Here is a 55469-nt window from a genome sequence, read left to right on the forward strand (position 1 = left end):
CAGGGGGGACCCTGTGGGAGAGTAGGACGCCGCCGAACAATCATTGTGGGAAAGCCCCGCACCGTATGGTGCGGGGCTTTTCTGCGTTCAGGGTCGTTCAGGGTCCTTTAGGGTCGAGGTATGCGCTATGACCTGATCATCTTCGACAACGACGGTGTCCTCGTGGACAGCGAGCCGATCTCCAACCGGCACCTGGCCGCCTATCTGACCGAGTTGGGGCACCCGACGTCGTACGAGGACTCCATTCGGGACTACATGGGGTCGGCGATGCATCGGATTCATGAGCTGGTCCTGGAGCGGACCGGGCAGCGGCTGCCCGAGGACTTCGACGACGTCTTCCATGCGCGGGTGTTCGCCGCTTTCGAGCGGGAGTTGAAGCCTGTGGCCGGCGTCGATGACGTGCTGGAGAAGCTGGTCGCGGACGGGGTGCCGTACTGTGTCGCCTCCTCCGGGAGCCATGAGCGGATCCGGGTGGGGCATCGGGCGACCGGTCTCGACCGGTGGTTCGAGGAGGAGAGGATCTTCAGCTCGCAGGATGTGGGGCGTGGCAAGCCGGCGCCCGATCTCTTCCTGTACGCGGCCGAGCGGATGGGTGTCGCCCTGGAGCGGTGTGTGGTCGTAGAGGACTCTCCGCTGGGCGTGCAGGCGGCCGTGGCGGCCGGGATGGACGTGTACGGGTTCACCGCGATGACGCCGGCCGAGCGGCTCACCGGCGCGAACCAACTCTTCTCCAGCATGGGAGAGTTGGCTGACCTGCTGATATGACCCGAGCCATCGGCTCGGTGCTGACATTTGTCATGCGGACCTCCGGACGAACGTTTCTACTGGCGGACCCCTCCCGGCGGCGAAGCTGAGGGCATGACGAAGAACACGGGGATCCAGGGCCGGAGCGACGACCGGAAGCAGAGCCCGAGCGTGCTCGACAACTTCAGGCCGCTGCTCTTGGACGTGGCGGTGCCGCTCGGCTCGTACTACCTGTTCAAGGACGGCTTCGGGATGAGCACCTTCGCGGCGCTCGCCTGGAGCAGCGTGGTGCCTGCGGTGCGGACCCTCTGGGGCCTGGCGAGGGAGCGGAAGGTGAACGGCCTGGCCGGGCTCATCCTGGTCGTCAACGTCGTCTCGCTGCTGCTGAGCTTTGTCTCCGGCGACCCGCGGCTGATGCTCGCCAAGGACAGCGGGATCAGCAGCACCGTCGCCATCGGGATCCTGGTCTCCGTCCGGCTCGGGAAGCCGATGATGACGGCCGGCATGAAGCCCTTCCTGGTGAAGGGGGACGCGGCCAAGGAAGCCGCCTGGGAGCGGTTGATGTCCGGGGCGGTGGCCGGGTCCGCGGACTTCCGGCGCAAGGAGCGGGCGTTCTCCGTCGTCTGGGGCCTGGCGCTGCTGGCCGAGTGCCTCGTGCGGGTCGTGGGCGCGTACACCATCCCTGTCGACACCATGGTGTGGCTCGGGACGGTCATCATGGTCGGGGCGATCGGGATCGCCGTCGTGATCAGCGGTGGTCTGGCCGTTGGGCCGATGGAAGGGATGCTGGCCGCCGAGGTCGAGGCCGAGGTCGAGGCCGAGGTCGAGGCCGAGGACAGCACGGCCGAGGCGCCCGTGGCCGCCGTCGCCGCCTGAGACCCTGCGCTCGGGAAAGCTGAAGGAAATTCATCTTTGGCTGGATCTACCCACAGGTAGCCCGGGGCCCTACGCTCGCCGCCATGACTGATGTGCTGCGGCGCGGCAGGGCCTCGTTGGCGTTCAGCTTTTTCGCGCAGGGCGCCACCTTCGCGCTGCTGGTGACGCGCATCCCGGCGATCCAGGACCGGTACGGCATCTCCGACGCGCTGCTGCCGGTTTTCCTGGCCGCCGTACCGATCCTCGCCGGGGTCGGCAGCGTGACGACCGAGCAGATGGTGAAGCGCATACGCCCGAGCCGGCTGCTGCGTTGGTCCCAGCCGGTCGTGCTGCTGGCCCTGCTCGGGGTCGGGGCGGGCGATGTGATGGCCGAGGTGGGGCTCGCCCTGGCCGCGTTCGGGCTGGCCGTGGGGGCGCTGGACGCCTCCATGAACATGCTCGGGGTGAGCCTGCAGCGCACGTACGGGCGCAGCATCATGCTGAGCTTCCACGCCGCCTACAGCCTGGGCGGGATCGTCGGGGCCTCGCTCGCCTGGGCCGGGGCGCACTGGCATCTCGCGCTGTGGGTGTCGTATCTGCCGGTGGTGGCCGTGCTGCTGCCGGCGACGCTGGTGGGGAGCCGGTGGTACGTCGACGGGGACGCGGCGCCCGTGGCGGAGGAACGGGGCGGTGGCACGGTCGTCTTCAAGGTGCTGCTGCCGCTGTGTCTGGTGATGACCTTCGCCTACATCGGGGACTCGACGGTCTCCAACTGGAGCGCGAAGTATCTGAAGGACGTGCTGGGCAGCTCGGAGCAGCTGGCTACGGTGCCGTACAACGTGTACATGGTGACCACGCTGGTGGGGCGGGCCATCGGGGACCTCGGGGTACGGCGGTTCGGGGCGGCCGCGGTCGTACGGCTCGGGGCGCTGGTGGCGGCCGGGGGGTTCGCGGTGGTGTCCATGGCGCCGGACGCGTGGCTCGGGATGCTCGGGTTCACCCTGCTGGGGCTGGGACTGTGTGTGCTGGTGCCGCAGACGTTCGCGGCGGCAGGGCGGCACGCTTTTGAAAGTCACGGCCCGGGGGCTTCGGACGCGGCGATCGCCCGGCTCAACATCTTCAACTACGTCGGGTTCCTGATCGGCTCGCCGCTCGTGGGAGCGCTCGGGGACGCCTGGAGCTACCGGGGCGCCATGCTGGTGCCGATGGTGTTGGTGCTGGTGACGCTGGTGTACGCCAGGTCGTTCGCGGCTCAACCGGACCGATACGGTGGCGGGCATGAGCGGCCGCGCACAGCTGATGTGGGACGAGGCAGTAACGGGCTATGACTTCGGCCCGGACCATCCGATGGATCCGGTCCGGCTGGAGCTGACCCGGAAACTGGTGGGCGCCTTCGGGCTCGACCGGGAGCTGGAGGTCGTCGCGGCGAAGCCGGCCGGGGAGTCGACGCTGCGGCTGGTCCACCGGGAGGACTACATCCGTGCCGTGAAGGCCGCGTCGGCGGATCCGGGGTCGGCGCAGGGGGCGTACGGGCTGGGGACGATGGATGATCCCGCTTTCGCCGGGATGCACGAGGTGTCCGCGCTGATCGCGGGGCAGTCGGTGGGGGCCGCGGAGGCGGTGTGGCGGGGGGACGCGCTGCACGCCGTGAACTTCGCCGGTGGGCTGCATCATGCGATGCCCGGGGGTGCGTCGGGGTTCTGCATCTACAACGACGCGGCGCTCGCGATCGCGCGGTTGCTGGAGCTGGGGGCCGAGCGGGTCGCCTATGTCGATGTCGACGTGCATCACGGGGACGGGGTGCAGGCCGCGTTCTGGGAGGATCCGCGGGTTCTGACGATCTCGCTGCACGAGCATCCCCGTACGTTGTTCCCGCAGACCGGGTGGCCGGAGGAGACCGGGGCCGGGGCGGGCGAGGGTGCCGCCGTGAACGTGGCGCTGCCGGCGGGGACCGGGGATGCGGGGTGGGTGCGGGCGTTTCACGCGGTGGTGCCGGAGCTGCTCGCGGAGTTCCGGCCACAGGTGATCGTTTCGCAGCACGGGGCCGACACGCACTTCGAGGATCCGCTGGCCCATCTTGCCGTGTCGTTGGATGCGCAGCGGGCTGTTCAGGTGGCTTGCCATGAGTTGGCGCATGAGTACGCGGACGGGAAGTGGGTCGCTCTGGGGGGTGGGGGGTACGCGGTGGTGGAGGTGGTGCCGCGGTCCTGGACGCATCTGGTGGGGATTGCCGCGGGGCGGGAGGTTGCTCCTGAGGCGGTGATTCCTGAGGGGTGGCGGCAGGAAGTGTTCGCTCGGACTCGGCAGTTGGCTCCGCAGCGGATGACTGATGGGCGGTGGCCGGTGTCGTTCGCGTCCTGGTCCTCCGGGTACGACCCTGCTGATCGGGTTGATCAGGCTGTGCTGGCTGCTCGGCGGGCTGCGTTTCCGCTGCGGGGGCTGCTGCCGTGAGCGTCCAGGGGGGCTCCCGCCCCCCTGGACCCCCCGGCCTATGCCCACCCACCACCCGACTCGGGAGTTGAACAGGCGCCCAGCAAAACCCCCCGTTACGCCAACCGTGCGGTCTTTCGTCGTTCCGAGCGCGGTAGCACCCACCAATGAGTCACCATCGCACCCGTGTTGACCGCCGATGCCCTCCGTGCGCATCTGCTGGCTGTCCGGATGGCCGGGGAGGTGGGCACCTCTCGGGAGGACAGTCTTCGTAGTTATCGGCTCTTCGCTGCTCGGGATCCGCGGGTGTTGATCGGGATCGATCCCGAATGGGTCTGGGGGCCGGGGGAGTTGCTGGCTCTGATGGCCGAGAAGTGTGGGGTCTCGGCCGATCCCCGGCATACGTCCGGGCCGGATGTGATCGATCCGGAGCGGACTCTCGCCGCGTTGGACGCCTTCGCCGAGCGGGTCCGGAGTGTGGCCCGGCGGGGTGCGCCGGTGCTGCTCGGGACCGGGCATCCGCATCGGCTGCTCGGGTTCTACGGCGGCTTGGCGGACGCCCTGTCGGCGGCGGGGTGTGAGGTGCTCACTCCGGCGCAGGGTCTCTGTGTCGACATATTGACCCGGTTCGGTCTACGTACGTACCACCTGGACTACGTACGAGGTGTTGCCTTGGTGCGGGAACCGGAGAGCGAGCGCCCCGGTTGTGAGCCGGGCGTTCATTGTCATTCACCGCTGCCGGTTCGGGTCGCCCTGGCGGCCGCCGCCGACGCCGGCGGGCCGCTGCCCGAGCTGGTGATCGGTGACCATGGCTGGGTCTGCGGGGCAGGTCAGCTGGGGTTTGAGGCCATTGGCCTGGCGGATACGGATGACCCTGCGCTCTTTGTGGGGGAGGCGGAGGGAGTCGTGTCCGTCGCCGTTCCGGTTGATGACGCTGTGCGGTCTGATTACTACTCGCCGCTTACCCGCTACGTACTCAATCGAGCGTGTCTGTCACAGTAGGCCGCCGATGGGTGCACCTCTTCCCCACTCGCATCACCCGCCCCTACATTGGGGAGTGAGCACGCAACGACGAAGAGTCACCGGAAGGGGAAGCCGGTGGCCGTCGAGTGCGGAAGGTTCAGGTGTGTCATGGCTGCAGCTGGCGAGAGGCCTCTGAACGAGGTTCAGTTCCTTACCGTGGCGGAGGTCGCCTCGGTGATGCGAGTGTCGAAGATGACCGTGTACCGGCTGGTGCACAGCGGTCATCTGCCCGCGATCCGGGTGGGGCGGTCCTTCCGCGTCCCGGAGCAAGCGGTACACGAGTACCTTCGCGAGAGTTATGTGGGGGTGGAGACGGCCTGACGACGCTTCCGGTAACCCCGGAGGTCCCCTCGATTACGACCTCGGCGCTCGGGCGGGTAGGCTAGCCCCTCGTAGGTCGTGTGGGCCCATGGCGCCCAAACAACCGAGTGATGAGAAGTGAGCGAGGGTAGTCGTGGGCTCTGTTATCAAGAAGCGGCGCAAGCGGATGGCCAAGAAGAAGCACCGCAAGCTGCTCAAGCGCACGCGCGTTCAGCGCCGCAACAAGAAGTAAGCGGCGCCGCGAGAGCGTGTCCCTGTGGCCCCCTGTCCGTAAGGGCGGGGGGCCACAGTCATGTCCGGGGGTACTCGGTCGTCCGGCATGTCGGAGGTACTCGGTCCGGTCCAGGGGTACTCGGCATATTCCGATTGGGGAATTTCCGTCACCTCGTGCATCGGGCGGTCATCACAGCGCAACATCGAACCGCTAGGTTGGCCGTACACGGGGTAACGCGGGAAGGAAGGCGCTGATCTTGGGGAAGGTCGTGCTCGTCACCGGAGTGGCCCGGCAGCTGGGCGGCCGGTTCGTGCGGCGGATCCAGCGGGACCCCGAGGTGGATCGGGTGATCGCCGTGGACGCGGTGCCGCCGGCGCACCATCTGGGTGGGGCCGACTTCATCCAGGCTGACATCAGACAGCCCACCATCGCCCGGGTGCTCGCCGAGACGGGCGCCGACACGGTCGTCCACATGGACGTGACCGGTACCGCGCTGGGCAGCGGCAGCCGGGCCACGGTCAAGGAGACCAACGTCATCGGCACCATGCAGCTGCTGGGCGCCTGTCAGAAGTCGCCGACCGTGCAGCGGCTGGTGGTGAAGTCCAGTACGAACGTGTACGGGTCCGCGCCGCGGGATCCGGCCGTGTTCACCGAGACGATGCCGCCCAAGTCGCTGCCGAGCGGCGGGTTCGCGAAGGATGCGGTGGAGGTCGAGGGGTATGTGCGCGGGTTCGCGCGGCGGCGGCCGGACGTCGCCGTGTGTGTGCTGCGCTTCGCCAACATCCTCGGGCCGACCGCGGACACCCCGCTCGCCTCGTACTTCGCGCTGCCGGTCCTGCCGACCGTGTTCGGCTACGACCCCCGGCTGCAGTTCGTGCACGAGGACGACGTCATCGAGGTGCTGCGGATCGCCTCCCACGAGCCGCGCCGGGGCACGCTGAACAGCGGCACGTTCAACATCGCCGGCGACGGCGTGCTGCTGCTCTCGCAGTGCTCGCGGCGGCTCGGGCGGCCCATCGTGCCGCTGCTGCTGCCCGCGGTCACCTGGGCCGGTTCCCTGGTGCGTACGCTGGGCATGACGGACTTCTCGCCGGAGCAGATCCGGTTGCTCACCCACGGCCGGGTGGTGGCCACGGACCAGATGCGCGAGACGCTGGGCTTCAGGCCCAAGTACACGACGGCGGAGACGTTCGCGGACTTCGCGCGCAGCCGGGGACCCGGGCTGCTGCCGCCGGAGGCCCTCGCGGGGGCCGTCGACCGGATCGCCGCGCTTGCCGCGAAGGGCAGCGGGCACCTTCCGACGCAGAGCGCCAATTGAGGAGCGCAGCAACAATGGCGGACGCCAAGGTCATTCCGTTCGACGACGACCGGTCCCGTGGGAGCGCCGCCCAGCGGCCCTCGCGGCGCCGGAGCGCGGGCAGCAGGCGCGGCGCGGTCGGTGAGTCCGCGCCGGTCCGGGAGGTCCAGCCCCTGCCCACCAGGGCCGCTGAGCAGGATGATGTCTCTGTGACTGGGGAGGATCAGCCGTCTGCCGGGCCGCGGCACGACGGTGGGCTCGAACGCCGTATCGCCAGCGGCCTGGCCTTCCTGCGCCGCCGGCTCACCGGGGACTACGAGGTCGACGACTTCGGTTACGACGAGGAGCTGACCGACCAGGTCCTGATGTCGCTGCTGCGGCCGGTGTACGAGAAGTACTTCCGGGTCGAGGTGAAGGGCATCGAGAACATCCCGGCCGAGGGCGGGGCGTTGATCGTCGCCAACCACTCCGGGACGCTGCCGCTCGACGGCCTGATGATGCAGGTCGCCGTGCACGACAACCACCCGGCGGACCGCCATCTACGGCTCCTCGCGGCGGACCTGGTCTTCGTCCTCCCGGTGGTCAACGAACTCGCCCGCAAGCTGGGGCACACCCTCGCCTGCGCCGAGGACGCCGAACGGCTGCTGGGGCAGGGGGAACTGGTCGGGGTGATGCCGGAGGGTTTCAAGGGCATCGGGAAGCCGTTCGGCGAGCGGTACAAGTTGCAGCGGTTCGGCCGGGGCGGTTTCGTCTCCACGGCGCTGCGGCAGGGCGCGCCGATCATCCCGTGCTCGATCGTCGGGGCCGAGGAGATCTACCCGATGATCGGCAACTCCAAGACGCTTGCCCGGGTGCTGGGCTTCCCGTACTTCCCCCTGACCCCGACGTTCCCGTGGCTGGGACCGCTTGGGGCGATTCCGTTGCCGACCAAGTGGACGATCCAGTTCGGGGAGCCGATTGCGACGGACGGTTATCCGCCGGAGGCGGCCGAGGACCCGATGCTGATGTTCAATCTGACGGACCAGGTCAGGGAGCAGATCCAGCACACGCTTTACAAGTTGCTGGTGCAGCGGCGGTCGGTGTTCTTCTGAGTCGTTCCGGGCAGTGGAGCCGGCGGACGGAGTCCGGCGCAGCCGTGCGAAGCCCGCGGAGCGGCGCGAGGGCGGCAATGTCATTGGGTCGCTTGCCCGGGTGCTGGGCTTCCCGTACTTCCCCCTGACCCCGACGTTCCCGTGGCTGGGGCCGCTTGGGGCGATTCCGTTGCCGACCAAGTGGACGATCCAGTTCGGGGAGCCGATTGCGACGGACGGTTATCCGCCGGAGGCGGCCGAGGACCCGATGCTGATGTTCAATCTGACGGACCAGGTCAGGGAGCAGATCCAGCACACGCTTTACAAGTTGCTGGTGCAGCGGCGGTCGGTGTTCTTCTGAGAGGTGTACGGCAACGGGGGCGCCCCTGCTCGGAAAGGGGCGCCCCCGTCGCTGTGTTTCCTGTGGGGCTACTAGGTCGCGTCCTCGCCGTCGATGCCCAGGCCGGGCAGCAGGCCCGGGAGGAGCGGCGGGAGGGTGACGTCCGGCTCGGTCAGCGGCGGTTTGGTGGTGGACGGGGTGCCGCCGTCGTCGCCGATCTTCGGCGGGTCGAGCAGACCGCCCGTGTCGCCCCCGATCAGGCCGCCTCCGCTGTCGCCCGTGGCGGAGCCGCTGGGGCTGCCGGAGCCGCCCGCATGCTTGCCGGCGGAGGGGGTGCCGCCGGAGCTGGGCGCGGTCGCGCGGTGGGTGCCGGAGGTGCCGGTGGACGCCGAGCCGGAGCCCTGTCGCGTGCCCCCGCCGGTCTGGGCGGGCTGCTGCGGGAGCAGGGACTGCAGCGGGGCGACCTCTTCGTCTATGGCGTCGAACACCGACGACACCTGCTGTTTGACGTCTCCCAGCTGCACCGGCAGCTTGTCGCTGAGCAGGCTCCAGGCCTCGCGGTGCGACCGGGAGAAGGCGTCCAGGGCCTGGATGGGGCCCAGGGAGCCGGGGTCGCGCTCATAGGCCGCGTGCAGCAGGCGGTGGCCTTCGGTCACGTCCTGCTGCATGCCGGACAGGGTGCGGCGGATCTCGCCGATGGACTCGTGGTCGAGGTGACCGCCGCGGCCGCGCTCCATCAGCCGACGGGCCTCGCTCAGCCGGGTGGAGGCCTGGTCGAGGTAGGTCTGGCCGCGCTCGTCGTCTCCGTCGCTCAGGTAGTTGAGTTTGATGTCCTCGATGCCCCGCTTGAGGCCGTACAGCGAGTCGCCGGGCAGTGCGTCGGAACTCGCGGCGGCGACCCCGCCGAAGGCTCCGGCGGCCACACCGACGCTGAGCCCGCCCGCGGCGAGCCCCTTGGTCAGCTTCGAACGCGGGCGCAGCTTGCCCAGCGGGCTCGCCCGGTGCGCCCCCCGGCCACGGCCGCGCTGCTCGGGCACTGCCGCACCCGCCGCCTCGGTCCCCTCCTTGAGCATGGCCTCCATCGCGGCCACCAGCTGGGCGCGCTGGACGACCTTGACCTCGGGGTCGAGCTGCGGCCTGGGCAACGCGCCGAGGCCCGCCGCGAGGGCCAGCAACACGCCCCGCTCGGTCCCTTCCTCGGCGGTCGGCGGCGGATCCGCCACCGCTGCGGGCTGCTCGGCCGCCGTGTCCCGGTCGGACTGCTCCTCCAGGGCCTGGGCGAAGGCGTTCGCCCGCCGGTGGGCCGATACGTTCGCGATCACAGGCGGCACCTCCTCTCGTCATCACCGTCGACTCCCCAGGGGGTCCTGAGGGTTGCACGCCCACGACCACTTCCACACGATCGAGCGATCAGGGTCGGCCAGGACGTGACCACAGGGAGCCTGTATCCCGCACAACGAGCGGCTCGGCACTTGGGTTACGGACGGCGGATGATCGGGTCGGATTGGCAACGGGCGTTCACGGAACGTGAGTTGAACGGCGCCCGCCGTCGCCCTGAGTGGCGGACGGCAGTGGGCCTCAGCGGGCGTCGTCCGGCAGGAGCCGGGCGAGGGTGCGCACGGCCCGGTACTGAAGGGTCTTGATGGCGCCCTCGTTCTTGTTCATCACCCGGGCGGTCTCGGCGACCGAGAGGCCCTGGAGGAAGCGGAGCGTCACGCACTCCTGCTGCTGGGGGTTGAGCCGGCGTACGGCGTCGAGGAGCGCGGCGTTGGAGAGGGACTCCAGGACGGAGTCCTCCGGGGAGCGCTCGACCTCGTTGGCGTCGAGCATCTCGCCGGTGGTGACCTCCAGGCGGAACCGGCTGGACTTGAAGTGGTCCGCCACGAGGTTCCGGGCGATCGTCACCAGCCAGGCGCCGAAGTCGCGGCCCTGCCAGGTGAAGGTGCCGATCCTCCGCAGCGCCCGCAGAAAGGTCTCACTGGTGAGGTCCTCTGCGGTCGCCTTGCCGCCCACCCGGTAGTAGATGTACCGGTACACCGTGTCGCTGTACTGGTCGTAGAGCCGTCCGAAGGCCTCGGCCTCGCCGGACTGGGCGCGCTCCACGAGGTCCATCATCCGGGCGCTGTCACTGTCGGCGGCCGGCCGGCGGGCGGTCGTGGCACCGGACGTGCGGCCGCGTCTGCCGACCGCCGCGCTGCCCTCGGCCAGCGCGTAGCACGGGCCGACGGGTGCTGCGGCGGTGGCGAAGGCGGGGACGGCGTACGCGGTGGGGACGACGCCGCGCAGCGTCTCTTTGACCGCCGCGACTGTTGCGCGCAGCGTAGCCAGGCCCGAGGCGTCAACCCCGACGTGTGGGTACACGGGACTCCCAGAGGCAGAGCTTCCATCACGTGCAGTACGGGACCTTTCACCCGTCGTAGCGACGGAGGGGTACCGGTTTGCGTCTGAGGAGAATAACGCTTCGTGCAGGCACTGCTACACCGAGTTGCTCAAATCATCGATTGCGTCGCTTCTGTAACCGATTGACGCCCCTTCAAGTGCCGTAGATTGATCGGTTGTTGATCGGAAAAGGGTGGGTTTCGGCGAAGTGGGGGGCGTGTTGGGGAAACGCGGGCATAATCCGGCGGCAGACATCACGATTCGGCACCCATGGGCACATGACAAGTGGCCCGGCGTTGCGCCCGGGCGTGGCTGGGAGCGCCCCGAAGGGGCGCGGGGGCTGATCGACAGCTCTACGGCGAGTACCCGCTGATCACGCGCGGGACTAGCGACGGCGCCGGCTCAGTGCGATCGCTGCTGCGGTGCCACCGGCGACCGCGCCGACGCCCGCTGCCGCCGGGATGCCCACCTTCGCCGCCTTGCGGCCCGTGCGGTAGTCGCGCAGGCGCCAGTCCTTTTCGCGGGCGTGTCTGCGCAGTTTGGTGTCGGGGTTGATCGCGTAGGGGTGGCCGACCAGGGACAGCATGGGGATGTCGTTGTGGCTGTCGCTGTAGGCGGCGCAGCGGGAGAGGTCCAGGCCCTCCGCGGCGGCCAGGGCGCGTACCGCCTCCGCCTTGGCCGGGCCGTGCAGCGGTTCGCCCACCAGCTTGCCCGTGTAGACGCCGTCGACCGACTCCGCCACCGTGCCGAGCGCGCCCGTCAGGCCGAGGCGGCGGGAGATGACCTGGGCGATCTCGACGGGGGCGGCCGTGACCAGCCACACCTTCTGGCCCGCGTCCAGGTGGGCCTGGGCGAGGGCCCGGGTGCCCGGCCAGATGCGGTCGGCCATGTACTCGTCGTAGATCTCCTCGCCGATCGTCTCCAGTTCGGCGACGCGGTGGCCCTTGACGATGGAGAGGGCGGAGTCGCGGGCGTCCTGCATGTGCTCGGGGTCCTCGACGCCGGCCAGCCGGAACCAGGCCTGCTGCCAGGCGAACCTGGCCAGGTCGCGGGTCTCGAAGAACTTCCGCTTGTACAGGCCCCGTCCGAAGTGGAACAGCGCGGCGCCCTGCATCACGGTGTTGTCGAGGTCGAAGAAGGCGGCGGCCCGGTCGTCGCCGATCACCGGGAACTCCGGTTCCTGCTCGGCGGCCTGCGCGGACTGCGCGGCCACCTGAGCTTCCTGCGCTTCCAGCGAGGACTTGCGGGCGGCCTCCGCCGAGGCCTCGCCTGCCAACACGCTCCGCGCCGTGGCGGAGCGCCTACGGGGAGTGAGCCATCCGAGAGCGGCCATGGCGTGAGCATAGCCAGTTTGTTCGGTGGTTCCGGAGTCGAGAGGTTGGAAGGGTGTGAACTCTCCGCGTCCGCGTCGTTAAAGAAGCGCGAGAATGGCCGACATGAGTCCCCTCTTCCGGCGTAAGGCCGCCCCGCAGGAGCGACTGGTCACGCTCATCCGCAAGCCCGGCTGCCATCTGTGCGACGACGCGCAGGCGGTGATCGAGAAGGTCTGCGGCGAACTCGGCGTCCCCTGGGAACAGAAGGACATCACCCAGGACCCGCAGCTCCACGACCAGTACTGGGAGCAGATCCCCGTCGTCCTCGTCGACGGGGAGCAGCACACGTTCTGGCGGGTGAACGAGGGCCGCCTCCGCAAGGAACTGACCGACTAGTACAAGTCCGCGCCGAACGTCCCTTAGGATCGACGGCGGTTTGGTCTCGGGGGCGGGATTCACGAGGAGTGTGTCGGTTTTGCCCCCAGGAAGGGCCCAGGGATGACGCGCGTGACCCCGGTCACGTTGGCCGGGCAAATCGGACACCATCTTTGTGCACGCGTTCACAAAGACATAGCCTGCTGTCGACGGGGCGGTCTGGGGACGTATGACCGCCTGCAGCCCCGCTCAACCCGCAGGAGCACCGTGGCAACTGGCCGAACACACCGACCGGCGACCCGTAGCCGAGGGATTCCCGAGGCCACCGTCGCCCGGCTTCCGCTGTACCTCCGAGCCCTGACCGCACTGTCTGAGCGCTCGGTACCCACGGTCTCCTCCGAGGAACTGGCCGCGGCGGCGGGGGTCAACTCCGCCAAGCTGCGCAAGGACTTCTCGTACCTGGGCTCCTACGGAACGCGCGGTGTCGGCTACGACGTGGAGTATCTCGTCTACCAGATCTCCCGTGAACTCGGCCTGACCCAGGACTGGCCGGTTGTCATCGTCGGTATCGGTAACCTCGGCGCCGCCCTGGCCAACTACGGCGGCTTCGCCTCCCGTGGCTTCCGGGTCGCCGCGCTGATCGACGCCGACCCGGCGATGGCCGGAAAGCCGGTCGCGGGCATCCCCGTCCAGCACACCGACGACCTCGAGAAGATCATCAAGGACAACGGGGTCTCCATCGGTGTCATCGCCACCCCGGCCGGTGCCGCCCAGCCGGTCTGCGATCGGCTCGTGGCCGCCGGGGTGACCTCCATCCTGAACTTCGCGCCGACCGTGCTGTCCGTCCCGGACGGCGTCGACGTGCGCAAGGTCGACCTCTCCATCGAGCTGCAGATCCTCGCCTTCCACGAGCAGCGCAAGGCCGGCGAGGAGAGCGCCGACGGCGGCCCGCTGCCCGCAGCCGCTCCCCAGGGCGCGGCCGCCGACGATTCCGCCGACCAGGGGCCCGACGGGGACGTACCCGCCGTGATGCCGGCATGAGTCTCCTCGTCGTGGGTCTGAGCCACCGCAGCGCCCCGGTCAGCGTGCTGGAGCGGGCCGCGCTGAGCCCGGACGCCCAGGTCAAGCTGCTCCAGGACACGGTCGCGGCCGAGCCGGCCACCGAGGCCGCGGTGCTCGCCACCTGCAACCGCATCGAGCTGTACGCCGACGTGGACAAGTTCCACGCCGGTGTCGCCGAGCTGTCCACGCTGCTCGCCCAGCACAGCGGGGTCGGCCTCGAGGAGCTGACGCCGTACCTCTACGTGCACTACGAGGACCGGGCCGTCCACCACCAGTTCTCGGTGGCCTGCGGTCTGGACTCGATGGTCGTCGGCGAGGGGCAGATCCTCGGGCAGATCAAGGACTCCCTGGCCCGCGCCCAGGAGCTGCACACCGCGGGCAAGCTGCTGAACGACCTGTTCCAGCAGTCCCTGCGGGTCGGCAAGCGGGCCCACTCCGAGACCGGCATCGACCGGGCCGGCCAGTCCCTGGTCACCTTCGGCCTGAAGCAGCTGGCCGCGGGCGGGGACGTCGAGGAATGGGCCGCGGGCCGCCGGGCCCTGGTCATCGGCGCCGGGTCGATGTCGTCCCTGGCCGCCGCCACGCTTGCGCGCGCCGGGGTGGCCGAGGTCGTCGTCGCCAACCGCACCGTCGAGCGCGCCGAGCGCCTCGCACAGATCCTGACCGAGGCCGACGACACGACGGTGACGGCCCGTGCGGTACGGATGGACGCCGTGCCGGACGAGCTGACACGTGCCGACGTCGTCGTCTCCTGCACCGGCGCCACCGGCCTGGTCCTGACGGCCGAGGCGGTCGCGCAGGCGGTCGAGGGCCGCACCGGGCAGCCCGTGGCCGACCTCGCCGACGATGCTCGTACGACCGTGAAGCCCGCGCTGCCGGTCACCGGCGTCGCCGCCGAGGAGAACTGCCCGCTGGACCTGGCTGCCGTACAGGGCGCCACCGGCTTCTCCGTGCATGGCGAGGCCGCCGTGGCCGGCATGAACGCGGCCACCCTGGAGCAGCACGCGGCCTGGGTCGCGGGCGGCTCCGTGGACCGGCGCGAGGTATCCCGGCGCAGCCCCGAGGCCGACGCCGAGCTGATCACCGCGCTCGCCGCGACGGCCGCGACCGTCGGCCGTATCCCCGAGCGCCGCAAGCCGGAACCGGCCGCCGTCATCCCGCGCCCGGCCCCGGCCGTGTTCCTCCTCGACCTCGCCATGCCCCGCGACATCGACGCGGCCGTGCACCGGCTGGCCGGGGTGCGGCTGGTGGACATCGAGTCCCTCGCCGAGGCCTCCGCGGACGCGCCGATGGCGGCCGACGTGGACCAGGTCCGGCGTATCGTCTCCGACGAGGTCGCGGCCTTCGGCGCGGCACAGCGGGCGGCACACATCACGCCGACCGTCGTCGCGCTGCGCACCATGGCCGCCGACGTCGTCGCCGGTGAGATCGCGCGGCTCGACGGCCGCCTGCCCGACCTGGACGAACGCCAGCGCGGCGAGATCAGGCAGGCCGTGCACCGGGTCGTCGACAAGCTGCTGCACGCGCCGACCGTACGGGTCAAGCAGCTCGCGGCCGAGCCCGGCGGCGCCGGGTACGCGGACGCGCTGCGCACCCTGTTCGACCTCGACCCCGAGACGGTGGCCGCCGTCTCCCGGGCCGAGGACAGCACAGACAAGAAGGACCGACCGGCATGACTGAGAAAGCACTGCGACTGGGGACGAGGCGGAGCAAGCTCGCCATGGCCCAGTCCGGGCAGGTGGCGGAGGCCGTGAGCCGGGTGACCGGCCGGCCCGTCGAGCTGGTCGAGATCACCACGTACGGCGATGTCTCCCGCGAGGCGCTCGCGCAGATCGGCGGCACCGGTGTGTTCGTCACGGCGCTGCGCGACGCGCTGCTGAAGGGCGAGGTGGACTTCGCGGTTCATTCGCTCAAGGACCTGCCGACCACGCAGCCCGACGAGCTGGTCCTGGCCGCGATCCCCGAGCGCGAGGACCCCCGGGACGTGATCGTCGCCCGGGACGCGCTGAAGTTCACGGACCTCCCGCGGGGCGCCCGCATCGGTACCGGCTCCCCCCGCCGCATGGCGCAGCTGAACGCGTACGCGCGCGCCCACGGCCTGGACATCGAGACGGTCGCGATCCGAGGCAACGTCGACACGCGGATCGGATACGTCCGCGACGGCGAGCTGGACGCCGTCGTACTGGCCGCCGCCGGACTGAACCGGATCGGCCGGATCGACGAGGTCACCGACTTCCTGTCGGTCGACACGGTTTTGCCCGCCCCCGGCCAGGGGGCCCTGGCGATCGAGTGTGCCGCGGACAACGCGGACCTGATCGCGGCGCTCGGCGAACTCGACGACCCGTTCACGCGGGTCGCCGTGACCGCCGAACGGTCATTGCTCGCCGCCCTGGAGGCCGGCTGCAGCGCCCCCGTGGGCGCGCTGGCCGACCTCCTGGCCGACGGGCAGATTGTCAAGGAAATGCGCCTGCGGGGCGTCGTCGGCACGACCGACGGCACCCGCATGGTGCAGCTGTCCACCACCGGTCCCGTGCCCCAGACGGATGACCAGGCGATGGCACTCGGTCGCGAACTCGCCACCGAGATGCTCGCCCAGGGCGCGGCCGGTCTGATGGGGGAGCGAGCACATTGAGCCCCACCACCCTTCCCGCCGGTCCGGAACACGGGCACGTCACCTTCCTCGGTGCCGGACCCGGGGATCCGGGACTGCTGACTCTGCGCGCAGTGGAGGCACTGTCGAACGCGGACGTCCTGATCGCCGAGCACGAGGTGCTCGACGTGATCCGGACGCACGCCCGGCAGGGCGTCTCCGTGGTGCGAACGGACGGGGATTCCTCCTCGGTGTCGCCGCCGGGCGCGGGCACGCCGCAGCTCACGGTCGTTGACGGCGCGTCAACTACCGCTGCGGTCCCGTCCCCTGCCCGGGATGCCGCTCATCTTGTCATGGAGGCCGCGCGGGGCGGCAGGCGGGTCGTCCGTGCGGTGTCCGGGGACCCGGGACTTGATACGTACGCGGCCGAGGAAATGCTCGCCTGCGCCGACGCCGGTGTGCCCTTCGAGGTCGTACCGGGTGTGGCGGCCGCGGTCGGCGTGCCCGCGTACGCCGGTGTGCCGCTGCGGGACGCGCAGGGCGCGGACGTCCGGTTCGTGGACGCCCGTACGGCCTCCGACCGGTGCTGGACGGAGGTGGGCGCCTCCGACGGCACGGTGGTCGTGTCGACGACTCTGGACGCGGTGGCGGCGGCCGCCGGCGAGCTGGTGTCGGCCGGCCGCAAGCCGGACACCCCGATGTCGGTCACGATCGCCGGTACGACGACCCGTCAGCGGACCTGGACGGCGACGCTCGGCACCGTCGCGCAGACGCTGAAGCAGACGAAGGCGCTGCCCTCGCCGGACGGCGGCCGGCCGGTGATAGCCGTGGTCGGCGAGCGTTCCGCCGCCGCCCGGCGCGACCAGCTGTCGTGGTTCGAGTCCAAGCCGCTGTTCGGCTGGAAGGTGCTCGTGCCGCGCACGAAGGAGCAGGCGGCGTCGCTCTCCGACCAGCTGCGGTCCTACGGCGCCGTGCCGCACGAGGTGCCGACGATCGCCGTCGAGCCGCCGCGGACGCCCCAGCAGATGGAGCGGGCCGTAAAGGGGCTCGTCACCGGCCGCTACGAGTGGATCGCCTTCACCTCGGTGAACGCGGTCAAGGCCGTGCGGGAGAAGTTCGAGGAGTACGGGCTCGACGCCCGGGCCTTCGCGGGCATCAAGGTGGCCGCGGTGGGCGAGCAGACGGCCAAGGCGCTGGTCGACTTCGGCGTGAAGCCGGATCTGGTGCCTTCGGGGGAGCAGTCCGCCGCGGGTCTGCTGGAGGACTGGCCGCCGTACGACCCGGTCTTCGACCCGATCGACCGTGTCTTCCTGCCCCGCGCCGACATCGCCACCGAGACCCTGGTCGCCGGGCTCATCGAGCTGGGCTGGGAGGTCGACGACGTCACGGCCTACCGGACCGTGCGGGCCTCGCCGCCGCCGGCGGAGACGCGGGAGGCGATCAAGGGGGGTGGCTTCGACGCCGTTCTCTTCACGTCGTCCTCGACCGTCCGGAACCTGGTGGGTATCGCGGGCAAGCCGCACAACGTGACCGTGATCGCGTGCATCGGTCCGGCTACGGCGAAGACGGCTGAGGAGCATGGGCTGCGGGTCGATGTCATGGCTCCGGAGCCGTCCGTGCTGAAGCTGGCGGAGGCGCTGGCCGACTTCGGTCTGAAGCGGCGTGCTGCCGCGCTGGAGGCAGGGGATCCGGTGACCCGGCCGAGCGAGCGGCGGCCCGGGGCGCGTCGGCGCCGTACGACGACCTGAGGTACCAGGGGGCTCCGCCCCCTGGACCCCGTCTTGTCCAACTTCTCGGCCGACCGAGTCGGGTGGCGGGTGGGCATAGGTCGGGGGTCCAGGGGGCGAAGCCCCTGGGTGCTCGGCGTCGACAGGCCGTCGGCAAGAGGAGACCGCGCTCGGGCGTAGCGTAGAAGCCATGACGAAGTACGGATCTTTCCCCGGTACGCGTCCCCGGCGGCTGCGCACCACCCCCGTCATGCGCCGAATGGTCGCCGAGACCCGGCTGCACCCGGCCGACTTCATCCTCCCCGCCTTCGTCCGGGAGGGCGTCAGCGAGCCCGTGCCGATCGCGGCCATGCCCGGCGTCGTCCAGCACACCCGCGACAGCCTGAAGAAGGCCGCCGTCGAGGCGGTGGAGGCCGGAGTCTCCGGGATCATGCTGTTCGGCGTGCCGGAGGAGAGCAAGAAGGACGCGCTCGGCACTCCGGGGACCGATCCGGACGGGATCCTCCAGGTCGCGATCCGCGATGTGCGCGCCGAGGTCGGCGACGACCTGCTCGTCATGTCCGACCTGTGCCTGGACGAGACCACCGACCACGGGCACTGCGGTGTCCTCGACGCGCAGGGGCGGGTCGACAACGACGCCACCCTGGAGCGGTACGCCGAGATGGCCCAGGTGCAGGCCGACGCCGGCGCCCATGTGGTCGGCCCCAGCGGGATGATGGACGGTCAGATCGGGGTCGTCCGCGACGCCCTGGACCAGATCGGCCGCGAGGACGTCGCGATCCTCGCCTACACCGCCAAGTACTCCTCCGCCTTCTACGGCCCCTTCCGTGAGGCCGTCGCCTCCTCGCTGCAGGGCGACCGCAAGACGTACCAGCAGGACCCCGCCAACTGGCGCGAGTCCCTGCGGGAGCTGGAGCTGGACCTGGCCGAAGGCGCCGACATGGTGATGGTCAAGCCGGCCGGTCCCTACCTCGACATCCTGGCCCGGGTCGCCGACAGCGTGGACGTGCCGGTCGCCGCCTACCAGATCTCCGGTGAGTACTCGATGGTCGAGGCCGCCGCCGAGAAGGGGTGGGTGGACCGCGACCGGGCCATCTTCGAGACCCTGACCGGCATCAAGCGGGCCGGGGCGCGGAACATCCTCACCTACTGGGCGACCGAAGCGGCGCAGAAGCTGCGCTGAGGGACACGGTTCGAGATCGTTCCGGTTCCGAAAGGGCGGCGGACCGGCCTCGGTGCGGCTGCGGTTCGGAAACGGAACGAACTCGGTTTCGGTAACGTCCGGCGGCCGTACCGGGAACGGTCGGCGATCATGGGTGGACCTGCCCCGAATGCGAAGTTCCGGACGTTCCCCGACGGAAATGACGCGTCCGCCTCAAACCCCTAATCTCTGCGCCTGGCCTGATCCGTTCCGGAGGGTCTGAACGTCGATCCCTGGGGGGTTGCCATGAGCTATTTCATCGAGGCGCTGAAGAAGTACGCGGTATTCAGCGGGCGCGCGCGCCGCAAGGAGTACTGGCTGTTCATGCTGTTCGCGTGGATCGTCTACATCGCGCTGGCCACCATCGCCGCCGTGGCCCACACGCCCGCCATCGTGGCCATCGCCGTGGTCTTCCTGCTGCCGGCCCTGGGCGTCACGGTGCGCCGACTGCACGACACGGGCCGCTCCGGCTGGTGGATCCTCTTCGGGATCGTGCCGCTGATCGGCTCCATCGTCCTGCTGGTCTTCTACTGCTCGGACAGCCAGGCTGGCGCGAACAAGTACGGTCCGAACCCGAAGGAAGCCCCGGCGTTCGCGTAACGCCCCGCGTAACGCCCCGCGTAACGCCCCGCGTAACGCTCCGCGAGTCGCCGTCCGTCGTCCGGCGTCCGCACACCGAGGCCGCCCGGGCCGTTGCCCGGGCGGCCTCGACGGTTCACCAGCCGGCGATGTCGTCCTGGTTCTGCTGCCAGTACGTGACCTTCAGCGAGCTGTCGTAGTACACGCCCTTCGCCGGCAGTGCCGGGGTCGCGGAGGCGCCACCGCTGCTGTTGGGGGTCATCCCCTGGAAGCCGACGGTCAGCTTGTGGCCCGTCATGCCGCCCTCACCGCTTCCGTCGGCGGCGGAGAGCAGGACCGCCGCGTACCCGGACTCGCCGGGCGCGAGGGTCGTCACGGCCTGCGGATGGGTCTGCTCGTCGGCCTGCGGGACCCACTGCATCTCGTCGAAGCGCAGGACGGGGAAGTAGGTCAGGTCGCAGTACTTCGAGCCGGTGTTCCTGACCGTGATGAGCATGTGGTTGAGCGGTCGGGACACCGGCTGCGCGGTGACCTTGGTGTTGGAACCGTTGCACAGGACGCGGTTCTTCGGGTCCGTCGGGTCCGAGGACCCGCCCGAGCCGGCGGATCCCGAGCCCGAGGAACCGGTGGATCCCGAGCCCGACGACGTCGAGGCGCCCTTGACGGAGCCGGACGAGCCCGAAGTGGAGCCCGAACCCGTCGACTTGCCGGAGGCCGGCACCGCGGTGCCCTTGCCGTCCGTGGTCGCGGCCGCCGTCGAGGAGGTCTTCGAGGCGGGCGTCGAGGCACCTTCGTCCCTCGTCCCCGTGCCGCTGCCGCACGCCGTGAGGGCGAGCGCGGTGAGGGCGACTCCGGTGACCGCGAGCAGGTGGGTACGGCGGGTGCGCATGGCTGGTCTCTTCTCTCGTCCGAGGGGTGGCGTGCTTGGATGGCCACAGCTTGTGGGGCGGTCCGTCCCGCCTGCCACACATGGCGGACGATCAGGGACGCTGGAATGCCCGCATAGGCTCTGAGCTGCGGAAACATCCCTTCCCTGGAATGCGGGGACGGGACACGGGGACGGGGAGGAACAGTGCCGGACAGCACTGCAGGCGCCGCTTTCGCCGAATTGCTACGAGAGTTGAAGGACCGGTCGGGGCTCAGCTACGGCGTCCTGGCCAAACGGCTCCACATGAGTACGTCGACGCTCCACCGGTACTGCAACGGGGACGCCGTACCGACCGACTACGCCCCTGTGGAACGCCTGGCCCGCCTCTGCAAGGCCTCACCGGACGAACTGGTCGAGCTGCACCGGCGGTGGGTGGTGGCGGACGCGACGCGGGGCCGAGGCAAGACGGAGACACCCGAGCCGGGGCCGACGGGGAACGCACTTGAGCCCGAACCGGAGCGGCTGGCTGGCCCGGAGCGGTCGGCTGAGCCGGAGCGGTCGGCTGAGCCGGAGCGGTCGGCTGAGCTGGAGCGGTCGGCTGAGGCGGTTGCCGAGTCTCCGGACGCGCCCGCCCCGACCGCTCGTCGTCGTACCCGTACCGTCGTCGTCGCCGGGATCGCCGTCGCCGCTGTGATCGGTGCCGTCACGCTGGCCGTGAACCTGACCCCGGGCAGCTCGGACGCCGGGAACGGAAGTCCCCTCGCGGCGGCCTCGACACCGGGTCACGCGACGGCGGACGGACACACCTCGAAGGCACCGCACACCCGCACCTCGCCGTCCGCTTCCGCCTCCGACTCCGACTCCGCGTCACCATCCGGGTCACCCTCCGCGTCGGCCGAGGGCGCACCGAAGACGGACGGCAAGGGCAGGGCCGAGTCCGGCGGTGGCGCCTCCGACGCCGCTCCGCTGACGGTGGCGACCAGTGCGTACACCTGGGACAGTCCCTGCGACGGGCGGTACTTGATCAACCGGCCTCCGGCGGAGGTTGCCCCGCCGCCGACCGAGGAGGACGCGACCGCCTGGGTGGCCGCGCACGGCGCCGTCTCCTCGGGGAAGCAGGAGGTCACGCTCACCGTGCAGGGCACGGGCAAGGAGACCGTGATCGTGAAGAGCCTGACGGTCCGTACGATCACCAAGCGGACGCCGCTCGCATGGAACGACTACGTCATGGCCTACCCGGGCGTCGGCTGCGGCGGAAACGTCCCGACCCGCTCCTTCACCGTCGCGCTCGACTCCGCGCGCCCCGCCGTCCAACCCGAGGCAGGGCACCGGGACTTCCCGTTCAAGGTCAGCGAGTCGGACCCCGAGGTGTTCCACGTCACGGCCGAGGCCTCGGCGTACGACGTGAGCTGGTCCCTGGCGCTGACCTGGTCCAGCGGCTCCCGCCACGGAGTGCTGCAGATCGACAACCACGGCCGACTGTTCCGCACGAGCGGCAACAACGGGCGCCCCGGCTACGAGTTCCCGCTGGGCGGCTCGGGGTGGGTCAAGGAGGGCACGACCAAGTTCTAGGCCGGCGGCCGGTGTTGCCGGATGTCCGGATCGCGGAATTACGGGTGTAGAGGGCATGTAGTCCCTAGGCTGCGCGCGGAGAGGCCGTTCCCGGAGCCGAAGGAGAGCCGACCATGTCCGTTGCCGAACCCGCGCCGCCCCGCGCCACCGTTCCGCCGCTCGCGGCCCGTGCCCGTAGCGTGGGTGGTTCGCCCGTCCGGGACATCCTGGCGGTCACCGCACGCCCCGAGGTGATCAACTTCGCGGGCGGCCTCCCGGCCCCCGAAATGTTCGACCACGAAGGCATAGCGGCCGCGTTCCGGGACGTGCTGGCGGAGATCCCCGCGCAGGCGCTCCAGTACGCCACCACGGAGGGCGAGCCGGTCCTCCGGTCCAAACTGGCGGACCGCATCACGGCGTTCGGCCTGCCCACCGCCCCCGACGACCTGCTCATCACCACCGGCTCCCAGCAGGCCCTGTCCCTGCTGGCGACGGCCCTGATCGAGCCCGGCGACACGGTGCTGGTCGAAAGCCCCTGCTATCTGGCGGCACTTCAGGTCTTCGGGCTGGCGGGGGCGCGGGTGGTGGCCGTGCCCGGGGACGAGGACGGGGTCGACCCGGCGGCGCTGGAGGAGGCGGTGCGGCGCGAGCGCCCGAAGCTGCTCTACCTCGTCCCCACTTTCCAGAACCCCACCGGCCGTACGATGCCGACCCCGCGCCGCGAGGCCGTCGCCGCCGTGGCCGCCCGCCAGGGGCTGTGGATCATCGAGGACGACCCCTACGGCGAACTCCGCTACGACGGCACCCGCCCGCCCTGGATCGCCGCCTGCCCCGGCGCCGAGGACCGGGTCGTCCTGCTCGGCTCCTTCTCCAAGGTCATGGCCCCCGGCCTCCGCCTCGGCTGGCTCCGCGCCCCCGCGGAACTCCGGCGCGCGTGCACGGTGGCCAAGCAGGCGGCGGACATGCACACGGCGACCCTCAACCAACTGGCCGCCGCCCGCTACCTGCATGTCCTGGACGCCCACGTGGCCCGCGTCCGCACCGTCTACGGCGAACGCCGGGACGCCATGCTGGCCGGCCTCCCCGACGCCCTCCCCGAGGGCTCCACCTGGAGCCGGCCCGAGGGCGGCATGTTCCTGTGGGTCCGCCTCCCGGAGTCGTACGACACCACGGCCCTGCTCCCCGGCGTGGTGAAGCAGGACGTGGCCTACGTCCCCGGCGCCCCCTTCTACGCCACCACCCCCGACCCCTCCACCCTCCGCCTGTGCTTCGTCACGCAGACACCGGAGGAGATCGCGGAGGGCCTGCGGCGGCTGGGCAGGGGGCTGAAGGGTTGAAGGGCTGAGTGCTGCCGTTGGGCGGGCGTCAGTCCCACCAGAAGGACCAGGTCGGCTCGCCTATCAGCCCCTTGGCGTACGCGCGCAGGGCGTCCGGGCCGTTCTGCGTGATGTTGTCCGGGCAGAACGCGAAGTGCTCCGCCGCCACCGCCTCTGCCTCGGCCAGGGTGGCCGGCGGCGCCGCGACGGACACGGTCAGCGTGTCGAAGGTCAGCGCCACCACCCGTATACCGAAGCGGTCCTCCCAGGAACGGAGGACGGTGCACAGCCGGGCTACGTCGTCCTCGTAGTTCAGCGGCCCCGACCACCCGATCGCCGCGGGGATGTCCGCGGACCGCCGCGCCGGAACCAGGGCGAGGTGAGGGTCCTTCAGCCATGCCCGCGTGCCATCCGTCAACGAGTCCGCGACCTGGGCCGCACGGGTGTCCGGATCAGCGGTGGGGGACAGGGCGGGCGCAAGACCGGGCCACTCGATCCCAAACGGCTCGGCCTCCTCCGCCAGTTCCTCCTCCGCGCAGTCCTCCCAGTACTCGACGAGGACGTCCTCGGCGTCGTGATCGCCCGGGTACGACACCTCGTCCGGCGCCAACCCCCAGTTCACCGGCCCGCCCTGATCGTCCTGCACATCCACCAGCACGGGAAGGAGCCCGGCACGCGCGGCCGGTGCGCCCAACGCCTTCCAGGTGCCGGGTGCGGCCGCCTTCTCCGCATGCCACAACAGCGGCTCGTGCCAGGGGCCTTCGTCCGTCGCGTCTATCAGCCTGCCGGGCGGCAGCTGGAGCCCGAGGGACCGACCACTCGGGTCCGTCGTCAACTTGGGCAGCGGGTTGGGAAGAGTAGCCATGCCGCCGACTGTAGGGGGCGGCACTGACAACGGCGTTGGCTGGGAGGATTGCTGTGGGGCCGCCCGCTTCTCGGCTCGTGGAAGCACGACACTGAGAGGAAGCGAGCGGCCCCCACGGTCATTTGAGGGAAGAGGTGAAGGCAGCCCAGGTGGTGGGGGTGAGGTGCAGGGTGGGGCTGTCGGAGGGGGGCGTCGCACCGCACGCAGTGCTCAGTCTGTGACGAGTGGCGGCCCCACCTGGGGGAAGAGGTCCGCGTACGGCGCGAAGATCTCCTCGGGGGACAGGCCCATTCGTTCGAGTCGCCGCACGATGCTCTCGAACCACCCCAGCGTTGTTCCGCGGATGATCAGGGGCATGACCTCGGCCCTCAGCGCGTCCGCCGCGACGGACAGCTCGTCCGGCCACGGTCCGTGCAGTTCGGCGATGTGGGCGGCCAACTCGTAGTCCGACTCCTGGTAGAGACCCGGGAGCATTTCCCCGAACGGCATCGGGCCCAGAACGGCGCGCAGCCGTACCAGCAACTCGGTGTGGCCGACCGGCGGGACGGGAAGGCCCGCGAAGACCGCAAAGTCGATCCCGGTCTCCGACACGCCTTTCAGCTCGGTGACAAGGGTCACGACCTCGGCGGGCGGCCGGTCCTGCACTATTGCCTGGAACAGCACGCTGTCGCCGTACAGATGGCGCGGTGCCTCGGTCATCAGCTCCCGTACCACGGCCACGACCTCCGCATAGGGGCGTTGTGCCGCGACCCGGAACGCCCTCCGTACGACCTCGGGTGCCTCTCCCCTCATGTACGGCATCGACGTGTACAGGGCGACCACGTCCGACGGCGGCCGGTGCCACAGCGCCTCGTGCAGCATCTGGGCGCCCAGCTTGGCAAGCTCCGCCGGGTTCTCCGCGTCCTTGGCGTTCAACAGGTCGAGGACCAGCCGGCCGAGTCGCTCCGGATCCAGTGATCGGGCCAGCGCCATGCACAGCCGGATCTGCCCCTCCAGCCAGCGGTGGTCGTCGAGGCGGTCCACCAGGGCCAGAACATCCCGGACCGGTCGCTGAACCACGATGTCCTGGAAGCGGGGGTCGTGCGGATCACGATCCCGAAGGAGGTCGGAGGCGGTTCGGTCCGCCCACAGGAAGACCTCCGTCGGGGTGTCGGCCAGCGCCTCCCACAGCGGCTGGTTGTCCGCGGCGTCCGCGCTGGTCATGCCATTGTCCGCGTTGTCCGCGGACAGGGCTTCGGGCAGCGCCTGGGTCCGTGCGTCCGGGTCCAGCGCGGTCAGCGCCCCGCTCAGCCGCTCGGCGATCCGTCGGCTCACCGCCTCGGCGCGTTCGAGCACCGCGTCGACATCGTCGCCGAGCGGATCGAGACCCGTCGGGTCCGGCTGCACGTGGGGTTCCGCCGGCGCGCCGGGTGCCGGGGGCAGCTCCGCCGCGGCCCGCAGCTGCCGCATCTCCTGCCGTACCCGCCGGGTCCGGGTGACCGCCTCCCCCAGCAACTGGGCCGCGAGATGTCTGTCCCGCTCGGTCAGGGCCAGAGTCGCCGTGGTGCGGTCGTGCCGGGCGGTCACACCGGCCAACTCGGCGTCCACGGCCACGAGTCGGGTCACGTCCGGGGGCCTGGCGGTCATCGTCAGCTCACGCTCCAGCGTCAGCTCTTCCACCTCGTTCGCGAGCACGACCACCCAGGCGGACAAGGCCGAGGTGACGGCAGTGGCCTCGCTCAGTGCCAGCCGGGACTCGTGCCGGACCCGGGTGAGGGTCTCCAACTCGTCGCTCTTGCGGCGCAGTTCGCGGTACACGTCCAGGAGTTCCTCCTGGGCCTTCTCCACCACGGTGCGGGTGGCCTTCGGCTGCCGCGTCAGGTCGGGGACCGCCGTGCTCCGCTCCTCGGCATCCCGCAGCAGGCGGGCCGCCTCGTCACGCAACCGGGCTCGTCGCGGAAGGAGTTCACGTGCCTCGGTGCAGGCCACTACCACCGCGTCCACGAAGGCTTCCTCGAGCTTCGCCCCCGCCAGCCGCTCGCTGATCGCCGACTTGCCCAGGCCGGTCGCCTCGACCAGGTCGGCCACGGTGAGCCCGGCCTCCTCCACCAGCTTGCGCAGGAAGCGGGCGAGGCGGTTGTACTCCTGTGAACGGTCGCGTAACGGCCCGAACTTGCGGCCGGCCCGTGCCGGTGACTTCCGGTCCGTGCCGTCCGGATCCTTCGCGCCCATGATCCTCCGAAGTCCGTTGTCCGTGGACAACGACCATTGTTCATCAGGCCGACGCCCGTGGTCAGGGCGTTCGGGAGCACGGGATGAGGACATCGCTCCGGCCGTTCAGGCTGCTGTCACGGGCGGAAGAGCCGTCCGTGACACCACCCTTGGAGGATCCATGCACCGCCCCCAGCGGCTGACCGACCTGTTGGCCTTCGTCGCCGTGCTGCTCACCGTCGTCGTCCTGCTCCTCATCGGCGTACCGCCCGAGTCCCTCGCGATCGTCGTCGTCGCCATGGGCGGCCTGTACGGCGTCTGGCTGGGCGCAGCACATCGGCCCCGGTCCGAAGGGCGGACCGGGGCCGATGACGAGGAGCGGTAGGTGTCAGAGCTTCTCAGGCGTCCTGATCCCCAGCAGCGCCATGCCCTGGTGCAGGGTGCGGGCCGTGACGTCGCACAGGAAGAGGCGGTTCTCCACCTGCTCCGGCGTCTCGGCCTTCAGGACCGGGCACTTGTCGTAGAAGGTCGTGTACAGGGACGCCAGCTGGTACAGGTACGCGGCCAGCTTGTGCGGGGCGTACTCCTTCGCGGCCTCGGCCACCGTCTCCGCGAAGGAGTCGGCGTGCAGGCCGAGAGCGCGCTCGGCGTCCGCCAGGGCCAGCTCCGGGTGGGCCGCCGGGCGGACCTCGCCGGCCTTGCGGAGGATGGACTGGATACGGGCGTACGCGTACTGGAGGTAGACGGACGTGTCGCCGTTCAGCGAGACCATCTGGTCCAGGTCGAACTTGTAGTCCCGGTTCGCCGAGGTCGACAGGTCCGCGTACTTCACCGCGCCGATGCCCACCTGGGCGCCCCGCTCGGCGATCTCTTCCTCGGACAGGTCCTGGGCCTTCTCCCGGACCACGGCCGAGGCGCGGTCGATCGCCTCGTCGAGCAGGTCGACCAGGCGGACCGTCTCGCCCTCACGCGTCTTGAACGGCTTGCCGTCCTTGCCGAGGACCGTGCCGAAGGCGAGCTGCTGCGCGGTCACGCCGTCGTTCAGCCAGCCGGCCCGGCGGGCCGTCTCGAAGACCATCCGGAAGTGCAGGGCCTGCCGGGCGTCGACGACGTACAGGATTGTGTTCGCCTTCAAGTTGAAGACACGGTCGCGGATCGCCGAGAGGTCGGTGGCCGCGTAGCCGTAGCCGCCGTCCGACTTCTGGACGATCAGCGGGACCAGGTTGCCGTCCGGGCCCTTGATGTCGTCGAAGAAGACACAGAGCGCGCCCTCGGAGCGGACCGCCACGCCGGACTCTTCGAGCAGGCGGCAGGTCTCGGCCAGCATGTCGTTGTAGCCGGACTCGCCGACGATGTCGGGGTCCTGGATCTCCATGTCCAGCTTCTCGAAGACGGAGAAGAAGTAGATCTTCGACTCGTCCACGAACTTCTGCCACATGGCGAGGGTCTTCGGGTCGCCCGCCTGGAGGTCCACCACCCGGCGCCGGGCACGGGTCTTGAACTCCTCGTCGGAGTCGAATTTCTTCCGCGCGGCCTTGTAGAGGCGGTCGAGGTTCGACATCGCCTCCTCGCCGGTCACCTCGGCGGCCTTGTGGTCCAGCTCGTGCGGGTGCTCCTCCAGGTACTGGATGAGCATGCCGAACTGGGTGCCCCAGTCGCCGATGTGGTGCCGCCGGACCACGTTCTCGCCGGTGAACTCCAGGAGCTGGACGACCGAGTCGCCGATGACCGCCGACCGCAGGTGGCCGACGTGCATCTCCTTGGCCACGTTCGGCTGCGCGTAGTCGATCACCGTCGTGCCCGGTTCCGCGGCGAGCGGCACGCCGAGGCGGCCCGTCTCGTCCGTGTACCGCGCGGCCAGGTTCTCGGTGATCGCCCGGTCCGTGATCGTGATGTTCAGGAAGCCGGGGCCGGAGACCTCGATCTCCTTGATCACGTCACCGGCGACGATCTGGGAGACGACCTGAGTGGCCAGCTCCCGCGGGTTCGCCTTCGCCTTCTTGGCGAGCGCCAGGATCCCGTTGGCCTGGAAGTCGGCCCGGTCGCTACGTCGCAGCAGCGGGTCCGCGCCGGCGGCCTCCGGCAGGGAAGCCGAGAGGGCGGACGCGAGCTGCTGCTGGACGGAATCGCTGAGGGACGTGACCGAGGCCATAGGAATGGGTGCCGTTCTCCTCGTGGGGATGGATAGACCCAGCCAGTATCCCATGGGAGGTAAAGCCGTTTTCGCCGACGCAAGTCCGTCTGTGAGAATGGGGTGTCACCCCGTTCAGAAAGAAGGACGTGCCGATCGTGGCTCAGAGCACCGAGACCACCGACTGGGTCTCCCGTTTCGCGGATGAGGTCATCGAGGAGTCGGAGCGTCGGGCCCCGGGCAAACCTGTGGTCGTCGCGTCCGGTCTCTCCCCCTCGGGTCCGATCCACCTGGGCAACCTGCGTGAGGTCATGACCCCGCACCTGGTCGCCGACGAGGTCCGCCGCCGCGGGCACCAGGTCCGCCACCTGATCTCCTGGGACGACTACGACCGGTACCGGAAGGTGCCGGCGGGCGTCGCGGGGGTCGACGAGTCGTGGGCCGAGCACATCGGCAAGCCGCTGACCTCCGTCCCGGCGCCGGAGGGCTCCGCGTACCCGAACTGGGCCGAGCACTTCAAGGCCGCGATGATCGAGTCGCTCGCCGAGCTGGGTGTCGAGTTCGACGGGATCAGCCAGACCGCGCAGTACACCTCCGGTGTCTACCGCGAGCAGATCCTGCACGCCATGAAGCACCGCGGCGACATCGACGCGATCCTGGCCCAGTACCGGACGAAGAAGGCTCCTGCCAAGAAGCAGCAGAAGGCCGTCGACGAGGCCGAGCTGGAGGCCGAGGAGGGCTCGGGCGCCGCGTCCGAGGACGACGGCAGCTCCGGCTCCGCCGGGTACTTCCCGTACAAGCCGTACTGCGGCAACTGCGAGAAGGACCTGACGACCGTCACCTCGTACGACGACGAGAGCACCGAGCTGGCGTACACCTGCACGGCCTGCGGGTTCTCCGAGACCGTCCGGCTGAGCGAGTTCAACCGCGGCAAGCTGGTCTGGAAGGTCGACTGGCCGATGCGGTGGGCCTTCGAGGGTGTCGTCTTCGAGCCGAGCGGTGTCGACCACTCGTCCCCGGGGTCCTCGTTCCAGGTGGGCGGCCAGATCGTCGGGATCTTCGGCGGCAAGCAGCCCATCGGTCCGATGTACGCGTTCGTCGGCATCTCCGGCATGGCGAAGATGTCGTCCTCGCGCGGTGGCGTGCCCACCCCCGCGGACGCTCTGAAGATCATGGAGCCGCAGCTCCTGCGCTGGCTGTACGCCCGCCGCCGGCCCAACCAGTCCTTCAAGATCGCCTTCGACCAGGAGATCCAGCGGCTCTACGACGAGTGGGACAAGCTCGCGGGCAAGGTCGCGGACGGGTCCGCGCTGCCGGCCGACGTCGCCGCGTACACGCGGGCCGTGGGTACGGCCGCCGGTGAGCTGGTGAAGACGCCGCGTCCGCTGCCGTACCGCACGCTCGCCTCCGTCGCCGACATCACCGCCGGGCACGAGGACCAGGCGCTGCGGATCCTCTCCGAGCTGGACCCGGAGCAGCCGCTGTCCTCGCTGGACGAGGCGCGGCCGCGGTACGACAAGGCCGAGGCGTGGATCAACACGCACGTCCCCGCCGACCAGCGCACCATCGTCCGGGACGAGCCGGACGCCGAGCTGCTGAAGTCCCTCGACGAGGCGTCCCAGCAGTCGGTACGGCTGCTGCTCGACGGGCTCGCCGAGCACTGGTCGCTCGACGGGCTGACCCACCTGGTGTACGGCGTGCCCAAGGTGCAGGCCGGGTTCTCGGCCGACGCCACGCCCAAGGAGCTGCCGGCGGAGATCAAGACGGCTCAGCGGTCGTTCTTCGCGCTGCTGTACCACCTGCTGGTGGGCCGGGACACCGGGCCTCGGCTGCCCACGCTGCTGCTGGCGGTGGGGCAGGAGCGGGTGCGGGCCCTGCTCGGGGAGTAGACCGCGTCATAGGAGGAGGGGGCGCCCGGTGTCACCGGGCGCCCCCTCCTGCGTTCACTGGCTCTTCGTGGAGATGTCGCGGGTGGCTTCGAGGAGCGGCAACTTGTGGACACCGTCCGCGGGCTGCTTGTCGGAGGGCGGTCCGTCCGGCTGGACCGACATGACGACGACGACCTGGTAGTCGCCGGGGTGCTTGTCCACGTCGGACCATGTGGTGCCGGGGCAGAGGCTGTCGAGCGCCAGGGTCTTGACGTAGGGGCGCTTGCCGACGGGGTACATGAGGGACGACGTGTTGACCGGACCGGTGTCGGCGGCGGGCTTCTGGCGGCCGGCGATGACGCCGTGCTTGAGCAGGAGGGCCGTGGGCGGGACATCGGCGATCGGCAGGCCGAGTGCCTCTGTCCGGTCGTGGGAGCTGATCTTGTAGGTGGTTCGCAGCGCGGAGCCTTGGCGCCGCAGGGACGTGACGGTCAGCTGCAGTGATTCATCGGGGCCGCTGACGCGGACTGGAGGTGCGATGGTGCTGTCGCAGGGCAGGGAGCGGTCCTGTTGTTTCAGCGGCGGCGTCGTGGTGGTCGGGGCCGGGTGGGCCGGATGACCGGTCACCGCGTCGGAATTCCCCCCGCATCCGGCGAGGGCGAGCAGCAGGACGGGGACGGCGGGCAGCAGGGCGCGGCGCATGAGTTCCTCCATGAGATGTCGAGAGGCCGTTCATTCGGACAGCGGGGCACGGGCGACGATCAATGAATCAAGGGCCCGGGTACCGGAGGGCACGGTCTGCTGGGTGACGAGGACGACGGCCACTTCGTAGCCGCCCTTCCACACCGGGCTCCAGGCGGTTCCCGCGCAGGGACGGCCCGGCACGGGCGCGAGCCGGGCGCGGTGCGGGTGGTCGGGGGTGATGGTCACCTGGTGCGCGGTGTTCTCGGACGCCGGTCCGGAGGGATCCTGACCGGCCACGACCCGGCCGTCCTTCAGGACGAGAACCAGTGGCCCGCCGGACAGGACCGCCGGGGCGTTTGCGTGCACCGCGTAGGTGACCTGCGGGGCTCCGTCCGGGGCCGCGCGCACATCGGAGATGCGTACGGTCACGGCTCCGCGGCCGGAACTCGCCGGGATTCTCGCGCCGCAGGTGTGGTCTGGGAGTCCCGGAGCTTCGCTGCTCGCCGCCGAGGGCTGCCTGATCGAGGAGTCCGCCGGTGTCGTGGTCTCCGGTGTGGAGGCGGACGGCAGCGTGTTCAGCACCACCGTGGCGGCCACGGCCAGGCCTGCCCCGGCCACGGCGGTGTAGCGGGCGCGCCTGCGCCGGCGCACCCGGGTCCGCACGCGCTCGGTGTCGATCTCCGGCGGCGTTGTGCGGTGCGCGGCGGCCAGCAACTGTTCGCGCAGGTCCTCGGGCTTCATGTCTCCAGCCTTTCCTCCGCGACGTGATGCTGTGGTGGCCGCAATTGGGCGCCCAGCCGTGCCAGCGCGTCGCTCAGATGACGCTTGACCGTGCCTTCACCGCAGCCGAGCCGCGCCGCGATGTCCGCGGTGGACATGTCCTCGTAGTAACGGAGCACCACGCAGGCCCGCTGTCTCGGCGACAGTCCGCGCAGGGCGTCCATGAGGTCGATCCGGTGCATGACGTCCGTGCTGTGGTCGGCGACCGGCGCCGATGACACGAGCCGTGGAAGCGCGCGGATCCAACGGGTTCGGCGCCGGTGCAGGTCCAGGTAGCGGTTGAGCATCGTGCGACGCACGTATGCCTCCGCCTCCCCCAGTTCCCACGCACGGCGGGGCCGGGAGAAGACCCGTACCAGTGCCTCCTGAACCAGGTCGGCGGCCTCCGCGCGATCGCCGCACAGCAGGAAGCCGTACCGGTTCAGCTCCGCGCCGCGCTCCTGCGCCAGCTCGGACAGCAGCCTCGACCATTCGGCCACATTCCCTCCGATCCCCTCACCCGGTATCACGAACAACTCCCCCGTCCGGTTGGGGCCTTGCGGCCGATGAATTCGACGGGGCTGTCGTGGGCGGTCCCGCACGGGGAGCCGTACGCACGCGCGAGGGGCACCACGGGCTCCGGGTGGTAGCTCCGTGGTGCCCCTCGCGGCGGTGCTGGATTACTGGTGAGGGTTCAGCTTCAGGTGGAAGTTGCGGAGGATGTCGGTGGCCTCCGTCCAGTACATCTCCCGCGTACCGCGGTTGGCGGAGACGATTCCGCGCGCCTGGCGGTGGGTCCTGTCGTTGACCGTGAAGACCAGGCCACCGGAGTCGCCCTGGGTGCAGGTGTAGGACCCCTTCCCCTGGACACCCCGTATGCGGTGGGTCGAGCCGTCATCCCACTGGATGGTGTACCTGTAGTCGTCGCTGGTGGTCTTGATGCCGCAGGGGACACCCTTGCCGTCGTAGTACGAGTGGGCGCCGTCCTGGCAGACCGTCTGCCCGTTGTAGGAATAGGCGTAGTTGTTGACGGCGTACCACTTGCCGGAGGGCGTGTCGGCCTCGTCCGAGTTGAAGCCCCTGCCGTTGTAGAGACCGCTGTCGATGAGCTGGGCGTCCCAACCGTCCTTGGTGCCGCTGATCTTGCCGAAGTAGTGGCTCTTGGTGGGGTTGTTCCAGTCGCCGGTGCGCGCGCCCTCACCGTAGACGCCCGCGCCGTTGGGGTAGCAGTGGGCGGCGGTGATGAGGTAGTCGCGTCCGTGCGAGTTCTCGGCGGCGATGCCGGCGGTGCAGTGGTTGGCATAGCCGGGCTTGCGGGCGTCGCCGACGAGGACGTCGCCGCCGATCTGCGGGCGGCTGTCGTTCCAGCGCCAGGAGGCCGCCGTCTTGACCTTGCCGGATACGTAGGTGACGGGGATGCCGTCCAGCCGGGTGCCCTGAGCAGCCTTGACTCGCCGCAGGGCGCTCGGCTTGACCTCGACGGTGATGCCGGAGCCGTCGGCCTTGGGCGAGGCGCCCAAGTACACCTCCTTCGAGGCGTCCTTGACGGCGCCCAGCGGGAAGATCTTGTCGATCTCCCGGTCCAGCGCCTTCCTACTGAAATCGGCGTGCTGAACGCGTATCAGCGCGGTGTTGATCGTCGGGTGGGCGTGCTTGGCGGCGGCGATCAGCTTCGCGGCCCGGGTGCTGTCGGTGGCGAGGAGGGTGACGGAGCCGCCGTTCTCGTCGACGTGCAGGTCGCTGTAGGTGTCGGCGAACGCCCCACGGCCCTGGTCGCCGAGGGCGTTGGCGACGGCGTTCAGCGGTGCGACCTTCTTGGCGTGCGCGAGGAGTGCCGCTTCGGTGCTGGTGGCTCGCTGTCCGTCGTTGGCCTCGGCCGTCGGCGTCACGATGACGGCCAGCAATGCGCCTAATGCCGAGGCGGTCGTGAGCGCGAGCAGCTTGGTACGGGAACCAGGCATGCGAATCCCCCTGAAAGATGTGAATTTCCCCGTGTGACCAAATGGTCGATCGTCATCGAAACCCAGATCCGATCATGCGTCAAGGTAAATATTTCGAGCCGGCCTCTGCGTGTGGATTTAGCGGCTCCGGATGTGTCCAGGGGATGGAAAAGTGGAGTGGGTGATTCATAAAATTTCAGCCGGATGTACGCCTGTCGATCTCCTTTGTAGCAGGTCAGAGGGCCATTAGGGTGCCCAGTCGAAGTCGTCGAAGTGGGGGCGTGGATTCCTCTTCGGCAAAAAGATTCATGTTCAAACCTTCTGGTGAAGAGTTCCGCTTCGAGGTGAAGAGGCAGTAAAGGTAAATGGTTCGACTCTTCGGTGTCCGTCCCCTATCGTCGGCTCGTCCTGTCTGATTGCCCACCGAGGGAGTGCACCGAATGAAGAGCCATATAGTTTTACGCGGAGCCGCCGGAGCGATCGCCTTCCTGGTCTCGACGTCGGGTGTCGTAGGCACGGCCAGTGCCGCGGACCCGTCGCCTTCCGGGCACGTGGCGGCGCCCCGCTGGACCGCCGCGGCGGCGCAGCGGTTCTGGACCGACGAGCGCATGGCCGAGGCGAAGCCGCTTCGGGACGACGGGCGCCCGGCGGCTGCCGATGCCCCGACGCCGAACAGGGGAAGGTCCCAGTCGCAGCGTGCCGGGGTCGGCCCGGGGAGTTCGCACTTCGGCGGGCTGCCGATGGTCGGGCGGATGTATGTGCAGAGGGGCAGCGGCTCCTACTTCTGCACCGCTAGTGTGATCAACAGTGCGCACCACAACATCGTGCTGACCGCGGGCCATTGCCTGGACGCCAGGGCCGGGTCCGGTTCCCTGGCGTTCGTGCCGCAGTGGACTGCGGCCAGGCCGCGACCGCATGGGATCTTCCCGGTCGACACCGACTCCAGAGGGCGCAGCCAGGTCTGGATCGACAAGCGCTACTACGACCGCGGGCACACGAAGGGCGCGCCGTGGGACGTGGCGTTCGCACGGCTCGGAGCGCGCAGCGACGGCAAGCGGGTGCAGGACGTCGTGGGCGGCAACAACCTTGTCACCGGGCGCGGTTACGCGTTTCCCCGAGTCCGGCTGATCGGCTATCCGGGCACGGACCGGCAGCCTCTGACCTGCACCAACTCCACGAGGAAGTTCACGCCGACCGACGGCACGCCCGGCTCGTACCTGCGGATCGCCTGCGACGACTACCGGTCGGGTACCAGCGGCGGCCCGTTCCTGGCGAACTTCAACACGCACACCGGGAGGGGCGATGTGGTCGGGAGCATAGGCGGCTGGAAGACAGGGGGGCCGACCGCCGACGTCTCCTACAGCCCGTACTTCGGCTCCGACATCCGGCGTCTGTACGACGCGGCCGTGGCCGGCACCCCGCCCGCCCGGCCCGGAGTGCGGTGCCGGTGACGGACCTGTGGCAGGCCCGCCATCCGTCCGCCGTCCTGCGCTGCCGCCAGGGCGAGCCGGGCCGCGTCCTCGTACGCGTTACGCGATGTGGTCGTCCTGCAGTTCCGCCGTGTGGCGGTTGGTGAAGCGGTTGACCATCCGTTCGGCGTCGCGCTGTGGCATGGCGATGCCGAACGTCGCCTCCACGTCGCCGCGGAACTGGCCGGCGGTGGGGTAGCTGCCGTCTATCGACTGGCGGAAGACCTGGTAGAAGGCCTCCTCGTCGGGTTCCGGCGGGCCGCCGCCCTCGCCCAGTTCACGGGTGCGGTTCGGGCCCACCGGGATCGGGAAGCTGCCGGTCTCCTCGGACGGGTTGGGCTGCTGGAACTGCTCCGGGGGCTGTTCCTCGTACCACTCCTCGTACTGTTCCTCGGGAACGTACTGGGGGTCCGGGGGCGGGTTGTAGGCGGGGTCGTAGCCGCCGTGGTAGTCGACCTCGCGAGGGGTCTGGAACCAGGGGCTCTCTTCGTCCGGGACGTTCTCCGGTTCCGCGGTGCGCTGGTGGGGGAGCAGGGGGCGCTGCTCACCGGGAGGTGCTGCCGCGCCCACCTGTGCCGCCCCGGCGGCGTGACTGCCCACGGCTACGGCGTCGGCCGTGAGCTGCGGGCCGCTCGCCGACTGCGCATGGGCCGTGGCCAGCTGGGGCTGCGGGGACGGCGGCAGCAGCGCCGGCTCGATGCCCGCCGCCGCCAGGCCCGCCGGCGCCGTTTCCGCCAGGGGTACGCCGTAGCGGGCCAGGCGCAGGGGCATCAGCGACTCCACCGGGGCCTTGCGGCGCCAGGCCCGGCCGAAGCGGGCGTGCAGCCTCGCCTGGTAGACGAGACGTTCCTGCTCCAGCTTGATGACCTGGTCGTAGGAGCGCAGCTCCCACAGCTTCATGCGGCGCCAGAGGAGGAAGGTCGGGACCGGGGAGAGGAGCCAGCGGGTGAGGCGGACGCCCTCCATGTGCTTGTCGGCCGTGATGTCGGCGATGCGGCCGATCGCGTGCCGGGCCGCCTCGACGGCGACCACGAACAGGATCGGGATCACCGCGTGCATGCCCACGCCCAGCGGGTCCGGCCAGGCGGCGGCGCCGTTGAAGGCGATGGTCGCCGCCGTCAGGAGCCAGGCCGTCTGGCGCAGCAGCGGGAACGGGATGCGGATCCAGGTCAGCAGCAGGTCAAGAGCGAGGAGGACACAGATGCCCGCGTCGATACCGATCGGGAAGACGTAGGAGAAGTTCCCGAAGCCCTTTTTGATGGCCAGCTCACGGACGGCCGCGTACGAACCGGCGAAGCCGATGCCGGCGATGATCAACGCACCGGAAACGACCACGCCGATGAGTATGCGGTGCATCCGAGTCAGCTGCATTGGCGCGGCCACTCGTCATCCCCTCCCCTTGCGTGTTGTTGCGCGCAACAGAGTGGCATACGCGTGCGACGAACGTGAGGCCGGTCAGTTCTTCGTGGTGGCCGACTTGGACGCAGATGCGCCGGAGGAGGCGGACTTGGACGCCGACTTGGAGGGCGAGGAAGAGGGCTTCGTGGAGGAACTGCCCTTGGAACCTTCACTGTTGGCGGCCGAGACCGCCGCGATCGCCTCCTTGACGGCCTTCTCCGCCGCCTTGGTCAGCTCGTTCGCGTCCGGCGTCTTCTCGCCCGCGAGACCGGCGCCGTTGTAGTCGAGCGTGATGACCACGTTCTCGACCCGGGCGACCACCGTCTGCTGCTTGAAGGCGCCCTCCTTCTTCTTCAGGTCGTAGCGCACCGCCGTCGCCTCGGTGCCCGTCCCCGAGACCGGCTCCGACTTGGCGTTCTTCGCGCCGGAGACACTCCGCGCGTCGCTGACCTGCTGGGCGTAGTACGTGTGCGCCTGCTTGTCGGCGGAGCCGCGGCTCGCGTCCGAGTCGAAGCGCAGCAGGGAGACGTTGAGCCAGCGGAACTGGGAGCCCTTGGTGCCGTTGTTGTCCAGGCTGGTCCAGGAGCAGGAGGAGCGGGTGGCGGTGTCGTCGGAGGTGCCCTCCTTGCCCGACTTGGTGCCCTTCGGTACCAGATCGCCCAGGGTGTTCTTCGACAGCACCGCGCACGGCTCGGGAAGCTTCGTGTACGCGGCCGCCTGCACGGTCGGGGAGGCGCTCGCCGAGGGCTCCTGCGTGGAGCCGCTGCTCGCGGTCTGCTGGGCGTCGGCGCCGCCCTTGTCCGTGGAGTCGCCGCTGTCCGAGGAGCAGGCGGCGGTGATCAGGACCGCGGGAACGGCTGCCGCGCAGACAAGGGCGCGGCGCAGGCGCTTGGCTCGCTGGGCTCGGGCACGGTCGTCTCGCTGGGCTGCTCGCTGCATGGTTCCTTCACTCGTGACGCTCGGTGTTCGTGCGGGTTCCTGCGGGGCCACCGTACGCGGTGAAGGAGCTGTGGGGTTTCCGTTCGCGCGCTTTGCGGGTGGCGGCGGAAGAGGCCTCGGCGGGGGTCAGCTGCCCAGTGCGTCGTCCAGTTGGGAGGCCAGATCACGGGCCCTGTCCTGCATTTCCTTGCTGTCCGGGACCGTTCCGGTGGCCGTCGGCTGCTCCTCGTACTCGATGGTGACGACGACATTGGACGTGCGGAACACCACAGTCACCGTCCGCGGTCCGGCGGTCGAGCCGGAGCTGCCCAGCTGGTCGTCCAGATACGCCTCGTCACCGAGATCGGACAGTACGCGGGGCTGGAGATCGGTCGGAGTGGCGTCCGGGGAGGTCTCCGTGGTGGAGGGGGACGCGTCGTCGCTCGCGGTGGCCGTGGGGGTGGGCGTGGGCGTGGGCGTGGGCGTGGCCGTGCCGGCGGAGGACGCAGGGGTGGCGGGGGTGGCGGAGGTCGGCTCGGGCAGGTCGGCGGCCGTCTCCTTCTCCTCGAACAGCTTCTGCGCCTGGTCGTCGTCGCTGACCGCGTTGTCGTACGACACCACGCGCTCGAAGTCGACGGCGAGGCGGTCGGTGGCGTCGGCGGACTCCACCTTCCAGTGGCAGCCGACCTTGCGGTCGGTGTTGTAGGTGAGCGTGGCATCGCCCTGGTACGCCCTGTCGCGCTGCTCGGGGTCGGCGAGCTGCTTGATGCCGGGCAGCAGCGAGTCGAGGGTGTCGTGGTCGATCACGCCACACGGCTCGGGCAGGGTGCGGTACTTGCCGGGCTGGGCCGCGACGGTCGCCGTACCGGCGTCGCCGGGGTTGGCGTTGTCCGTCGGGCCGTCACCTCCGGAGCCGCTCGTGCAGCCGGCCAGCAACGCCGCCAGGAGGGCGGCGATGCCGGTTACGTACGCCTTCCGCTGCACGGTCGGTCTCCTCTCGACGGTGTGCACTCGCTCGGTGATCCAGTGTCCCCGCTGGTTAATGGCTTGCCGTGGCGGGGCGCTCCCTGGACACAATGTGTATCGCACGCACTGCCGTGGACGCCGGTCCCATGTCCCTTTTCACAGACCTTGGCGCCGCTTTTGCGTTTTGATGCTTTTAAGCCATTTGTTGTGTTGTCGGGGGAATTGAGGAACGTCATGTCGTACGTGGAGATGCCGGGCGCGAAGGTACCGATCCGGATGTGGACGGACCCCGCGACGGTGGAGGACGTGGCCCTGCGCCAGCTCCAGAACGTCGCCACCCTGCCCTGGATCAAGGGCCTGGCCGTGATGCCGGACGTGCACTTCGGAAAGGGTGCGACGGTCGGGTCGGTCATCGCCATGCAGGGCGCGGTGTGCCCTGCCGCGGTGGGCGTGGACATCGGCTGCGGGATGTCGGCGGTGAAGACGTCGCTGACCGCCAACGACCTGCCGGGGGACCTGTCGCGGCTGCGGTCGAAGATCGAGCAGGCGATTCCGGTCGGGCGCGGGATGCATGACGACCCCGCGGACCCGGGGCAGTTCCACGGGCTGGCGACGGCCGGGTGGGACGACTTCTGGAAGCGTTTCCACGGCGTCGCGCAGGCGGTGCACTTCCGTGAGGAGCGGGCCACCAAGCAGATGGGCACCCTGGGCAGCGGCAACCACTTCATCGAGGTGTGCACGGACACCACCGGCGCCGTCTGGCTGATGCTGCACTCCGGTTCGCGGAACATCGGCAAGGAACTCGCCGAGCACCACATCGGCGTCGCCCAGAAGCTCCCGCACAACCAGGGCCTGGTCGACCGCGACCTCGCCGTCTTCGTCGCGGACACTCCGCAGATGGCGGCCTACCGCAACGACCTGTTCTGGGCGCAGGAGTACGCCAAGTACAACCGCGCGCTCATGATGGCGCTGCTGAAGGACGTGATCCGCAAGGAGTTCAAGAAGGCCAAGCCGACCTTCGAGCAGGAGATCTCCTGCCACCACAACTACGTGGCGGAGGAGCGGTACGAGGGCATGGACCTGCTGGTCACCCGCAAGGGCGCGATCCGGGCCGGCTCCGGCGACTACGGGATCATCCCGGGCTCGATGGGCACGGGCTCGTACATCGTCAAGGGTCTCGGGAACGAGAAGGCCTTCAACTCGGCCTCGCACGGCGCGGGCCGGCGGATGAGCCGCAACGCGGCCAAGCGGCGCTTCTCGACCAAGGACCTGGAGGACCAGACCCGGGGCGTGGAGTGCCGTAAGGACTCCGGTGTCGTGGACGAGATCCCGGGCGCCTACAAGTCCATCGACCAGGTCATCGACCAGCAGCGGGACCTGGTGGAGGTCGTGGCCAAGCTCAAGCAGGTCGTGTGCGTGAAGGGCTGAGGGCGGCCGCCGTGCGTCACTTCGCGTGGCGCACGGCGTAGATCATCACGAACGCCACGATGTGGATGCCGAAGAGGAAGTAGGCCAGGAAGTACCAGACCTGCCGTTCGTTCTTCGTCTCCTGGGCCAGGCGGCGCTTTTCGAGCGAGTCCTCGTCCGTCATCACAGCTCCCGGTGGACCTTGGTGTTGGAGGCCTGGGCGCGGGGGCGCAGGACCAGCAGGTCCACGTTGACGTGGCTGGGGCGGGTGACCGCCCAGGTGATCGTCTCGGCCACGTCGTCGGCGGTCAGGGGCTCGGCCACGCCCTGGTAGACCTTGGCCGCCTTCTGCTCGTCGCCGCCGAAGCGGGTCAGCGCGAACTCGTCCGTCTTGACCATCCCGGGGGCGATCTCGATCACCCGGACCGGCATGCCGACGATCTCCAGGCGCAGGGTCTCGGCGAGGACGTGCGCGCCGTGCTTGGCGGCCACATAGCCGCCGCCGCCCTCGTAGGTGCCGTGGCCCGCCGTGGAGGACACCACGACCACCACGCCGTCGCCGCTCGCCTCCAGCTTGGGGAGCAGGGCCTGCGTGAGGTTCAGGGTGCCGAGGACATTCGTCTCGTACATCGTGCGCCAGTCGGCCGGGTCGCCGGTGGCCACCGGGTCCGCGCCCAGGGCTCCGCCGGCGTTGTTGACCAGCACGCCGATCGTCTGGAAGGCCGTCGCGAACTCGTCGACCGCCGCGCGGTCCGTCACGTCCAGCTGGTACGCCGTCGCCGAGTGGCCGGCCGCGTTGATCTCCTTCGCCAGCGCCTCGATGCGGTCCACGCGGCGGGCCGTGAGGACGACGCGGTAGCCGGCCTCGGCGAGCTGCCGGGCCGTGGCGGCGCCGATGCCGCTGCTCGCACCCGTGACGACGGCGATGCGGGAAGCTGCGGACGGGGCGGGGGCCATGGGCTGCTCCTGGACGAGAGAAGGGTCGGCGCTCCCTCCAGCGTATTCGAGGCTCAGGCGCCGCCTCGCGGGGCCCACATGATCACGGCCATGCCGGCGAGACAGATGAGGGCACCGGTGATGTCCCAGCGGTCGGGCCGGAAGCCGTCGGCGACCACGCCCCACAGGAGCGAGCCGGCCACGAAGATCCCGCCGTACGCGGCCAGGATGCGGCCGAAGTGCGCGTCCGGCTGGAAGGTGGCGACAAAACCGTAGGCGCCGAGCGCGAGGACGCCGCCGGTCATCCACAGCCAGCCGCGGTGCTCGCGCACGCCCTGCCAGACCAGCCAGGCGCCGCCGATCTCGAACAGCGCGGCGACGACGAAGAGGGCGGCGGAGCGGAGGATCGACATGGCGGCAGCTTCGCACGCGGGTGCGGTGTCACCTGATGGAGGGCGCCTGACGACCGGCTCGCGTGGCATACATCCGTACGGCATACCGGACGAGGTCAAAGCGAGGTGGCATGCGGATGAGGGCATGGGTGCTGGGTGCGTGCGGTGCCGTGATGGTGGCCGCGGGTGTGGCCGGGCCGGTCGGGGCCGCGACCGGGCCCGAGGCCGATCTGTCCTTCCACGGGAGCGCCGTCCTGAAGGAGGACCAGGTGGAGGTCCGGGTCAGTCCGCACAACGACGGGCCCTCGGCCGTGTCGGGCGCGAGTGTGCAGCTGCGCTGGTCGGTGCCGCTCGCCGAGCGGCAGCTGTTGCCGGGCGGGTGCGCGCGGACGGACGCGCGGACGGTGGTGTGCGACACCGGGGCGCTGGCCGAGGGCGAGACCGGGGAGCAGCTCACGCTGGTGGCGCGGCTCGCCGAGGCGCCGTCGGAGTTCACGCTGGAGGTGGACACCGCCTGGAACGGCGGTGCGGTCGACCGGGACCGCTCGAACGACCGGCTGAGGGTCCTCGTCCTCGAAACCGGGGACGCGTACGCCTTCTGAGGTGTCCGGACCGTCGTACGATCTCTGCACCACGCAGGCGAAGGGGAGTGCGGCATGGCCGGGAACGGGACCGGGCGGTCCGGGCTGCTGGCGGAGCTGTCCGTGGTGTCCCGGCGGTACATGGCGTCGTACGCCCTGTTCAACCAGGCCGTCGCCGACCGGATCGGGCTGCACCCCACCGACCTGCAGTGCCTGAACCTGCTCACGCTGGAGGCGGAGCCGGTCACCACGGGCCGGGTCGCGGAGCTGACGGGGCTGACGACCGGGTCGGCGACCCGGCTGGTGGACCGGCTGGAGCGGGCGGGGTACGTCGTGCGGCAGCGGGACGACACGGACCGGCGGCGGGTGCTGGTGGCGACCGTGCCGGAGAAGATCGCCGAGTTCGGGCGGATGTGGGACTCGCTGGCCGGTGACTGGTCCCGGATCTTCGACGAGCTGGACGACACCGAGCTGGCCGTGATCGTCCGGCACATGGAGCGGACGGTGGAGTTCAGTGGGGAGCAGATCGCGCGGCTGCGGGAGGGGCGCGGCTAGGCGGTGTCCTTCGGCCGGCGTGACGCCTGGGCCACGAGGAGGAGCAGGAGTCCGCAGGCGGCGACCGTGATCCAGCCCGGCCGGGACGCGTGGGCGAGCCCCGCGGCGCTGGTGCCCGCGGCCAGGCCGCCCGCGATCGCGATGCCGAGTGCCGAGCCGAGCTGGCGGGCGGTGGAGGTGATGGCTCCGGCCACACCGGCCCGGGCGGGCGGCAGTCCGCTCACCGCGGTGTTGGTGATCGGGGCGTTGGCGAAGCCGAATCCGGCGCCGATGAGCGCGTAGGCCGCAAGGAGCAGCGGCAGGCCCGTGTGCCGGTCGAGCCCGAGCAGGCCGAGACCGCCCGCGGTGATGAGGCCGCCGGCCAGGAGGAGCGGCAGCCGGGGTCCGGTACGGCCGACCAGGTGCCCGGACAGGGGTGCGCAGACGGTCGCCCCGAGGGCCATGGGCAGGGTCGCGGTGCCGGTGGCCAGGGGGGTCCATCCGCGGGTGTGCTGCAGGTAGAGGGTGTTGAGCAGCAGGGTCACGTTCAGGGCGACGAAGACCGCCACGGCGCCGAGGACCGCACCGCTGAAGGCCGGCCGGCCAAAGAGGCGCAGGTCCATGAGGGGCTCGCGCCGACGGGACTCGACCCGCACGAAACCGGCCGTCGACAGGGCCGCGACCGCGTACGCGGTCAGTGCCGCGGGCGAGGTCCAGCCGATGCGCGGTCCTTCGATGAGGACGGCGACCGTGACCCCGATGACCTCGGTCAGCAGGATCTGACCCGGGAGGTCGAGCCGCCGCCCGCCGTGCGCGGCCCGGGACTCCGGCACGAACACCGCACTGAGGACGAGGGCGGCCACGATGACCGGTGCGTTGATCCAGAACACCGACCGCCAGCCGAACGCCGCGATGAGTGCGCCGCCCGTGACCGGGCCCGCGGCCATGCTGAGCCCGAAGACCGACGCCCAGACGCCGATCGCCTGCGCCCGCTCCCGCGGATCCGGCATCGCGTTCACCACGATGGCCAGCGCCACGGGGCTCAGCATCGAGGCGCCCACTCCCTGGAGCACACGGGCCGCGACGAGCACGCCCACCGACGGTGCGAGTGCGCACAGCAGCGAGGCGGCGCCGAAGACGGCCAGGCCCGACTGGAACACCCGGCGGCGGCCCAGCCGGTCCGCCACTGCGCCGGAGGAGATCAGGAGACTGGCCAGGACGAGCGTGTACGCGTCCACGGTCCATTCGAGGCTCCGTGTCCCGATGCCCAGACCCTCGCCGATGGTGGGCAGGGCCACGTTGACGATGGTGGTGTCGAGGCCCACCAGGAACATGCTGAGGCAGCAGACGGCCAGCACCGTCCAGCGTCTGCGTGCGCTGAGGAGGGGCGGCTGGACAGGGTGCGGTGCGGCGATTGCGGTCACGGTCTACCTCGCGGTTCGGGGAGCGTCTGTCCGGCCATGCTGTTGCCGGACACCGGCCGCGCCCCAGGCCTTTTGCCAAGGCGGCAAAAGGCCGTGCCGTTTCCCGGCTAGGCGGGGTTCTCCGCGTCGTAGCGTTCGCGGGCCTCCTGGACCTCCTCGAAGTGGGTCTCCGCCCACGTCTTCACGGCGGTCATCAGGCCGGCGAGGCTGCGGCCGAGCGGGGTGAGTTCGTAGTCGACCCGGACCGGGACGGACGGGGTGACCGTGCGGGAGACGATGCCGTCGCGCTCCAGGGTGCGCAGGGTCTGGGTGAGCATCTTGGGGCTGACGCCGGCGACCTTGCGGCCGATGTCGCTGTAGCGCATGGGCCCGGGGGACAGGGCGGCGACGACGAGGCCCACCCACTTGTCGCTGAGCCTGCCGAGGAGGTTGTTGGTGGGGCAGGCCGCCAGGAAGGCGTCGTACTCGATCCGGGCCTGCTCACGCCGCTGGGCCGCGCTCATCGTCGCCATGGCTCTCCTCCGGGTCCCCTACGCACTCTCAGGTAACTACTTACCGATGGATAGTAGCTCTCCTATGGTTGGTGCTGCGGCCGGGAAAGTGCCGTGAAATACATCAAATGCCTTGTAATCGGGGAGAGTTGGCATGCGTGCTGCTGTGGTGACGACGTTCGGCGGTCCGGAAGCCGTGGAGATCGTGGACGTGGCGGTGCCCGAGCCGGGGGCGCGGCAGGTGCGGATCAAGGTGGCGGCCAGCGCGGTGAACCCCGTGGACCTGGCCCTGCGGGCCGGTCTCTTCGGCGGCGCGGGCGGGCCGCTGGGTCTCGGCTGGGACGTGGCCGGCACGGTGGACGCGGTGGGCGAAGCCGCGGCCTGGCAGGTCGGCGACGAGGTGGTGGCCCTCGCGGCGGGCGTGAGCGAACCGCTGGGCGCACACGCCGAGTACGTCGTCGTACCGGCGGACACGGTGGCCAAGGCCCCGGCCACGGTCGACGCGGTGCATGCCGGAACCCTGCCGCTGAACGCGCTGACCGCGATCCAGGCCCTCGACCTGATGGAGCTGGCGCCGGGTGCGTCGCTGCTGGTGACCGGTGCGGCGGGCGCGCTGGGCGGGTTCGCCGTGCAGCTGGCCGCGCACCGGGGGATCGCGGTGACCGGGCAGGCCCGGGCGGCCGACGAGGAGCTGGTGCGGTCCTTCGGCGCCACTCACTTCACGACCGAGGCAGCCGCCCCGGCGAGCGTGGACGCGGTGCTGGACGCGGCGATGCTCGGTGAGCCGGCGCTGGAGTCGGTGCGCGACGGTGGCGTCTTCGTCAGCGCCCGGCCCGGCGGCCAGCCCGACTCCGTCCGCGGTGTGCGGACCACGGCCGTGATGGTGAGCGCCGACGGGGCCCGGCTGGCGGAGCTGGCCCGGCTCGTGGACGAGGGGGTGCTGAGCCTCCGGGTGGCCGGGACGTACGGCCTGGAGGAGGCCGCGAAGGCGCACGCACGGGTGGCCGAGGGCGGGGTGCGGGGTCGCCTGGTGCTGGTCCCGTAGTGCAGACGGGAGTTTGACGACAGGGCCTAGGGTGCGGACATGAAGATCATGGAGTTGGAGCCGGGGGACCCGCGGCTCGGGACCGAGGTGCTGCCCGTGCTGCGGGAGCTGCGTCCGCATCTGACCGAGGAGCTGTTCGCCCGGGTGTACGAGGAGGGGAGCGCGCAGGGGCTGCGCTTCTCCGCCGCCTACGACGAGGACGGGGCCTGCGTGGGGGTGGCCGGCTGGCGGGTGCTGGTCAACACCGTCTCGCTGCGTCAGCTGTACGTCGACGACCTGGTGACCGCCCCGGCCGCCCGGTCCGGCGGGGTCGGCCGCGCGCTCCTCGTGCACCTGGAGGAGCGCGGCCGGGCGCTCGGCTGTCATGAGCTGAACCTCGACTCGGGCACCCAGCGAACCGACGCTCACCGCTTCTACCTGCGGGAACGCATGGAGATAGCGGCCTTCCACTTCGCGAAGCAGCTGTAGGGGGACGCCGGGAATAGCTCGGAGAGGGCCACGGTTCCAGGGGTATAGTTGAACCGTCAACAACCTGGAGGGTGAGCGACCATGCAGTTCGGGATCTTCACGGTCGGCGACGTCACGCCGGACCCCACCACGGGGCGTACGCCGACCGAGCGCGAGCGGATCAAGGCCATGGTCGCCATCGCGCTCAAGGCCGAGGAGGTAGGCCTCGACGTCTTCGCCACCGGCGAGCACCACAACCCGCCCTTCGTGCCGTCCTCGCCGACGACCATGCTCGGCCACATAGCGGCGCGGACGGAGAACCTGATCCTCTCCACCTCCACCACGCTCATCACCACCAACGACCCGGTGAAGATCGCGGAGGACTACGCGATGCTCCAGCATCTGGCCGACGGCCGGGTCGACCTGATGATGGGCCGCGGCAACACCGGGCCGGTCTATCCGTGGTTCGGCCAGGACATCCGTGAGGGCATCAACCTCGCCATCGAGAACTACGCCCTGCTGCGCCGGTTGTGGCGCGAGGACGTCGTCGACTGGGAGGGCAAGTTCCGCACGCCGCTGCAGGGCTTCACGTCCACGCCGCGGCCGCTGGACGACGTGCCGCCGTTCGTCTGGCACGGCTCGATCCGTTCCCCGGAGATCGCCGAGCAGGCCGCGTACTACGGCGACGGCTTCTTCCACAACAACATCTTCTGGCCCGCCGACCACACCAAGCGGATGGTCGAGTTCTACCGGAAGCGGTTCGCCCACTACGGGCACGGCACCCCGGAGCAGGCGATCGTCGGGCTGGGCGGTCAGGTCTTCATGCGGAAGAACTCGCAGGACGCGGTGCGCGAGTTCCGGCCGTACTTCGACAACGCGCCGGTCTACGGCCACGGGCCCTCCCTGGAGGACTTCACCGACCAGACCCCGCTGACCGTCGGCTCCCCGCAGCAGGTGATCGAGAAGACGCTGGGCTTCCGCGAGTACGCCGGCGACTACCAGCGCCAGCTGTTCCTGATGGACCACGCGGGCCTGCCGCTGAAGACCGTGCTCGAACAGCTCGACATGCTGGGCGAGGAGGTCGTACCGGTGCTGCGCAAGGAGTTCGCGAACGGGCGCCCGGCCAACGTGCCGGAGGCTCCCACGCACGCTTCCCTGCTGGCCGCCGCCGCTGACTCCACTGCCACTGCTGACTCCTCTGCCGCTTCCGAATCCGAAGGAGTGACCGCCGAATGAAGCTCGTCGTCGTCTCGGCGGGGCTGAGCGTCCCGTCCTCCACCCGGCTGCTGGGCGACCGGCTGGCCGCCGCCGTGGACCGGCACACGCCCGTCGACCTCCAGGTGATCGAGCTGCGCGACCTCGCGGTCGAGATCGCGCACAACTTCACCAACGGGTTCGCGGGCCGCGCCCTGGCCGCCGCGCAGGACGCGGTGACCGAGGCGGACGGGCTGATCGTGGTGACGCCCGTGTTCACCGCCTCGTACAGCGGGCTGTTCAAGTCGTTCTTCGACGTGCTGGACAAGGACGCCCTGGCCGGCAAGCCGGTGCTGATCGCGGCGACCGGCGGTACCGCCCGCCACTCTCTGGTGCTGGAGCACGCGCTCCGTCCGCTGTTCGCCTACCTGCGGGCCGTGGTCGTACCCACCGCCGTGTACGCCGCCTCGGAGGACTGGGGCGCGGAGGGCCTGCCCGAGCGGACCGAGCGGGCGGCGGGGGAGCTGGCGGCCCTGATGCAGGGGCTGTCGGCGGCCCGGCCGGCCAGGGACGGCCTCTCGGCCGAGGGCGACCTCCCGGCCGAGGACGACCTCGCGGTCGTGCCGTTCGAGGAGCAGCTGGCCCGGCTCGGCGCGTGACGGTGAAAAGACGGTAGGCCTCCGCTGCGGGTTGCTCCTGCGACGGTGAGAGGCGGGTAAAAAGGGTGATCGTAGACCCGCTCGTCCCGGCCGAACCGCCGGAGGCCTTGGCAGACTGGGGACGTGCCCCAGACTGTGCTGCTCGCCGAAGACGACCGTGCCATCCGTCATGCCCTGGAGCGTGCCCTGACCCTGGAGGGGTACGAGGTGACGGCGGTGGCCGACGGCGTGGAAGCGCTGGCACAGGCCCACAGGACCCCGCCGGACGTCCTCGTGCTCGACGTGATGATGCCGGGCATCGACGGGCTCCAGGTCTGCCGGGTGCTGCGGGCCGAGGGCGACCGCACCCCGATCCTGATGCTCACCGCCCTGGTGGAGACCGCCGACCGCATCGCGGGCCTGGACGCCGGCGCCGACGACTACGTGGTCAAGCCGTTCGACGTGGAAGAGGTCTTCGCACGGCTGCGGGCCCTGCTGCGCCGTACCAGTCCGGTACCCGCGGGCGGTGTCGGCGCCGCGGCCACCGGCGGTGACGGCGGGCGGGACATCCAGGTCTCCGACCGGCAGGTGGAGGCCGCCGGGATCCGGATGGACCTCCAGGCCCGCCGGGCCTGGCGCGGCCGGCGCGAGCTGGAGCTGACGCGCACCGAGTTCGAGCTGCTGGAGCTGCTGGTCCGCAACGCGGGCATCGTGCTCGACCACTCCACGATCTACGACCGCATCTGGGGCTACGACTTCGGGCCCGGCTCGAAGAACCTCGCCGTGTACGTCGGCTACCTGCGCCGCAAGCTGGACGAGCCCGGCGCCGCCCAGCTGATCCACACCGTCCGGGGCGTGGGTTACGTGCTGCGGGAGGACTAGTGAGCCACCGCTGGCGGCTGCCGGCCGGGCCCCGGCCCAGGCTCGTGTCCCTGCGCACCACCTTCGCGGTGTCCTTCGCGGCCGTCACCGCCGCCGTGGCCGTCCTCGTCGGCATCCTGTCCTACAACTCCGCGGCGCGCCTGGTCCGGGTCGACCAGCAGTCGGTGTTCACGCAGGTCGTCCAGGACGTGCAGGACGAGGTGCGTCAGCACGAGATGGTCCCCGAGGACTTCTCCTCCTCCCGCCCCGGCCATGATCTGGTCCGGCCGGCCCGGACCGACGTACAGGTGCTCGGCGCGCTGGGGCAGATCGTCGACCACGGCAGTCCGGTGCTGCCCGTCACCGCCCGGGACAAGGGCGTGGCCACCGCGCAGGGGGCCGGCAGGGTGGTCCAGTACAAGGACGTCCGGGTCGGCGAGGACCTGTTCCGCATCGCCACCGTCTCCCTCGGGGACGGGAAGGGCGCGGTGCAGGTCGCGCAGGAGTTCAGCGACACCGAGGATCTGCTGCGGGCGCTGCAGCAGCGGACGCTGATCCTGATGGCGGCGGTCGTGGTCGCCGCGGGGCTGTTCGGCTGGTGGCTGGCCCGCCGGATCACCATGCGGCTGGTGATCCTCACCTCCGCCGCCGAGGACGTGGCCCGCACTCGCCAGCTGGGCATCGAGGTGCCCGTCGCGGGCCTGGACGAGGTGGGCCGGCTCGGCCGTGCCTTCGACCGGATGCTCGGCCGGCTCGCCCAGTCGGAGGAGGACCAGCGCAGGCTGGTCCAGGACGCCGGGCACGAGCTGCGGACACCGCTGACCTCGCTGCGTACGAACATCTCGCTGCTGCGCAGGATCGACGAGCTTCCCCCGGCGACCCGGGAGGAACTCGTCGCCGATCTCACCCAGGAGGCCCGGGAGCTGACCGACCTGGTCAACGAGCTGGTCGATCTCGCGGCCGGGCAGTCCGACGCGGAGCCGCCGCAGCGGGTGGACCTCGCCGACATCGCCGAGGACGTGATGGGGCTGGCCAGGCGGCGCACCGGCCGGGAGATCGTGCTGCGCGCCAGCGGTGACACGCGCACCGACGGGCGGCCCGGGATGCTGCAGCGGGCCCTGTCCAACCTGGTCGAGAACGCGGCGAAGTTCGACCGCGACGGCAAGGCGCCCATCGAGATCAACATCACCGGGCCCGCGCGGCTCGGGACCGTCCGGGTCGAGGTCCTCGACCGGGGCCCCGGCATCGCCGAGGGCGACCTGATCCGCATCTTCGACCGCTTCTACCGCGCCGCCGACGCGCGGTCCCTGCCGGGGTCGGGGCTCGGCCTGTCCATCGTCCGCGAGGTCGCCATGGCCCATGGCGGCGCACCGTTCGCCTTCCGGCGGGAAGGGGGCGGGGCGGTCATCGGGTTCACGGTGGGTGGGGGGATTGTGGGGAGCGGGGGGAGCTGAGGGGCGTCTGGCGCGGGCCGCTTCGGCTTCGCCTTCGGGGCTGTACCGGGCTATGCCGAGGCAAGGAAGTCCCGGACCGCGTCCGCGAAGCCGACCGGGTCGTTGGCGTACAAGAAGTGGTCCGTCCCCAGTTCGGCGAGACGGGTGCCGGGCCGCCGAGCGGCCATCTGTGCTGCCTGCTCCGCCGACAGCACACCGCCTTCGGCGCCGCGTATCAGCAGCGCCGGGCAGGCGGAGGCGGTCCAGTCGGCCCAGTGGTCGCCGTGGACCCGGTCCTCGGATTCGTAGATGTCCTTGGGGTGGAAGTGCAGGCCCCAAGTTCCGTCCGGCCGCTCGCGAACGGCGGATTCGAGGAAGGGGGCGAACGGGCCCAGCTGCGCCACGAACGCCTCCCGGCTGGGGCAAGTGCCCTCCGGAAGGTTCAGCACGAACGCCAGCGGGTTGCTGCCGTCCAGGCCGAGCTCGGCACAGCCCTCGCCGTTGACCAGAGCGGTCACGCGCTCGGGGTGGCGGGCGGCGAACTGGTAGGCGTTGATCGCGCCGAGCGAGTGGCCGAGAAGAGCCGCCCGGTCCAGTCCCAGGTGGTCCATGAGGGCTTCCAGGTCGGCGAGGTAGCCCTCCCGGCTGTAGTCGGCCGCCCGGTCGGAGTCGCCGTGGCCGCGCTGGTCGGGCGCTATGACCCGCCAGTCCGGGGCGAGGCGGGCGGCGAGATCGGCGTACGACATGCCCTCGGACATGTGTCCGTGCAGGGCGAGCAGCGGGCGACCCGGTCCGCCGAAGTCCACGTAGGACAGGGTGCGGCCGTCGATGGTGAGCGCGGAACGCTTGGCGTTGTCAGTGTTCATGGGTTCACCGTAGACGACATCTATACGCTCGTACAAGACGTATGTGTAAGACGCCTGTGTGAATCGTGGTGCCATGCGGTCGAGGGCTGTTCCCGGTGGCTCGGTGGGGTCATGATCGGAGTGGGAGTTGACCTCCGGAGGGGAGCTGCCGTGCTCAGTGATCAGGAGGCTGCTGTTCTCGCCTGTGTCGACGAGGCGGCCGTCGGGCGGATGCTGCTGGAGTTGATCGCGATTCCGAGTGTGACCGGGAGTGCCGCCGAGTCGGAGATCCAGCATCGGCTGGCGGGGTGGCTGGAGCGGCTCGGGCTCGAGGTCGATCTGTGGTCGATGGATCTGCCCGCTCTGCTGGCCGACCCGGAGTTTCCTGGCATGGAGGTGCCGCGCGAGGAGGCGTGGGGCCTGGTGGGGGTCAGCGAGGGGGGTGGGGACGGGCCGACGCTGGTTCTGCAGGGGCATGTGGATGTCGTACCGCCCGGGGACCCTGCCGCCTGGGACGGGGATCCGTTCGTGCCGAAAGTGATCGGGGATGTGGTGCACGGGCGGGGGGCCTGTGACATGAAGGCGGGGGTCGTCGCTCATCTCGCTGCGCTGGCCGCCGTACGGGCCGCCGGGGTGCGGTTGCGAGGGCGTGTAGCCATGCACTTCGTTGTCGGTGAGGAGGACGGGGGGATCGGTGCCTTCGGGACTCTGAAGCGGGGGTACGGCGGCGATGCCTGCGTCATTACCGAGCCCACCGGTGGGACCCTCATCACGGCCAACGCCGGGGCCTTGACCTTCCGTCTCTCCGTGCCCGGTCAGGCCGCTCACGCCAGTTCGCGGGACGCCGGGGTCAGTGCCGTTGATGCCTATGTGCCGATCCATGAGGCGCTGGCCCGGCTGGAGGCCGCCCGCAACGCCGGCCCCTCGCCGCTGATGGCCGAGTATCCGATCCCGTACGCCCTTTCCGTCGGGACGCTGCGTTCCGGGGACTGGGCGAGCAGCGTGCCCGATCTGCTGGTCGCGGAGGGGCGGCTCGGGGTGCGGCTGGGGGAGGAGCCGGGCGAGGCGCGGGCGGAGTTCGAGCGGTGTGTGGCCGAGGTCTGCGCCGGTCATCCCTGGCTGCGGGAGCATCCGGCGACGGTGAGCTGGCCGGGTGGGCAGTTCGCGAGCGGGCGGCTTCCGGAAGGGCATCCGCTGCGGGACGAGGTGCGCGACGCCTGCGCCGACGCCAACGGCTGGGCCACCCGGCCCCGGGAGCGCGGCGCGCCGTACGGCAGCGACCTGCGGCTGTACGCGGGGGCCGGGATTCCGACACTGCAGTACGGGCCGGGGGATGTGCGCGTCGCGCACAGTCCTCGGGAGAGCGTGTCCCTTCGTGAGGTGGTGGAGGTGGCGCGGACCCTCGCGCTCACCGTGTTGCGGACGACCGGGGTGAAGTGAGGTCCGGGCAGCCGGGCTGCCTGCGGCGGGTGAAGGCCGGCAGGGTGGGCGGGGCGAGGAAGCCCTCCGCCCGGGCGCTGGCCAGGCCGATGCGGGGGATGTCGCTGCTCTTCGCGAAGAGGAGGAAGCGGGGCTCCCAGACCGGGCGGTACTTGGCGTTCGCGCGGTACAGGGACTCGATCTGCCACCAACGGGAGAAGAAGGTGAGGATCGAGCGCCAGAGGCGGAGCACGGGACCGGCGCCGAGACGGGAGCCGCGTTCGAAGACCGAGCGGAACATCGCGAAGTTCAGCGACACCCGGCGGACGCCCAACTCCTCGGCCCGCAGCAGGAGTTCCACGACCATGTACTCCATCAGGCCGTTCTCGCAGCCGCGGTCGCGGCGCATCAGGTCGAGGGAGAGACCGGCCTCGCCCCAGGGGACGAAGCTGAGCAGAGCCCGGGGGACATCCTCCGCGTCCCGGCACTCCAGCATCACGCAGCGGCCGTCGCCGGAGTCGCCGAGGCGGCCCAGGGCCATGGAGAAGCCGCGCTCGGTGGCGCCGTCGCGCCAGTGGTCGGCGCGGTCGACGAGGAGGGCCATCTCCTCGTCGGGGATCTCCTCGTGGCGGCGGATGCGGACCGTGTAGCCGGCCCGGCGGACGCGGTTGTGGGCCTGGCGCACCACGCGCATGGCCCGGCCGTCGAGGGTGAAGTCGGCCAGGTCGACGATCGCCTCGTCGCCCAGTTCGAGGGCGTCCAGGCCGTGGCGGGAGTAGATGGTGCCCGCCTCCTCGCTCGCGCCCATGACGGCCGGCGTCCAGGCGTGGCGGCGGGCCTCGGCCAGCCAGGCGTCGATGGCGCCGGGCCAGGCCTCGGGGTCGCCGATGGGGTCGCCGGAGGCCAGGCTGACGCCGCCGACGACGCGGTAGGTGACGGCCGCCTTGCCGCTGGGGGAGAAGATGACGGCCTTGTCGCGGCGCAGGGCGAAGTAGCCGAGGGAGTCGCGCTCGCCGTGCCGGTCCAGCAGGTCACGCAGCTTCCGCTCGTCCTCCGCCGCCAGCAGGCACTCGCCGCGCGGGGCGCGGAAGCAGGCGTAGAGGACCAGCAGGAAGGTCGCCGCGATCAGGACGTTGACGATCATGTCCGTCCAGCGGGGCGCGTCGACGGCGGGGACGCGGTCGGCGAGCGGGCCGACGCTGATGCCGCGCAGCAGGGTGTAGGCGATCTCGTCCTTGAGGGTGGCGCTGGGCAGTTTGTTGGTCGCGTGCACGAGCAGGGTGCCGAGGGCGGCGCTGAGCAGCGTGCCGCCGGTGCCGACGGCGAGTGCCAGGCGCGGGTTGGAGCGGTCGCCGATGGCGTCGAACTCACGCCGGCCGATCAGCAGGGCGGCCACGAACAGGCCGGTCAGGGCGGCGGAGAGCCAGTTGGAGAGGTGCTCGCGGTAGGGGTCGCGGGTGAGGGCGAGGACGTAGAGGGAGAAGAGCGGGCCGGCGAGGAGGAGGTTGAAGACCCAGGCGGCTCGCTTGCGGCGACGCATCACGATCGCGAGGAAGAGGGCGAGGGCCGCCGAGCCCAGGCCGGCGGTGGCCAGGTAGGGCGTGAAGTACGCGCCTCCGTTGTGCTCGTGCACCTCCTCGCGGAACGGCAGCGAGAGGACCGCGGCGATGTTGAGCGCCACCTGCAGACGCAGGTACCAGACGGTGGCCGTCGCCGCCCGCTTCCGCAGCCGGCCGTCGTCGGTGGACGGGAAGGGGATACGGGCACGATGGTTGCGCTGAGCGGGGACCCGTGGGGTGGTCGGGCTCGACTGTTGTGCGGGCATGGTGGCGGGCACCTTGGGGAGGGGGACGGGGCAACGTTGACCCTACAGCTCGTAGGGTAACGTGTGTACGGGTGTACACATACCTGGTTCACAGGATCTCATCCCGGACCCTGGCCGCTCCGCCGGGCCGCCGCAAGGGTCCACGCCAGATTGCCCACGGCGGCCCCGGCCGCCACCGCGGCCACGATCACCCCGCCGGTCGCCAGACCGTCGCTGAACAGGTGCGGGCGCCGGTCGAGGCTGTGCAGCCCGAAGCCGCACAACTCGTACACGCCGACGGCGGCGACGAACAGGCTGACGACCAGCAGGGTCAGCGTCGGGGCGAGAGCACGCACGCAGACCTCCTCCGCCGGGCTCGGTTTCGCTTCCGTGTCCTGCATGGTGCTCCCCCGATGAACAGACGTGTGGCCGATGGCGGTTGGGAACCTACATTACGTAGGGTCGGTTGGGGTCGGAGGCGTGCCCAACCAGATACTCCTACGCGCGGCATCAGCCGAAGCGGCCCGCCACATAGTCCGCCGTGCGCTGGTCCGCCGGGGCGTTGAACATCTGCTCGGTCTCGCCGTGCTCGACGATCCCGCCGGGGGTGCCCTGTTCGGCGAGGAAGAAGGCGCACTGGTCGGAGACGCGGGCCGCCTGCTGCATGTTGTGCGTGACGATCACGATCGTGACCTGGCCCGCGAGCTCGTGGATGGTCTCCTCGACCCGGCGGGTGGAGGTCGGGTCGAGCGCCGAGCACGGCTCGTCCATGAGCAGGACCCGGGGCCGTACCGCCAGCGCGCGGGCGATGCACAGGCGCTGCTGCTGGCCGCCCGACAACGCGCCGCCGGGCCGGCGGAGCCGGTCGCGGACCTCCTTCCACAGACCCGCGCGGGTCAGGGACTCCTCCACCAGCTCGTCCCGCTCGCGGCGGCTCGCGCGGGTGCCGGTGAGCTTGAGGCCGGCCACCACGTTGTCGTAGATCGACATCGCGGGGAACGGGTTGGGCTTCTGGAAGACCATGCCGATCCGGCGGCGGGCGTCGGTCAGCCGGCGCTCGGGGGCGTAGATGTCCTCGCCCTCGAAGAGCACCTCGCCGCCGAAGGCCGCGCCGGGGATCAGCTCGTGCATGCGGTTCAGGGTGCGCAGGAAGGTCGACTTGCCGCAGCCGGAGGGGCCGATCAGGGCCGTCACCCGGCCCGCGGGCATGGTCAGCGAGACCCGGCTGAGTACCTGGTGGCCGCCGAACCAGGCCGAGACCGCACGGGCCTCCAGGGTGGCGGGCGCGGCGCCGGGGACGGGGGCTGCGACGGGCAGTACGGCGGTGTCGGTGATGGTGTCGGTCACTGCGGTCTCGGTCATGGTGGCCACCTCTGGTCGGGCAGGGTTACAACAGGTTCGGGAGCAGCTCGGTGGTGCGTGTGGCGACCTGGAGGCCCAGCACGGCGACGACCGGTGCGAAGACGATCCACGTCTGGTGGCGGCCCCAGCGGTGCCACGTCCACACCGCGGCGATGGACGCGAGGAGCAGCGCCTGGAGCCACAGCACCAGCGGCCAGGGCACCCCCGAGGGGC

General features: G+C 70.5%; 55 protein-coding genes and 1 pseudogene (1 of these 56 running past the window's edge). 32 read left to right on the forward strand and 24 right to left on the reverse strand.

What is annotated here, in order from left to right; all coding sequences use genetic code 11:
- Nucleotides 1-120: 120 nt before the first annotated feature.
- The 10 genes and pseudogenes from ACFYZZ_RS39355 to ACFYZZ_RS39400 form a co-directional block, all read left to right on the forward strand.
- Nucleotides 121-765 carry an HAD family hydrolase gene (locus ACFYZZ_RS39355; RefSeq protein ID WP_389187052.1) on the forward strand — a complete coding sequence of 215 codons (645 nt, stop codon included), beginning with the start codon at nt 121-123 and terminating at the stop codon, nt 763-765.
- Between the two features lie 93 nt (nt 766-858).
- The gene (locus ACFYZZ_RS39360) at nt 859-1620 is read left to right on the forward strand and encodes a VC0807 family protein (RefSeq protein ID WP_389187055.1); all 762 of its coding nucleotides are present in this window, start codon (nt 859-861) and stop codon (nt 1618-1620) included.
- An 83-nt stretch (nt 1621-1703) separates the two neighbouring features.
- Nucleotides 1704-2927, forward strand: coding sequence for an MFS transporter (locus tag ACFYZZ_RS39365; protein ID WP_389187058.1), 1224 nt, complete (start codon nt 1704-1706; stop codon nt 2925-2927).
- Entirely contained in the window at nt 2878-4050 is a 1173-nt protein-coding gene (locus tag ACFYZZ_RS39370; RefSeq protein ID WP_389187061.1) for an acetoin utilization protein AcuC, read from the forward strand. Before ACFYZZ_RS39365 ends, ACFYZZ_RS39370 begins: the two co-directional genes overlap by 50 nt.
- 165 nt (nt 4051-4215) lie before the next feature.
- Complete coding sequence (locus ACFYZZ_RS39375) at nt 4216-5031, forward strand: phosphatase (RefSeq protein WP_389187064.1); 816 nt, start codon at nt 4216-4218, stop codon at nt 5029-5031.
- A 129-nt stretch (nt 5032-5160) separates the two neighbouring features.
- Nucleotides 5161-5373 (forward strand): helix-turn-helix domain-containing protein, encoded by a 213-nt coding sequence (locus ACFYZZ_RS39380; protein WP_004984898.1) that lies wholly within the window; start codon nt 5161-5163, stop codon nt 5371-5373.
- 133 nt (nt 5374-5506) lie between these two features.
- A complete protein-coding gene (locus tag ACFYZZ_RS39385; protein ID WP_003948845.1) occupies nt 5507-5605 on the forward strand; it encodes a 30S ribosomal protein bS22 in 99 nt (32 codons plus the stop codon).
- Nucleotides 5606-5843: 238 nt separating this feature from the next.
- Nucleotides 5844-6905: an NAD-dependent epimerase/dehydratase family protein gene (locus ACFYZZ_RS39390; protein WP_389187067.1), complete on the forward strand. Its 1062-nt coding sequence runs from the start codon at nt 5844-5846 to the stop codon at nt 6903-6905.
- A gap of 14 nt (nt 6906-6919) precedes the next feature.
- On the forward strand, nt 6920-7975 hold the full coding sequence (locus ACFYZZ_RS39395) for a lysophospholipid acyltransferase family protein (RefSeq protein ID WP_389187070.1): 1056 nt from the start codon (nt 6920-6922) through the stop codon (nt 7973-7975).
- Nucleotides 7976-8066: 91 nt separating this feature from the next.
- Nucleotides 8067-8315, forward strand: a pseudogene (locus ACFYZZ_RS39400) (glycerol acyltransferase); the annotation flags it as partial.
- A 71-nt stretch (nt 8316-8386) separates the two neighbouring features.
- Here ACFYZZ_RS39400 and ACFYZZ_RS39405 read toward each other — a convergent pair.
- The 3 genes from ACFYZZ_RS39405 to ACFYZZ_RS39415 all read right to left on the reverse strand — a co-directional run bounded on the left by ACFYZZ_RS39405 (nt 8387) and on the right by ACFYZZ_RS39415 (nt 12006).
- The gene (locus tag ACFYZZ_RS39405) at nt 8387-9616 is read right to left on the reverse strand and encodes a DUF5667 domain-containing protein (protein ID WP_389187073.1); all 1230 of its coding nucleotides are present in this window, start codon (nt 9614-9616) and stop codon (nt 8387-8389) included.
- Between the two features lie 256 nt (nt 9617-9872).
- A complete protein-coding gene (locus tag ACFYZZ_RS39410) occupies nt 9873-10655 on the reverse strand; it encodes an ECF subfamily RNA polymerase sigma factor, BldN family (protein WP_389187076.1) in 783 nt (260 codons plus the stop codon).
- A 403-nt stretch (nt 10656-11058) separates the two neighbouring features.
- Complete coding sequence (locus ACFYZZ_RS39415; protein WP_389187079.1) at nt 11059-12006, reverse strand: HAD family hydrolase; 948 nt, start codon at nt 12004-12006, stop codon at nt 11059-11061.
- 94 nt (nt 12007-12100) lie between these two features.
- On the opposite strand from ACFYZZ_RS39415, the gene ACFYZZ_RS39420 reads away from it, so the two are divergent.
- From ACFYZZ_RS39420 to ACFYZZ_RS39450, 7 genes are all read left to right on the forward strand, one after another.
- Nucleotides 12101-12382, forward strand: a complete 282-nt coding sequence (locus ACFYZZ_RS39420; protein ID WP_386576970.1) for a glutaredoxin family protein — start codon at nt 12101-12103, stop codon at nt 12380-12382.
- A gap of 246 nt (nt 12383-12628) precedes the next feature.
- Nucleotides 12629-13402, forward strand: a complete 774-nt coding sequence (locus ACFYZZ_RS39425) for a redox-sensing transcriptional repressor Rex (protein WP_389187083.1) — start codon at nt 12629-12631, stop codon at nt 13400-13402.
- Nucleotides 13399-15099, forward strand: coding sequence for a glutamyl-tRNA reductase (locus ACFYZZ_RS39430; protein ID WP_389187085.1), 1701 nt, complete (start codon nt 13399-13401; stop codon nt 15097-15099). Before ACFYZZ_RS39425 ends, ACFYZZ_RS39430 begins: the two co-directional genes overlap by 4 nt.
- A complete protein-coding gene (gene hemC / locus ACFYZZ_RS39435; protein ID WP_389187087.1) occupies nt 15096-16055 on the forward strand; it encodes a hydroxymethylbilane synthase in 960 nt (319 codons plus the stop codon). Before ACFYZZ_RS39430 ends, hemC begins: the two co-directional genes overlap by 4 nt.
- Entirely contained in the window at nt 16052-17761 is a 1710-nt protein-coding gene (locus ACFYZZ_RS39440) for a uroporphyrinogen-III synthase (RefSeq protein ID WP_389187090.1), read from the forward strand. The genes hemC and ACFYZZ_RS39440 overlap by 4 nt, the downstream gene beginning before the upstream one ends.
- Before the next feature lie 169 nt (nt 17762-17930).
- Complete coding sequence (gene hemB, locus ACFYZZ_RS39445) at nt 17931-18923, forward strand: porphobilinogen synthase (RefSeq protein WP_389187093.1); 993 nt, start codon at nt 17931-17933, stop codon at nt 18921-18923.
- A gap of 264 nt (nt 18924-19187) precedes the next feature.
- On the forward strand, nt 19188-19541 hold the full coding sequence (locus ACFYZZ_RS39450; protein ID WP_389187096.1) for a DUF805 domain-containing protein: 354 nt from the start codon (nt 19188-19190) through the stop codon (nt 19539-19541).
- Nucleotides 19542-19656: 115 nt separating this feature from the next.
- Here ACFYZZ_RS39450 and ACFYZZ_RS39455 read toward each other — a convergent pair whose 3' ends face one another.
- Complete coding sequence (locus tag ACFYZZ_RS39455; protein WP_389187098.1) at nt 19657-20409, reverse strand: DUF4232 domain-containing protein; 753 nt, start codon at nt 20407-20409, stop codon at nt 19657-19659.
- 183 nt (nt 20410-20592) lie between these two features.
- Here ACFYZZ_RS39455 and ACFYZZ_RS39460 point away from each other — a divergent pair, with 183 nt between their 5' ends.
- The gene (locus ACFYZZ_RS39460) at nt 20593-21960 is read left to right on the forward strand and encodes a helix-turn-helix domain-containing protein (RefSeq protein WP_389187100.1); all 1368 of its coding nucleotides are present in this window, start codon (nt 20593-20595) and stop codon (nt 21958-21960) included.
- Between the two features lie 113 nt (nt 21961-22073).
- Complete coding sequence (locus ACFYZZ_RS39465; RefSeq protein WP_389187103.1) at nt 22074-23276, forward strand: PLP-dependent aminotransferase family protein; 1203 nt, start codon at nt 22074-22076, stop codon at nt 23274-23276.
- Between the two features lie 28 nt (nt 23277-23304).
- On the opposite strand, the gene ACFYZZ_RS39470 is transcribed toward ACFYZZ_RS39465, so the two are convergent.
- Nucleotides 23305-24120: a DUF4253 domain-containing protein gene (locus ACFYZZ_RS39470; protein ID WP_389187106.1), complete on the reverse strand. Its 816-nt coding sequence runs from the start codon at nt 24118-24120 to the stop codon at nt 23305-23307.
- A 210-nt stretch (nt 24121-24330) separates the two neighbouring features.
- Nucleotides 24331-26331, reverse strand: a complete 2001-nt coding sequence (locus ACFYZZ_RS39475) for a hypothetical protein (protein ID WP_389187108.1) — start codon at nt 26329-26331, stop codon at nt 24331-24333.
- A 160-nt stretch (nt 26332-26491) separates the two neighbouring features.
- Between ACFYZZ_RS39475 and ACFYZZ_RS39480 the strand changes: the two genes are divergently transcribed.
- The gene (locus ACFYZZ_RS39480) at nt 26492-26695 is read left to right on the forward strand and encodes a hypothetical protein (RefSeq protein WP_389187111.1); all 204 of its coding nucleotides are present in this window, start codon (nt 26492-26494) and stop codon (nt 26693-26695) included.
- A gap of 3 nt (nt 26696-26698) precedes the next feature.
- Here the strand turns inward: ACFYZZ_RS39480 and argS are convergent, their stop codons facing one another.
- Complete coding sequence (gene argS / locus ACFYZZ_RS39485) at nt 26699-28462, reverse strand: arginine--tRNA ligase (protein ID WP_389187114.1); 1764 nt, start codon at nt 28460-28462, stop codon at nt 26699-26701.
- A gap of 128 nt (nt 28463-28590) precedes the next feature.
- Here argS and lysS point away from each other — a divergent pair, with 128 nt between their 5' ends.
- Nucleotides 28591-30330, forward strand: a complete 1740-nt coding sequence (gene lysS, locus ACFYZZ_RS39490) for a lysine--tRNA ligase (RefSeq protein WP_389187116.1) — start codon at nt 28591-28593, stop codon at nt 30328-30330.
- A 54-nt stretch (nt 30331-30384) separates the two neighbouring features.
- On the opposite strand, the gene ACFYZZ_RS39495 is transcribed toward lysS, so the two are convergent.
- The 4 genes from ACFYZZ_RS39495 to ACFYZZ_RS39510 all read right to left on the reverse strand — a co-directional run bounded on the left by ACFYZZ_RS39495 (nt 30385) and on the right by ACFYZZ_RS39510 (nt 33713).
- Nucleotides 30385-31011, reverse strand: a complete 627-nt coding sequence (locus ACFYZZ_RS39495; RefSeq protein WP_389187119.1) for a hypothetical protein — start codon at nt 31009-31011, stop codon at nt 30385-30387.
- Between the two features lie 30 nt (nt 31012-31041).
- On the reverse strand, nt 31042-31734 hold the full coding sequence (locus ACFYZZ_RS39500; RefSeq protein WP_389187122.1) for a hypothetical protein: 693 nt from the start codon (nt 31732-31734) through the stop codon (nt 31042-31044).
- Entirely contained in the window at nt 31731-32252 is a 522-nt protein-coding gene (locus ACFYZZ_RS39505) for a SigE family RNA polymerase sigma factor (protein WP_389187125.1), read from the reverse strand. The genes ACFYZZ_RS39500 and ACFYZZ_RS39505 overlap by 4 nt, the downstream gene beginning before the upstream one ends.
- Before the next feature lie 180 nt (nt 32253-32432).
- A complete protein-coding gene (locus ACFYZZ_RS39510; protein WP_389187128.1) occupies nt 32433-33713 on the reverse strand; it encodes a hypothetical protein in 1281 nt (426 codons plus the stop codon).
- A gap of 419 nt (nt 33714-34132) precedes the next feature.
- Between ACFYZZ_RS39510 and ACFYZZ_RS39515 the strand changes: the two genes are divergently transcribed.
- Entirely contained in the window at nt 34133-35143 is a 1011-nt protein-coding gene (locus ACFYZZ_RS39515) for a trypsin-like serine peptidase (RefSeq protein ID WP_389187131.1), read from the forward strand.
- 78 nt (nt 35144-35221) lie between these two features.
- Here ACFYZZ_RS39515 and ACFYZZ_RS39520 read toward each other — a convergent pair whose 3' ends face one another.
- From ACFYZZ_RS39520 to ACFYZZ_RS39530, 3 genes are all read right to left on the reverse strand, one after another.
- The gene (locus ACFYZZ_RS39520) at nt 35222-36517 is read right to left on the reverse strand and encodes a DUF2637 domain-containing protein (protein WP_389187134.1); all 1296 of its coding nucleotides are present in this window, start codon (nt 36515-36517) and stop codon (nt 35222-35224) included.
- Between the two features lie 99 nt (nt 36518-36616).
- Nucleotides 36617-37498 (reverse strand): DUF3558 domain-containing protein, encoded by an 882-nt coding sequence (locus ACFYZZ_RS39525; RefSeq protein ID WP_389187136.1) that lies wholly within the window; start codon nt 37496-37498, stop codon nt 36617-36619.
- Between the two features lie 126 nt (nt 37499-37624).
- Complete coding sequence (locus ACFYZZ_RS39530) at nt 37625-38461, reverse strand: DUF3558 domain-containing protein (protein WP_389187139.1); 837 nt, start codon at nt 38459-38461, stop codon at nt 37625-37627.
- Nucleotides 38462-38677: 216 nt separating this feature from the next.
- Between ACFYZZ_RS39530 and ACFYZZ_RS39535 the strand changes: the two genes are divergently transcribed.
- A complete protein-coding gene (locus ACFYZZ_RS39535; RefSeq protein WP_389187142.1) occupies nt 38678-39871 on the forward strand; it encodes an RtcB family protein in 1194 nt (397 codons plus the stop codon).
- 16 nt (nt 39872-39887) lie between these two features.
- Here the strand turns inward: ACFYZZ_RS39535 and ACFYZZ_RS39540 are convergent, their stop codons facing one another.
- From ACFYZZ_RS39540 to ACFYZZ_RS39550, 3 genes are read right to left on the reverse strand one after another with little or no spacing between them, the layout of a single operon-like run.
- Nucleotides 39888-40130, reverse strand: coding sequence for a hypothetical protein (locus ACFYZZ_RS39540; RefSeq protein WP_389187612.1), 243 nt, complete (start codon nt 40128-40130; stop codon nt 39888-39890).
- On the reverse strand, nt 40034-40807 hold the full coding sequence (locus tag ACFYZZ_RS39545) for an SDR family NAD(P)-dependent oxidoreductase (protein WP_389187145.1): 774 nt from the start codon (nt 40805-40807) through the stop codon (nt 40034-40036). The genes ACFYZZ_RS39540 and ACFYZZ_RS39545 overlap by 97 nt, the downstream gene beginning before the upstream one ends.
- A gap of 53 nt (nt 40808-40860) precedes the next feature.
- Nucleotides 40861-41199, reverse strand: a complete 339-nt coding sequence (locus ACFYZZ_RS39550) for a YnfA family protein (protein ID WP_389187147.1) — start codon at nt 41197-41199, stop codon at nt 40861-40863.
- Nucleotides 41200-41309: 110 nt separating this feature from the next.
- Here ACFYZZ_RS39550 and ACFYZZ_RS39555 point away from each other — a divergent pair, with 110 nt between their 5' ends.
- Together ACFYZZ_RS39555 and ACFYZZ_RS39560 are read left to right on the forward strand one after the other, a co-directional pair.
- Complete coding sequence (locus ACFYZZ_RS39555) at nt 41310-41780, forward strand: hypothetical protein (protein ID WP_389187150.1); 471 nt, start codon at nt 41310-41312, stop codon at nt 41778-41780.
- 54 nt (nt 41781-41834) lie between these two features.
- A complete protein-coding gene (locus ACFYZZ_RS39560) occupies nt 41835-42314 on the forward strand; it encodes a MarR family winged helix-turn-helix transcriptional regulator (RefSeq protein WP_389187153.1) in 480 nt (159 codons plus the stop codon).
- Here the strand turns inward: ACFYZZ_RS39560 and ACFYZZ_RS39565 are convergent.
- Both ACFYZZ_RS39565 and ACFYZZ_RS39570 read right to left on the reverse strand, forming a co-directional pair.
- A complete protein-coding gene (locus ACFYZZ_RS39565; RefSeq protein ID WP_389187156.1) occupies nt 42311-43717 on the reverse strand; it encodes an MFS transporter in 1407 nt (468 codons plus the stop codon). The two genes, ACFYZZ_RS39560 and ACFYZZ_RS39565, sit on opposite strands and share 4 nt — an antisense overlap.
- Nucleotides 43718-43824: 107 nt before the next feature.
- A complete protein-coding gene (locus ACFYZZ_RS39570) occupies nt 43825-44229 on the reverse strand; it encodes a winged helix-turn-helix transcriptional regulator (RefSeq protein ID WP_389187159.1) in 405 nt (134 codons plus the stop codon).
- Nucleotides 44230-44362: 133 nt separating this feature from the next.
- On the opposite strand from ACFYZZ_RS39570, the gene ACFYZZ_RS39575 reads away from it, so the two are divergent.
- The 6 genes from ACFYZZ_RS39575 to ACFYZZ_RS39600 all read left to right on the forward strand — a co-directional run bounded on the left by ACFYZZ_RS39575 (nt 44363) and on the right by ACFYZZ_RS39600 (nt 49847).
- On the forward strand, nt 44363-45253 hold the full coding sequence (locus ACFYZZ_RS39575; RefSeq protein ID WP_389187162.1) for an NADP-dependent oxidoreductase: 891 nt from the start codon (nt 44363-44365) through the stop codon (nt 45251-45253).
- Nucleotides 45254-45292: 39 nt separating this feature from the next.
- On the forward strand, nt 45293-45721 hold the full coding sequence (locus tag ACFYZZ_RS39580) for a GNAT family N-acetyltransferase (RefSeq protein WP_389187165.1): 429 nt from the start codon (nt 45293-45295) through the stop codon (nt 45719-45721).
- 81 nt (nt 45722-45802) lie between these two features.
- Nucleotides 45803-46936 (forward strand): LLM class flavin-dependent oxidoreductase, encoded by a 1134-nt coding sequence (locus ACFYZZ_RS39585; RefSeq protein WP_389187168.1) that lies wholly within the window; start codon nt 45803-45805, stop codon nt 46934-46936.
- Complete coding sequence (locus ACFYZZ_RS39590; RefSeq protein ID WP_389187171.1) at nt 46933-47553, forward strand: FMN reductase; 621 nt, start codon at nt 46933-46935, stop codon at nt 47551-47553. The genes ACFYZZ_RS39585 and ACFYZZ_RS39590 overlap by 4 nt, the downstream gene beginning before the upstream one ends.
- Nucleotides 47554-47676: 123 nt before the next feature.
- Nucleotides 47677-48414, forward strand: coding sequence for a response regulator transcription factor (locus ACFYZZ_RS39595; RefSeq protein ID WP_389187175.1), 738 nt, complete (start codon nt 47677-47679; stop codon nt 48412-48414).
- On the forward strand, nt 48414-49847 hold the full coding sequence (locus tag ACFYZZ_RS39600; protein ID WP_389187178.1) for an ATP-binding protein: 1434 nt from the start codon (nt 48414-48416) through the stop codon (nt 49845-49847). The genes ACFYZZ_RS39595 and ACFYZZ_RS39600 overlap by 1 nt, the downstream gene beginning before the upstream one ends.
- A gap of 50 nt (nt 49848-49897) precedes the next feature.
- On the opposite strand, the gene ACFYZZ_RS39605 is transcribed toward ACFYZZ_RS39600, so the two are convergent.
- Entirely contained in the window at nt 49898-50692 is a 795-nt protein-coding gene (locus ACFYZZ_RS39605) for an alpha/beta fold hydrolase (protein ID WP_389187181.1), read from the reverse strand.
- Nucleotides 50693-50842: 150 nt separating this feature from the next.
- Between ACFYZZ_RS39605 and ACFYZZ_RS39610 the strand changes: the two genes are divergently transcribed.
- Nucleotides 50843-52111, forward strand: a complete 1269-nt coding sequence (locus tag ACFYZZ_RS39610) for an ArgE/DapE family deacylase (RefSeq protein ID WP_389187185.1) — start codon at nt 50843-50845, stop codon at nt 52109-52111.
- Here the strand turns inward: ACFYZZ_RS39610 and ACFYZZ_RS39615 are convergent.
- From ACFYZZ_RS39615 to ACFYZZ_RS39630, 4 genes are all read right to left on the reverse strand, one after another.
- Nucleotides 52080-53915 carry a phosphatidylglycerol lysyltransferase domain-containing protein gene (locus tag ACFYZZ_RS39615; RefSeq protein WP_389187188.1) on the reverse strand — a complete coding sequence of 612 codons (1836 nt, stop codon included), beginning with the start codon at nt 53913-53915 and terminating at the stop codon, nt 52080-52082. The two genes, ACFYZZ_RS39610 and ACFYZZ_RS39615, sit on opposite strands and share 32 nt — an antisense overlap.
- Nucleotides 53916-54013: 98 nt before the next feature.
- A complete protein-coding gene (locus ACFYZZ_RS39620; RefSeq protein WP_386577017.1) occupies nt 54014-54250 on the reverse strand; it encodes a hypothetical protein in 237 nt (78 codons plus the stop codon).
- Nucleotides 54251-54404: 154 nt separating this feature from the next.
- A complete protein-coding gene (gene pstB / locus ACFYZZ_RS39625; RefSeq protein ID WP_389187192.1) occupies nt 54405-55256 on the reverse strand; it encodes a phosphate ABC transporter ATP-binding protein PstB in 852 nt (283 codons plus the stop codon).
- A gap of 25 nt (nt 55257-55281) precedes the next feature.
- Nucleotides 55282-55469: the 3' portion of a sortase gene (locus ACFYZZ_RS39630; RefSeq protein ID WP_389187195.1), read on the reverse strand. The gene runs 721 nt beyond the window's last position; the window shows 188 of its 909 coding nt (coding positions 722-909); its start codon lies beyond the right edge, outside the window; the stop codon is at nt 55282-55284.

This window comes from Streptomyces sp. NPDC001816, from assembly GCF_042892235.1.
Classification (GTDB): Bacteria; Actinomycetota; Actinomycetes; order Streptomycetales; family Streptomycetaceae; genus Streptomyces.

Coding starts and splice junctions, on each gene's coding strand:
- ACFYZZ_RS39355 (WP_389187052.1), top strand. CDS start 121: ATGCGCTATGACCTGATCATCTTCGACAACGACGGTGTCCTCGTGGAC.
- ACFYZZ_RS39360 (WP_389187055.1), top strand. CDS start 859: ATGACGAAGAACACGGGGATCCAGGGCCGGAGCGACGACCGGAAGCAG.
- ACFYZZ_RS39365 (WP_389187058.1), top strand. CDS start 1,704: ATGACTGATGTGCTGCGGCGCGGCAGGGCCTCGTTGGCGTTCAGCTTT.
- ACFYZZ_RS39370 (WP_389187061.1), top strand. CDS start 2,878: ATGAGCGGCCGCGCACAGCTGATGTGGGACGAGGCAGTAACGGGCTAT.
- ACFYZZ_RS39380 (WP_004984898.1), top strand. CDS start 5,161: ATGGCTGCAGCTGGCGAGAGGCCTCTGAACGAGGTTCAGTTCCTTACC.
- ACFYZZ_RS39395 (WP_389187070.1), top strand. CDS start 6,920: ATGGCGGACGCCAAGGTCATTCCGTTCGACGACGACCGGTCCCGTGGG.
- ACFYZZ_RS39415 (WP_389187079.1), bottom strand. CDS start 12,006: ATGGCCGCTCTCGGATGGCTCACTCCCCGTAGGCGCTCCGCCACGGCG.
- ACFYZZ_RS39420 (WP_386576970.1), top strand. CDS start 12,101: ATGGCCGACATGAGTCCCCTCTTCCGGCGTAAGGCCGCCCCGCAGGAG.
- ACFYZZ_RS39430 (WP_389187085.1), top strand. CDS start 13,399: ATGAGTCTCCTCGTCGTGGGTCTGAGCCACCGCAGCGCCCCGGTCAGC.
- hemC (WP_389187087.1), top strand. CDS start 15,096: ATGACTGAGAAAGCACTGCGACTGGGGACGAGGCGGAGCAAGCTCGCC.
- hemB (WP_389187093.1), top strand. CDS start 17,931: ATGACGAAGTACGGATCTTTCCCCGGTACGCGTCCCCGGCGGCTGCGC.
- ACFYZZ_RS39450 (WP_389187096.1), top strand. CDS start 19,188: ATGAGCTATTTCATCGAGGCGCTGAAGAAGTACGCGGTATTCAGCGGG.
- ACFYZZ_RS39455 (WP_389187098.1), bottom strand. CDS start 20,409: ATGCGCACCCGCCGTACCCACCTGCTCGCGGTCACCGGAGTCGCCCTC.
- ACFYZZ_RS39465 (WP_389187103.1), top strand. CDS start 22,074: ATGTCCGTTGCCGAACCCGCGCCGCCCCGCGCCACCGTTCCGCCGCTC.
- ACFYZZ_RS39470 (WP_389187106.1), bottom strand. CDS start 24,120: ATGGCTACTCTTCCCAACCCGCTGCCCAAGTTGACGACGGACCCGAGT.
- ACFYZZ_RS39475 (WP_389187108.1), bottom strand. CDS start 26,331: ATGGGCGCGAAGGATCCGGACGGCACGGACCGGAAGTCACCGGCACGG.
- ACFYZZ_RS39480 (WP_389187111.1), top strand. CDS start 26,492: ATGCACCGCCCCCAGCGGCTGACCGACCTGTTGGCCTTCGTCGCCGTG.
- argS (WP_389187114.1), bottom strand. CDS start 28,462: ATGGCCTCGGTCACGTCCCTCAGCGATTCCGTCCAGCAGCAGCTCGCG.
- ACFYZZ_RS39495 (WP_389187119.1), bottom strand. CDS start 31,011: ATGCGCCGCGCCCTGCTGCCCGCCGTCCCCGTCCTGCTGCTCGCCCTC.
- ACFYZZ_RS39500 (WP_389187122.1), bottom strand. CDS start 31,734: ATGAAGCCCGAGGACCTGCGCGAACAGTTGCTGGCCGCCGCGCACCGC.
- ACFYZZ_RS39510 (WP_389187128.1), bottom strand. CDS start 33,713: ATGCCTGGTTCCCGTACCAAGCTGCTCGCGCTCACGACCGCCTCGGCA.
- ACFYZZ_RS39515 (WP_389187131.1), top strand. CDS start 34,133: ATGAAGAGCCATATAGTTTTACGCGGAGCCGCCGGAGCGATCGCCTTC.
- ACFYZZ_RS39520 (WP_389187134.1), bottom strand. CDS start 36,517: ATGCACCGCATACTCATCGGCGTGGTCGTTTCCGGTGCGTTGATCATC.
- ACFYZZ_RS39525 (WP_389187136.1), bottom strand. CDS start 37,498: ATGCAGCGAGCAGCCCAGCGAGACGACCGTGCCCGAGCCCAGCGAGCC.
- ACFYZZ_RS39535 (WP_389187142.1), top strand. CDS start 38,678: ATGTCGTACGTGGAGATGCCGGGCGCGAAGGTACCGATCCGGATGTGG.
- ACFYZZ_RS39545 (WP_389187145.1), bottom strand. CDS start 40,807: ATGGCCCCCGCCCCGTCCGCAGCTTCCCGCATCGCCGTCGTCACGGGT.
- ACFYZZ_RS39550 (WP_389187147.1), bottom strand. CDS start 41,199: ATGTCGATCCTCCGCTCCGCCGCCCTCTTCGTCGTCGCCGCGCTGTTC.
- ACFYZZ_RS39555 (WP_389187150.1), top strand. CDS start 41,310: ATGCGGATGAGGGCATGGGTGCTGGGTGCGTGCGGTGCCGTGATGGTG.
- ACFYZZ_RS39560 (WP_389187153.1), top strand. CDS start 41,835: ATGGCCGGGAACGGGACCGGGCGGTCCGGGCTGCTGGCGGAGCTGTCC.
- ACFYZZ_RS39570 (WP_389187159.1), bottom strand. CDS start 44,229: ATGGCGACGATGAGCGCGGCCCAGCGGCGTGAGCAGGCCCGGATCGAG.
- ACFYZZ_RS39575 (WP_389187162.1), top strand. CDS start 44,363: ATGCGTGCTGCTGTGGTGACGACGTTCGGCGGTCCGGAAGCCGTGGAG.
- ACFYZZ_RS39580 (WP_389187165.1), top strand. CDS start 45,293: ATGAAGATCATGGAGTTGGAGCCGGGGGACCCGCGGCTCGGGACCGAG.
- ACFYZZ_RS39585 (WP_389187168.1), top strand. CDS start 45,803: ATGCAGTTCGGGATCTTCACGGTCGGCGACGTCACGCCGGACCCCACC.
- ACFYZZ_RS39590 (WP_389187171.1), top strand. CDS start 46,933: ATGAAGCTCGTCGTCGTCTCGGCGGGGCTGAGCGTCCCGTCCTCCACC.
- ACFYZZ_RS39605 (WP_389187181.1), bottom strand. CDS start 50,692: ATGAACACTGACAACGCCAAGCGTTCCGCGCTCACCATCGACGGCCGC.
- ACFYZZ_RS39615 (WP_389187188.1), bottom strand. CDS start 53,915: ATGCCCGCACAACAGTCGAGCCCGACCACCCCACGGGTCCCCGCTCAG.
- pstB (WP_389187192.1), bottom strand. CDS start 55,256: ATGACCGAGACCGCAGTGACCGACACCATCACCGACACCGCCGTACTG.